Raw genomic sequence first — 55,676 nt, forward strand, 5'->3', positions numbered from 1 at the left:
AAAGCTATGGTCGGTTTTGTCGGCACGCATGCGATGCGCTTGTAACTCATTGAGTTTGCAGAAGAAGTTCTCGATTAGGTGGCGCCATTTGTAGAGTTCCTTGTCGAGCGGCAGGGGAGAAGCGCGACGGGAGTGCTGTGAAATAACGATCTTGGCGCCGCGCTCGTTCAGATCGGCAATGATGGTCTTGCTGTCGAAGGCTTTGTCGGCGATCAAGCCGCCGAAGCAGACACCATCAATGAGCGGTGCAACGCCCACCGTGTCGAACCGCTGGCCGGGCAAAAGGACAAAGCGCACCAGATTTCCAAGTGCATCGGTGAGCGCCGGGATTTTGGTGGTCATGCCGCCCTTGGAGCGGCCTATGGCCTGGCTTTGAGTCCCCCTTTTGCGCCCTGTCCATGCCGGTGGACCTTGACGATGGTGGCATCGACCATGGCGTATTCCATGTCCGGTTCATCCGAGCAGGCCTCGAAAAAGCTGCATAAAAACATCGGCTTTGACCCGATCGCGGTAGCGCTTGAAAACGGTGTTCCAGCTCCCGAAGAAGGCGGGAAGATCTCGCCACGGGCTTCCTGTCCGCACGATCCAAAGCAACGCTTCAATGAAGCGGCGATTGTCACCCCCCCTTCGTCCGGGGTCGGTTGGTTTACCCAGACAATGCGGTTCCATCTTCGCCCATTGGGCGTCCGTCAGCACGAATCGGTCCATCCAAAGCTTGAATCACAACCAAGCCAAAACTGGAATCCTGAATCTCAACAAGCCTTAGAGCGCGCCAAATTCGGACCGCCACAAAACATCAAGGAGCTCCCCATTTCCGTACCCTAGAGCGGGATGAATTGAGCCTGAACCGACGGCGCATTCCCTTGGGCAGGCAAATCTGATTGAACTAACCGCTGCCGCGTTAGATGGAACGCGGGTCTGGCCTGAGGAGGCTCCTGCCTGAGAAACGGTGTGCGCCTTGCGTTCTTTTACGGCGTGACGCTCGGCCGGCGGCGCCCAGAACGGCTTCAAGAACCGTATCCGGGTCTACTAGAACGGCCGCTTCAGTAAGGTGAGGGCCAGCAACGTGGCCGCCACAACCTTTCGGCCATCGGCCAGGAAGGCGCCGGCAACTATGGCGCCACCTACCAGAACGGCGACCGCAACGTGGCCGGGGTCGGCCAGTGTGGCCGGGGACGGCCAGTTCGGCTCCAACCATACCGCCATCCTGACCCAGGATGGCAACGGCCCATCACTGCCGGCGTGCAGGTTGGCCATGGCTGTGATGCCAATGTTAGTCAGAGTGGCAGCGGCAATGTCGCCGCTTTCGTCCAGGCCTGCGAGTAATCGGCAGCACGAGCAGGGCGACCGCGGGAAGGGCCGCGGTCGCGGCCAACGAACGCCAAGGAGACGAACCATGCCACGCATAACCAAACATCCCCGCCGCGTCGCGGCACTCGCCTTGGTCCTGGTCTCGGCCAACGCGCGGGCAACCATGGCCACCGCCAACCAGCCCGTCGGGCCGGTGCGCTGCGAGATCCGTGTCACGCCGAAAGGTGGCATGGTTTCGCTTGAGGCGCTCGCCCATGTCGACAGAAACGTGCGAACGCACTCTGCCGACCGCTTCAATGCGGATGTTCGCCGGGATGTCCCGGAACCTCATTGTCCGCCGCAGAGTCCAGTTTGCCGCCTTTTGCGCCTCCAGCAGAATTGCGCTTTATGAAGGAAGTTGGCGGGTCTGGATCCGCAATGGTGCAAACTTGATCGAACGGGGGTTCGAGTCGGAAGACCGCTACATCGCAACACCCATCGAGGGGCTCTCTTTTGCTATCTGCGGCGAGCGTGACAGCAGGTCAGGATTGAGCGTCACGAGGTCGAAAACCACTTCTCGCCGCAATGAGAGGCGGGAAAATAGGTAAACAAAATCAAGTATTTATCACAAATCATACGCAAAAGCCGCACACGAAGTTCGTCCTCTCTTCCAGGCTCCTGCGATCGACGGCCGGACGGCTTGCAACCGACAGATCGTCCGGCCGGAATCCGATCTATTAGGCAGGTATCAGGACGGCAATACGATGGATGCCAACGACCTTGCTTGTATTCGTCGCCTCGTCGGTCTTGCCTTTGGCGCACGTGTACATGTCGCCTTCCTTGAGTTTGAACTCCTTGTCCGCTTTCTTGATCGTAAACGCACCGGCCGTAATCGTACAAACCATGTCGTTGTCCATCACGGTTTGAGGAGCATGTGCACCGGGCTGAAAGACCACGTCGACAATGGCAATGCTCTTGTAAGCAGGAATGTCGGCGTTCCCGGTGCCGATCTCAACCACTCTGACACCGGGCGCAATCTCCTTGCCATCCTTCGGACCGTATTTCTTGGCTTTGGCGGATGCCGCCATACTGAACAGAGGTGTTACTGCCGCGGCCGTCACACCGAGCGCAATTGCAGACCTGCGATTCATTGTTTTCATCGCGTCCTCCCATGTTTTGGTCACGCACGAAGTGCATGGCCAAAACATATTAGCACAGACGAATTTACTTGTACGCGAAGCGACAGTGGTCGCGCGGGCAAGTGGGAGCTTTTTGCAAGGGCCGCCTCTCTGCACCATAGCTTCTCCGGCTAGTTCGTCGATGATCGGGCTGTCCGGCCTGTCATCGTCCTGGAGCGCGGCAAGACGCGCGCCGAACTGATCGAACTGGCTGACAATGTCACGGTCGAGGAGATCACCAGAAGCTTCACAATGTGGTCGAGCTCTACATCTCGCCGCCTGCGCATGCCGTCGTGCTGTCGGTCGACGAACAGAGCCAGATACAGGCGCTTGATCATACTCAGCCGGGGTTGTGTCGTGGGGCGACCATGACGCACGACTACAAGCGCAACGGCACCACTACCCTGTTCGCCGCGCTCAACATCCTCGATGGCTCGATCATCGGCCGCAACATGCAGCGCCATCTGCATCAGGAGTTCATCCGCTTTCTCAATGCCATCGAGGCTGAAATGCCCGCCGAGAAGACTGTCCACGTGATCCTCGACAACTATGCCACCCACAAGCAGCCGAACGTCCGCGCCTAACTGGATCGCCATCCGCGCTGGACATTCCACTTCGGGCCGACCTCATGTTCATGGCTCAACGCCGTCGAGGGCTTCTTCGCCACATTGACCCGGCAGCGCCTGAAGCATATGACAAGGGCACCTACGCGCAGAATCGCGACAAACAGCGGATCATTGTTGGCCAGTAGACCCCAGCGTGGCCCGCGCTCTTAGGCGCGGGCCAGTCGCGGCTGGCCGAGACGTTCCAGCGTTCGGGCAGCGTTGCCGGCGTCGGCATGCCGGGCGAGGGCTTGGCGATCGATTATCAGCGTTCGATAATGGCGGGTTGGGCTGGCAGGAGCTTGCCTCAGCCGGCGTATACTGCTGGGAGACTCCGGCTACAAAATCTCATTGGGCGGTTGCAAGATTTCTAGCCGCAATCTCTTCGGCAATACCTTCGAAGTTTGCCAGCCTCGACGAACCAAAGCTGGTCGAGAGGGCGACATCAGTCGCGTCCCGGCCGGTCGCCATCAGGATTCTTCCGATGCGCGTGTGATTGTGCCTTGCGTCGGATGTGAACCAATGACCGCTAAGGTAGCCTTGGAGCCACGCGCTGAAATCCATCGGATCCGGAACGGGGGGATTCCGATATCGCCGAGATAGCCGGTACAATAGCGCGCGGGGATGATATTCATGCAGCGGCTCAAAGATATTGCAAGATGGGCGAAGTCGCGACAAACACCGGTTCGATCCGGTGAAGCCGCTATGCGCGGTGTGCAATGCGTCGGCATCCTCTGTTCCTGGAAGGACCACCGATGACCGACGACATGATGAACCTGCGCATGCTCGTGGAGAAGAGCGCGGATGCTGATCTTTTGCGTGAGATGATCGGCTTCGCGGCCGAGCGGCTGATGGAGATGGAGGTGGGTGCCGTGACCGGCGCTGCCTATGGCGAGAAGAACCCGCTCCGGACAGCGCAGCGCAACGGCTACCGCGACCGGACTGGGAGACACGGGCGGGGACCGTCGAGCTGCGCATCCAGAAGCTCAGGAAAGGCTCTTACTTCCAGGGCTTTCTCGAGCCGCGCCGCATGGCCGAGAAGGCACTGACGGCCGTCATCCAGGAGGCTTATGTCAAGGGGATATCGACACGCTCGGTCGACGACCTGGTCAAGGCGATGGGCATGTCGGGGATATCGAAGAGCCAAGTCTCGCGGCTCTGCGAGGAGATCGACGGCAAGGTGAAGGCCTTCCTCGAACGGCCGATTGAGGGCGACTGGCCGTATCTGTGGATCGACGCCACCTACCTGAAGGTCCGCCGGGGCGGACGCATCGTCTCCGTTGCCGTCATCATAGCCGTCGGCGTCAACACCGACGGCCGCCGCGAGGTGCTGGGCATGGAGATCGGCACATCCGAGGCAGGAGCCGATCGGGACGGAGTTCCTGCGCAAGCTCACCAGACGCGGCCTGCGCGGCGTGAACCTGGTCGTCTCCGATGCACATAAGGGACTGAAAGCGGCCGTCACAAAGGTTCTCTCGGCCACATGGCAGCGCTGTCGCGTCCACTTCATGAGGAACGTGTTGGCGCATGCCGGCAAGAGTGGGCGCCGCGTCGTCTCGGCCTTCATCGCCACCGCCTTCGCCCAGGAGACACCCGAGGCAGCCAGCGCCCAGTGGCGCGCCGTCGCGGATCAGACCCGGCCGAAGGTCCCGAAGCTCGCCGCCATCCTCGACGACGCCGAACCCGATGTGCTCGCCTACATGACCTTCCCGAAGGAGCATCGGGCAAAGCTGAACTCGACCAACCCGATCGAGCGCCTCAACGGCGAGATCAAGCGGCGCACCGACGGGGTCGGCATCTTCCCCAACGACCACGCCATCGTTCGACTCGTCGGCGCATTGCTGCTCGAACAAAACGACGAGTGGGCCGTCCAGCGTGCCCGCTACATGACGCTGGAAAGCGTCGGCCAGTTGAGCGATGATCCCCTCATCAGCCTGCCCGCCGTGGCCCGCTGATCAGCCCGGCCCTGCCGGACAGCAAGGCGACCAATGCCGCCAGCTACACCACGCGGTGGGACACCATCAAATATCAAATAGCTGCAACTTTCGTACGCTCTATTCCTTGGTCACTTTCGCCTCAACGTGCATCCCAAAAAGCTTGATGCGGGACAAGAATAGCTGCCGGAAAGAGGAATGGTTTGTGGTGGGTGGCGAGCGACTGCCACCCTGATCGGTTGCCGACAATGCCATTGGTCGGATCGAACCGGACCCAACCGGCTCCGGGCGAATAGACTTGGCACTAGGCATGCGTTGAGCCTCCGCCCCGCACATCCGCACTATCTCGGGTTGGGACATAGACATATCCCGTCACGGAGCGGGCGGCGAAGCCAAGCGATCGAACTGCTTCCATCATGAAAAGTGCCAAGTCACGGCACGTGCCCCGCCGCAGAAGTAGCGTGACCAGGGCGGGCTGCGTCCCAGGTTCAGTCCGACGAGAATACACAAAGCTTTCGTGGATGGCATAGCAGAGCGTCATCAACAGCTTGCCTGTCTCGGTCTGCCCGGCGGCGCTCAAGAACTGGCGCGCCCATTTCGATTTCGTCGCCATCGTCTGGATGCTGGCGTTCGATGGTCTGCGAGAGGTCGAGGGCTTCGTCAGGCTCATAGGAAAAGGGATAGCTGAGTGCCGCCTTGTCGATGCGGAAGTCTGGCGTAAGCTGAGGCGTGTGATCAAGCCGAATGGCGGTTTCGAAGTGCAGTTTCTAGGGAGACTCCGCAAAATCGATCACCGCAACGCAGTTTCCGAAAACGTCGTGAATCTATCGAACCTCCTTGGGCTCCGTAACGACGACGAGGGCGTGGTCGAGAAGCCTTTGATCGAAGCTGTCGCGTGGCCTGAACATCAACCGGTGTTCGCCAAACCTTACCGGTCGCTGTACTGGTAGAACGGTTGGGTGCCTCACTGAAAAAATAGGCATAGCGTCCGAGTACCACATTCTACATACACACGGGTTCGCGGCACAATTATGCCTTCGGCGTGGTGTCGACCTCAGGGCGGCAGATCCGCCATCGAGAACAGTCAGATACCTCGCAATAGACTTGACGCTTGGCACGGAAAACGCGCGCTGGCGAGGCTGCTAAAGGCCCAAATAAGAAAAGCCCGGCGCGGGGAGCTCCGGGCTTTCCGTTGTAGGAGAGTGTGTGTCGCACTACTCAAAACTGGCCTCTGCGACGGCCATCAACGTATATTAGAATCTATGAATAATTAGTTTCCGCGTTTCTGAGGTGGTTCGGTCGCCGAGCGGACGACGACGACGACCAGTGCCGACAAGCTGACGGTGACGACGGCGCTCGACCAGGATGTCGACGGCGCTGCCGATCAGACGCAAGTCTATGTCAGGAATGCTAACGGCTCGACCACAACCACAGATTCGGAAAACAGCGTCAATGGCACTTTGCTTCGCAAGGCGGTGACATCAGCGTCGGCCGAATGGCTTGATTCAGAGCGATTCCACCGGCAACGGCGTTTTTGATCTGACCAGCACAGAGACCACTGTGGTTGAGCCACCGCAGCGACCAGGCGGGTTCCGGGTTCCTGCTATGGCTTGGACGCCAGTGGCCATATCTCGCAGGGGTCGTAGAAGCCCTTGGCAGCTTCGACCGCCTTGAAATGATGCCGGTCCCGGTTCTGGCGCTGGACGACGATGGGGCCAGGCCAGGAATCATCATTGTTCTGGCGGGTATTTTCCGGGCCAGCAGTTCCCTTCTTCCGACGTGACGCGGAATCATTGAAAAATTCCGCGTTATCACAGCTTGGCTATACCGTTATTCCTTCACGGCCTCGACGATGCCCAGCATTTTTGAGGGGGGATACCAGACCTTGCGGTATTTCCAGCCGGACCTTTCCAGTAGCGCAGCGTATTCCTCTTCCGTGCGTTCCCGGCCGCTGCCCCAAATCAGCATATGAACGTCAAACAGCTTGGAGAAATGCGAGGTGTCCGGGTCCGGGACGACCTGCTCGACGATCAACAGCCTGGCCTGCTTCGGCGCCGTCCGCTGCATGGTGGAGAGAATCTGCAGGCATTCCGAGTCGTTCCAGTCATGTAGAATGCGCTTCAACATGTAGGCATCGGCGGAAGGCACCGCCTGGAACATGTCACCAGCCACGTAGGTGCAGCGATCTCCGACCCTCATCTTCGCTGCCCACAACAACTCTCGATTGGCGATCACGCCAGGCAGTTCCAACACCGTGCCTTTGAGGTGCCGGTATTTGGCCAGCAGGTTACATAGGGCATAGCCATGGCCGCCGGCGACGTCGCAGAGATGCGAGACGCGGGAGAAGTCGTAAGTTTCGAGCGCTTGCAGCACCAGCATATTGTCCATGCCGGAGAAGCTGCTCATCGCCGCGTTAAATACGGCGCCGTAATTCGGATTTCGGGCCGCATACTCGAAGGCGGGCGCACCAAACTCACGAGCAAAGCCGTCCTGGCTCCCTTCTGCGATCAGGGCGCTCAGGTGCTTCCACGCAGCGTAGTGCTCGGGACCTTCTTCCAGCAGGGTCATCGCGCGCAGGCTATGCGGGTGGTCCTCGCGCAACAGTTGGCCGCTCGCGGTCAATGAGAAGGTTTTGGCCCGATCCTCGCTCAACAGCCCCAAGGAACCGAGCGCCCGCATGAGCCGGTACAACAGGTCCGCATCCAACCCGCGCTCGCCGGCGACGTGGGCAGCGGTCTTGGGATCGCTCGCAAGGGCGTCGAAGACGCCCAACTTGGTTCCCGCATAGAGGATTTGGCTCCGCCATCGCCCGAAGATGGTTTCGATCACCTGTCCGCTGGCATCCCCGGCCGGACCGTGCTGAGGCGGCGAAACCTCGACCGGCTCTCGCAATTGCTGTTGCGGCATGGCATTCTCCTTTGCTGAAATCTTTGGTCGCCCCGGAGCGGGTGACCGCGCAGGCATTCAACGCTATGCTGGCGATGGTAGGCGTCGCAGCTCGGCGTGTAACGAAAGGCCGACGATGGTTCGCCGAAATTTCGACGAAAGCGCCCCAAGCCGCACGGACGCGGCGGCATCGCGGATGAAAGCCGACCTGCCCAGAAACCTTTACTTCGCCGGCTGGACCCTCAATCTCGCACGCCTTTCGCTGGAGCGCGAAGGTAGGGAGGTTTTTCTCAGGCCCAAATCATTTGAAGTGTTGCATTACCTGGCGGCGAACTCTGGCCGCGTTATCACCAAAGACGAATTGATGGAGAGGGTCTGGTCCGGGACCATCGTCACGGACGATTCGCTCGTGCAGTGCATAAAGGACATTCGCGAGGCGATCTGCGATCAAGAGCGGCGGATCGTCAAGACCCTTCCGCGACGCGGCTACCTGTTCGCGGCGGTCGTCACGGACGGCGCGACCCCACCAATTTCAGCGGATTCCGTATCCCCGATCCGCTTCGCCAAAAGCGGCGAAGTCCACATCGCCTATCGGGTTTGGGGAGAAGGTCCTCGCCATCTTGTGTTCTGCCCCGGTTTTGTCACCCATATCGAGAACGCGTGGACCGAGCCGAGCATGGCCCGGTTTCTGCGCCGCATGGGACAGTTCGCTCGGGTCGTCATGTTCGACAAACGCGGGACCGGCATGTCGGACCGTGTCGAAAGGGTTCCTGGCCTTGATGCGCGCGTAGATGATTTGCGTGCCGTTCTGGATGCTGTGGACGTCGAACGGGCGGCCATCATCGGTCCGTCCGAAGGCGGCTCGCTCGCCGCCTATTTCGCCGCCACCCAGCCACACCGCTGCGAAGCGCTCGTGCTCTATGGTGCGTTCGCGCACTTTGCCTCTTGGATCAGAAGCGAAGAGGCCTTGCAGAGACTGTTGCAATACATCGATACGAGCTGGGGCAGCGGCGCGAGCTTGCCCATGTTCGCTCCCTCGATGGTAGGAAATGCGGCATTCCAAGAATGGTGGGGACGATACGAGCGGCTCGGCGCGACTCCCGCCGCGGCCATGGCGCTTATGCGTCTGAACAGCGAGATCGATATCACCGGTATCCTTCCCAGCATCCGCGTTCCGACCCTGGTCATTCACCGAACGGCAGACGCCTGCGTTAATATTGAAGGGGGGCGGCAGCTTGCCGCCAGCATACCGAACGCACGTTTGGTCGAACTCCCTGGCGCTGATCATCTCCCTTGGGTGGGCAACAACACTGATGAGATTCTTTGGCTCATTGAAGAATTTTTAGCCGGTCGGGAGCTCGCAGGCGCGGTTCCGCCACCACGGCCGTTAAACTATCCAGCGCGGCACTGATGGTATTTTTCGGGTTGCTGACGTCGCCACAGCGCTGCTTATCGTTAAGCATCGCCCGATTGATGTCGATAGTCTCTAAACCCACCAATATTAGATTCAGCCAATTTTCCTCTTTGAATTTTGAATTCAAGATCACGTCTCCGACGCTGCCTTGAACAGCAGGTCGTAGACCAGCGCCTTGTTGTGGAATGCGATGTCAGCGACCTCGGCCGGCAGCGTAAACCCGACATGGACGTAGCCGACTGGCAGCAGGTCGGCCTCGCGCTCGGCCAGCCAAGCGCCGCCAAGCCCTAGGCCGGATCGACATTCAGGATTCCCAAATCATCTGATGTCTGATTCATGAGTTTCCGTGTTCAGGCCACGGAGCGGACGATGGGGATCAAGCGGTACGAATTGGATAAAGCGCAATGGCTGCGGATCGCGCTGCTTCTGCCTGGCAAGGCGCGTGATCCGGGCCGCACTGGCTCGGATAACCGTTTGTTCGTGAACGGTTGTTTGCGGGTCCTGCGATCGGTCGCGCACTGGCGCGACTTGCCCGAACGTTATGGCAAGTGGAAGACGGTGCATCGGCGTTTCAGCCGGTGGTGCCATGCCGGCGTGTGGGAACGCGTGTTCGACACGCTGACCGCTGACCGCGACAACAAGTACCTGATGCTCGACAGTACCATCGTTCGCGCCCACCAGCAGGCAGCGACCGGAAAAGGGGGGCCAAGGATCAGGCGCTGGGGCGTTCCCGAGGTGGACTGACCACCAAGATCCACATGCTCTGCGACACGCTTGGCCGTCCCTTGCGGTTTCTGATCACACCTGGCCAAGCCAATGACATCACCGCTGCTCCTGACCTTCTGAAGGGCCAGGAGGCCTGTGCCGTGCTCGCCGACAAAGCCTATGACAGCAACGATTTACGCCAACGCATCGCCGACATGAAGGCCGAGGCGGTGATCCCCTCCAAGCGCAACCGCAAGGTCGCCATCCCTCACGACACCGACGTCTACAAGCACCGAAATCGCATCGAACGATGCTTCAATCGCCTCAAGCACTTCCGTAGATTCGCCACGCGCTACGACCGACGCACAATTCACTTCACAGGCTTCGTACACCTCGCCGCCGCAATGATCTGGCTGCGGTGAATGTCGATCCGGCCTAGTATTTCGGGCAGTGCCGGTTGCGGCAGGAGTTGTAGGCGATCCGTCATTGGCTGCTGTCAATCGGCCCGCAATTGGGACCCTGGATCGGCGCGCAAAAGGGGGCAGCCTCAATCTCGCTGCATGTGAAGGCTGAAGTCGCGATTTTTCCGAGGGGGAATCAGCGCGATGGAACGGAGATCTGGGCCGACGAAACTTGCGCCGGCGGGCTTCGTCGTCGAGCATGCGAAGATCGACACGTGGCTCTAGTCAAACTGGTAGGCCTCGCTCGGCGGGAAGAACACCGGCACATAAGCTTCCGCCGTCGCTGATCCCTGAGCCTTCGCCCAGGTCTTGGCGTATCGGCGATCCGTTCGTAGCTGCCGTCGTATCCGAGACCGCGAAACTCCTTAAAGATCCGGATCAGCGTTAGCCGCTCGCGCCCAACCTTGCTGTGATTGCCGTTCAAAAATCCATCGAGCCGATCCTGCCAGGGGCCGATCTTCGGCATCGGCTGATGCTCACGCTCGTAGCGGAACTCCGTCGCGTCCGACCGCAGCACTTTCCGGACAACCTTCCGCGATATCCTCAATTCGCGGCAGATCTCCTTGATCGGCGTTCCTCAGCCCATTTTGTGCAAAAGAAGTGCAAAGCTTCTTCGGCTTCATCCTTTTTCATGCACGAGATCATGGTTCGGGTGTTGCTCGAAACGCAAGGCGGTACCGGCTTCGGAGCCGCAGGCTCGGTGATCATCTTGTGTCGAGGTTGGAGTTGTAGGCCGGAAGACGCCGCGTGTCCAATGCGGGCGGTTCTCCATCGAAGCTGCAAACGCCACAAGGGCGGGGTTGCACACGATGTTGAAAACCGCAGCTGATAGATTGGTCTTCTATGACCCTAAAAACCGGCAGCGGCGGTGGGCAAGCTCGCAACACATCTTCTCGCAATCGCCAGTCCGCCTTCGATGGTGTTGGCCGGGTCTCCTTTGGCCAAGACCCGGGCTGCCTATTGTGCGGAACCGGAACGTCGTGTGAGAGCAGCCGGCAAGGGCTATCTTTGATTAGGCTGGGCACGCCTCGAGGATGGAAATGGGTCCCCGGGTCTGAATCACTCGTTCAAGGCGCAGCCCAGCGGCGTCGAACAAGCTTGCATATTGGGCCTGCGTTCTCTCCAGGCCGCCAGTGACGGCGAGCATGACCACGTCGATACCCTTGATCTGGTTCGGTTCGTCACCCGGCGGCACGAGCGTCTCGGCCACAAGCACCTTCCCGTTCGGCAGCATTGCCTTGCGGCAATTTCGCAGGATCTCCGCGGCACGCCCATCATCCCAATCGTGAACGACCTTCTTGATGACGTAGACGTCACCGGTGGGAACACTTTCAAAGAAATTACCGGCGACAAATTCGGTGCGCGGCAGGTCGCCTCCGGCACCCTGGCGTGCTGCCGCGACGCCCGAAGGCAGATCGAAAAGCACGCCGTCCAGGTGAGGGTTGCGAGCCAGGATCGCCGAGAGAAGCTGGCCATGTCCGCCGCCAACGTCGACGATCCGCGTGAACGGCTTGAAATCATAGGCTTCGGCAACGGCCTCGTTACTGCCTTGGCTCAGGGCGACCATGGCACGCTGAAACAAGGCAGCCTGCTCCGGATGTTCCGACAGCCAGTCAAATCTTGGGCTCCCGAACACCTTGTCGAAGGCCGGCTTTCCGGTGCGGACAGAATGCAAGAGTTGCTCGAAGGCAAGATAGGCCTCGCTGTTGATCATGCGGACGAAGTCGCGGGGACCCGGCTGATCGGAGCGCAGCACCGCACCAATTTCCGTCAACTGGAAATGACGGGGCAGTACCTCCCTGAAGACCCCTTCAGGCGCGAGAAGTCGCATTACACGATAAAGCGCGTCAGCATCTGACTGAGTGGCAGCCGCTAGTTCATCCACCGATTGCTCGTTGACAGCAAGGAGATCGGGGATGCCGAGTTCGACAACGACGCGCAGCGCCTGCGACACGGCGAATCCAAAGCCTAGCCTCATGATCTGTTGTGATGGGTTGAGCATGACATCCCTCCGATACGGGAGCAACGCTGTTATCGCGCAGGCGCTTCCAGGCATGCCACCGAGCGCTCGAACGCAAGGTGGCCGTCATCGGTCGCAAGTATGAGCTGATGTTCCCGGCGCAGCCCGTTGGACGCGATCTGGGCGATGGTACGCGCCGGTGCGTCTAGCTTTCGAGCTGCTTTTTGCCGATTTCGTCGATGGCGCGTGCTCGTTGCTTCGCGTCCGGGATGCGATCGGCCTGCGAACGCATCGCGGCCCAGAACGCAGCCCAGGTGTCGGCTTTGAGGTTGAGTTCCGGATCGAAGGTCGAGTCGAACTTTGCCGCTCGGGACGGTGGGACCAGGGTGGCGCTGTGCGTGGCTATCAAGAAGATGCCTTCAGTGTCCAAATCCGCCAGCTTCGGCACCAGCGCCCGCATCTCCTGCTCAAGCAGCTTCACGCCCGCCCGGTTCAGGTAGGCAATCATGCGACGGGCATTGGACGGATCGTGTGAAGCCATGATGCTTGCAAACAATTGCTGGCGATGGTCCTGAAACGGCGTGGCGACGTACATCGTCGCCGTCAGCAGGCCGTCGTACTGCCACAACTCCAGCCCCGAAGTGTTCTGGAATGCATCGACGGCTCGTTGTCCCAGCTCCGTGGAGTTGAAAAGGAATGCACGGCATCGGCATTCGGCGGGCGTGGTCAACAAGCGAAGGATCTCATCGTTCAACAGATTGCGCTGCCCGGCATTCAGCTTGTCCGCGAACTTGCCGAGATCGGGCAGACGGCCGCCAAGGACGGAGGGGCTGCCATCGACCAGAATGTTGTAGGCCGCTGCCTTAATCATGTTGTCGTCGACGAAGCCGGCCCTGTCGAGCAGGGCGACGATGCTCAGCCCGCTGCGATGATCGCCTGCGGACACGAGTTCGTATGCATGCTTGGCCAGCGAGACCGAGTTATCCTTCGGCTTGGGCGGCAGAGATGGATCGAATGCATAGATCGCGCCGGCCATGGCCTGCGAAGTAAGGTTGACGTCGCCATAGCTCACCACCTCAAAAGGTCCCTGCCGCGTTTCCCAAACAGATTGCGCGCGGTTGAACGGTCCCATATTCATCATGAACAGCGGAACATAGGCGGGGACACGTGCCGAGATCCTGCGCCATTTAAGGGCGTCCGCCTTCTGTCCGTTCTCAACGACCACCGCCTTGAGTTCAGAAGACCAGGCTGAAGTCTGACGATTGTAGGGCGCATGAAGAATGTGGAGACCGTCCGGGACGGTGGCGAGCTTGGTTATCTTGAAGCACTCGTCGATCCTGCCAACCGTGCGAAGTTCAAATGTCGGGTCGTCTTTGGAGCAAGCTTCGCCGGAGGCCAGTGTCGTCTGCTTGATCGAGTTGATCGGCTTGGCGCGATCGTTGTCCGTGTAGCCGATCTCGACCTGCCGATCCACCACGCCCTCGGTGACAAAGGTGCGGCTGAAATTCAGATAGTCATCGACGACCAGGGTTTTGATCTTCGCCAGGCTCGGATCGATGTCGGGCGGCATTATCTTCGCCGCCTCGAAACTCAGATATACGCGCATGACAACGGAGATCAGGGCCCATCCGCCGAAGAACAGGACCGGCGCCCAGGCATAGCCGGATTTGCCGCGCCGCATGCCGCCCGCGACGAGGAGCAATGCGACCCCGAGAGGCAAGACGAGACTGACGAGCATGCCAACGCCGCCGAGTACCCCCATGGTCAGGGCGGTAATCGCCACCCCGCCATAGGCGCCAAGCCCGCAGGCAACCGCCAGGACGACAATGCCGACGGTAATTTGGCCAGTGCGCTCCATACAGTAATGTTTAGACAGGAGAGAGTTTCGGCTGCGCTAATGGCCATGCTTAAGATGGCTTAAAGAAAAAGGGCGGCATCGCTGCCGTTGTCGACTTCGACGCCTTTGGCTAGCAACGCATCCGCCAGCGCTACCGACTGTGGCGCGAGCGGAACGCCGGCGCCGACCGTTATGAAGACGGGCGGATATCGTTCTGACCGAACGGAAGGACCACCTCGATTATCTTCGGAAGAGGTTCGCGCCATTCGTGAAAAACCTGATTCTACGCGGCGGCGTATCGGCGAAAGATCGCAGAGCAGCCGGCATGGCATTGAATGTCCCGGATGACGATGAGCGGCTGATCCTCGCGACAGGCCGCTATATTGGCGAAGGCTTCGACGATACCCGTCTCGACACGCTGTTCCTGACGATGCCGATCGCCTGGAAAGGAACATTGGCACAGTGTGTCGGCCGGCTTCATCGCGAGCACGACGGGAAAAGGGATGTCCTGGTCGTGGATTATGTCGATCAGACGGTTCCTGTCTTCGCCCGGATGGCTGGGAAGGGACGGACGGGTATCGCGCGCTGGGCTACGTGATCGAGTAGCGGCGCCCCGCCGTGTTGGGAGGCGCCGCGGTGTCGATCAGCGTGACCAGATCAGCGCATATTTGCCATCGTCGCCTTCGAAGAGGTTGGCGTAGATGGGTGCGCTGAAGGAGGGATCGTCGAGCTTGACCGAGTGGTAGGTCCGGTCCTCCTTCGAGGTCCGGCGCCGGGCGGCACCGATCTCGACGCCGGAGACGATGACCCGCAGGTCGGGCGCCTTGTCGCTGGTGACGGCAGGATCGCTGGGGATGAGGCGCGCCTTGGCGTCGATGGCGAGGGTCTTGATGGTGCCAGTGTAGGTGCCGTCGTTGCTGAGGGTGAACGAACCGATCTGGGACATGGTGGAACTCCTGTGCTGTGTTCAAGCCCGCGACCATCGCGGCCTTGTGGCGATCGAGAGCCCCGGGACGGCCGACCCGCACCGTCAGGCCGCAGCGCATGCGAAGGACGGCGCGCGGCGATCTTGTTGTTGGGCGAGGAGCGGCGCAGCCGCGGGGAAGAAGATCGCCGCCGCGCTGTTGCGGGGAACAGGCCGGGTCGCAGACCGCATCGCGGGGCAGATCCGCCAGAACAAGGCCCGTCGGTCGCAAGGCATCACAGCACCCGGCAGAACCAGCCTGCAGAGGGCGTTCTCACGCCACCCGACAGCACCAGGTACTATCGCTGACGTTCCGAATGACAGCCACCTCGGATCATAGTCCCGCCTCCACATGCAAAAGGAGGCGACATGCCAACAGGTGTTTATGTTCGTAAGAACGCGGTCGAGGACCGCTTGAAGGCGGGGATGGCTGCGGAACACGCGGCGGACTTTGCGCAATGGCTTCGTGAGCGACGGTATACGCCACGCACCGTCATTGAGAAGATGCGGCTGCTTGCGAGCTGGACGCACTGGGCGCGCGCGGAGAATTACATGTTTGCCGCGGTCCGTGAGGCGTATGGGGCATCGTTCGCCTTGATCGCAGCGGGACAGTGCCCGCGCTTCCGAGGCGACGTCAACCAGGACGCGGTCGAGACCGCCAAGCTGTTCATCGCCTATCTCGAGGATCGCGGCGTGTTGGCACGCCTGCCGGCCAAACCGGTTGCGCCCCTGGTGACCGAGTTTGCGGCTTGGGCCCGCGAGCAGCGCGGTCTGGCCGAAACGACGCGGGCCACGTATCTTGGGACGATCATTCCCTTCATCGATGCGCTGGGGGAGACGCCGAGCGCCTACGACGCGGTGATGATCCGTGCGTACATGACCGAACGCGCGAAAGCGGTATCGATCGCTCGGATGAAGGGGATATCGGTCGGCATCCGCGCGTTCCTGCGCTTCCTGATCGCGACAGGACGATGCGGGCCTGGGCTCGACCACGCCATGCCCAATGTTGCTGGCTGGCGGCTGGCCTCGATCCCGCGCTTTCTGCCCGAAGCCGATATCACGCGGATCATCGGAGCGTGCGAGGGAGAGCGTCGCCTACGCGACCGGGCTATCATCCTGATGCTGGTCCGGCTCGGACTTCGGGCGAGCGAGGTGGCACGGCTCAGCTTCGGCGATATCGACTGGCGGCAGGGCAGCATCCGCCTGTTCGGCAAAGGCCGGCGCGAAGAACTGCTGCCGCTCACCCAAGAGATCGGCGACGCGCTGCTTGCCTATATCGACCGCAGCCGACCGACGATGGCCGTGCCATCCCTGTTCATTACCGAATATGCGCCGCTGCGACCGATCGACCGCATCACGGTCAAATGCCTGGTCAAGCGCGCGCTGGAACGCGGGGGTGTCGAGAGCCGCTATAAAGGCGCGCATATCCTGCGACACTCGGCGGCCACGGCGATGCTCCGCCACGGCGTCAGCCTGACCAATGTGGGCACGGTGCTGCGCCATCGGTCGCCGGATATGACCGCGCATTACGCCAAGGTCGATATCGCGCTTCTGGCGGCTATCGCGCAGCCCTGGCCGGGGAGGTCGCCATGCTGACCGATGATGCCGATCGTTACATCGAGCTGCGCCGCTCGCTCGGCTTCAAGCTCGCCAAGACGGCCCGACACCTCACCGCGTTCACGCGCTATGCGGTCGACTGGGGCGACACCCATGTTCGCGGCGAGACCGCGCTCACCTGGACGGCGGCCGTCTCGTCGACCCCGCGCAGCCACCAGCGGCGGCTTGGGGAGATCGCGCTCTTCGCCCGCTTCCTGCACGCCGAGGATCGCGCGCACGAGGTGCCGCACCATCATCCCAACCACAGTGCTGCAACACGTCCCGCGCCTTATATCTACACATCCGAGGAACTGGCGCGCATGCTCGACGCCGCAGGTAATCTGCGGCCCCAGAAGCCCAGCCCGCTCAGGCGCCACATCTATGTGATGCTGATCGGGCTGCTGGCGTCGACGGGCCTGCGGATATCGGAGGCTCTGAACCTGAGGTTGGACGATCTGCTGCCCGACGGCGTGCTGCACATCCGCCAGACCAAGTTCAACAAGAGCCGGATCGTGCCGATGCACGCCAGCGTGGTCGAGGCGATGCGGGCCTATCTTGAGGTCCGCCGGCGGTTCGCCGGGACGGACGACCATGTGTTCCTCTCGGTGGATGCCAAACAGATGCCGCTTCGAACTGTCGAGAGTACTTTCCATGTGATCCTGCGCCAGGCTGGCGTCGGTCAAGATAGGTCACGTCGCCCACGTATCCATGATCTGCGCCACACCTTCGCGACTCGCGTGCTGGAGCAATGCGCGACGCGCCGGGATGATGTTGCGCGGGACTTCGTCGCGCTCTCCACCTATCTCGGCCACGCAAACATCCGGCATACCTACTGGTATCTGGAAGCCACGCCTGACCTCATGGCCGACATTGCGGGGGCTGCCGAGGCGCTGATCGACGGGAGGCGCTAATGACGCCGCTCGCTCCGCTCATCACCAGCTTCATGCGCGTGCACATGCCGCAACAGCGCGGCTACAGTCCGCACTCTTGCGAGGCCTACGCATACAGCTTCCGGCTGCTGTTCGCCTTCGCTGCCGGGCGCTTGCATACGCGCCCGTCTTTGCTCCAACTCGAGCAAATCGACACGGAGATGGTGCTCGCGTTCCTGCATCACATCGAACATGATCGCGGCAACGGAGCGGCGACCCGCAACCTGCGGCTCGCCGCGATCAAGGCGTTCATGCGCTATGTCGAGCTCCGGCACCCAAGCGCCCTGGAGCAGATCGCCCAGATCAACGCTATCCCCGGCAAGCGTCATGACCACAAGCTCATCCGCCACCTGACCATGGACGAGGTCCGCGCCGTGCTCGATGCGCCTGATACAACGACGCGCCTGGGTCTGCGGGACCGGGCGATGCTGCACCTCTGCTTCGCCGGCGGCCTGCGCGTCTCTGAGCTGGTCGGCCTCGCCCTGGAGAACGTCACGCTGCAACCCAGTCCGAGCATCCTGGTGTTCGGCAAGGGCCGGCGCGAACGCAGCCTTCCGCTCTGGAAAGAAACGGCCCGCGACGTGCGAGCCTGGCTTGCCGTGCGCGGAAAGCCACCGGCGACGGAGCTGTTCGTCAATGCGCAAGGGATGGCGATGACCCGCGCCGGCTTCGAGTACATCCTCGAAAAGCATGCAAAAGCCGCCGCGGCTCGATGCCCGACGCTGGTCGGGCGCACACTGTCGCCACACCTTCTGCGGCACAGTTGCGCTGTCCTCATGCTGCAGGCCACACGCGACATCCGTAAGGTCGCGCTCTGGCTTGGCCACGCCGATATCCGCACTACCGAGGTGTACCTGCGGATGGATCCGTCCGAAAAGCTCGAGGCCATCGAGGCCGTGTTGCCGCCGGCGCTTCGTCGCGGTCGGTTCAAGGCGCCCGACGCATTGATCGCATCGCTGATGGCCGATGCGTATACCGTGCCGACATGAGGCGGGATGGGCCGTGTGAGCATCATGGCAATGCAGCCTGACCGGATCTGGGTGGTCCTGCTGGGTGCCGTGATGCCTTGCGACCGACGGGCCTTGTTCTGGCGGATCTGCCCCGCGATGCGGTCTGCGACCCGGCCTGTTCCCCGCAACAGCGCGGCGGCGATCTTCTTCCCCGCGGCTGCGCCGCTCCTCGCCCAACAACAAGATCGCCGCGCGCCGTCCTTCGCATGCGCTGCGGCCTGACGGTGCGGGTCGGCCGTCCCGGGGCTCTCGATCGCCACAAGGCCGCGATGGTCGCGGGCTTGAACACAGCACAGGAGTTCCACCATGTCCCAGATCGGTTCGTTCACCCTCAGCAACGACGGCACCTACACTGGCACCATCAAGACCCTCGCCATCGACGCCAAGGCGCGCCTCATCCCCAGCGATCCTGCCGTCACCAGCGACAAGGCGCCCGACCTGCGGGTCATCGTCTCCGGCGTCGAGATCGGTGCCGCCTGGCGCCGGACCTCGAAGGAGGACCGGACCTACCACTCGGTCAAGCTCGACGATCCCTCCTTCAGCGCACCCATCTACGCCAACCTCTTCGAAGGCGACGATGGCAAATATGCGCTGATCTGGTCACGCTGATCGACACCGCGGCGCCTCCCAACACGGCGGGGCGCCGCGCACATCAGCCCGTTATTGTGCGGCGCGAAACAGCCACAAAAGCCCCGGGATACCGGGACCTCCAGCACGCGACTCCGCATAATCCCGCGCTACGCATAATCGGTGTTATGCGGTGCACCGCATAACACAGAGTTCGGGGCGGCATGGAAGAAGACCTCGCGCGAGGGACGCGACTACCACTCCGTAAAGCTCGACGATCCCAGCTTCCCCGCTCCGATCTATGCGAGCCTAGTCGAGACCGACACCGATGGCGACTTCTCGCTCATCTGGTCCCGCCGCACCGCAGAATGATCCATCTCAACACGAAGCCCCACCGCAAGGCGGGGCTTCGCCATGTTCAGGTCAGGCGCAGCCTAGGCCTCTGTCAGATGCAGCAGGTTACGCTTTGGCCCGCGCCTTGCGCGCCTTCTTCACCGGCGACTTGATTGCCGCCGCAGTGGTTCTCGCTGCCGCCACCCTGACGGCCGGTTTGCGTTTTTCTGCCGCGGCAGACGTGGGCGTCGCCGCCTTGCGCCCAAGTCCAATTGATTTCGCCAGGGCCGACCGGGTCGCCGCATAGTTAGGCGCCACCATCGGATAGTCCGCTGGCAGGTTCCACTTCTGCCGATACTGGTCGGGGGTCAGGTTAAAGTGCTGAAGATGCCGCTTGAGCGATTTGAATTTCTTTCCATCTTCCAGACAGATGATGAAGTCGGGCGTTACCGATTTCTTGATCGAAACTGCCGGCTCCTGTTTTACCACGGGTTCTACCGCCGGCGTGCCAATGCCATTCAGGGCGGCGTGGATGTCGCCGATTAGTTTCGGCAACTCGCCAACCGGTACTGGATTGTTCGATACATAGGCCGCGACAATGTCAGCCGTTATCGACACGGTATCCAGTTTGTTGCCTTGCTCGAGAGCAGTGGTCATATAATTTCCCTTTTTTGTATCGGATTAATTGAGCGACGATTGATTTTTCTGCCCTGCCCACGACGCAAATAGTACGTTTCTTCGTAAAATCCACCTCTCTTGCGCAACATGACAAGAGTAAGTTTCGCTTCTGTCATTCCATCGGCTGGGATGCCTTTGAAGATCTCATCTAAAGCGAGGAGCTTCCCTCGCTTTTCCGCCCGTTCCAGCTGTGCAGAGCAGTGCTGGCTCGCACCCTGGCTATAGAGTTTGTATCAACGCGCAGTGTGCATGATCGCATCTGTGGGGCGTGGGAGGTTTCGAGGGGAACACGATCTGGCATTTGAAGGTTGCTGATAGGGCAGCACCTGCTTTGACGAGCTTCGCCTACTCAAGTTTTGCGCCCTTCATCATCTGGATCAAGGCCTCGCGAGAGAAGATTGTCGCCGGTAGCGAGGAAGATCGCGAAAGCCTCCTGCGCAAGCGCTTGACTGCGGCGTCGGCGCTGGCGCACCGGCGGAAGTCTGCTGTTAGGGCTTCGTGCCGGCCGCTGCTCGCGCCAACTGTGGCTACGTTCGCCGTCCCATCTGCTCTTCACGCCGTTCAGCATCGAACGCCTGCCTACCCTTCGCAGTCCATAATCGTTGTGCTTGCTCTCCTTCATGGCTCTGCAGCTTCGCAGCGATCCAGAGCATCGCGCCGTAGATGGTAGCGCGATCTTCGTTGGTGAGCTCGACGATGCCTGCCTTGACGACGAGACCGCCAAGTTCGATCAGATGTCGCGTGCGCTGGCGTCGCTCGACCTGCCACCCGCGCATGTCACTGCGAGCCTGTGCCGCTTGCCGGCGATTGTGGGCTGCCCGGTTGTGTTGGAGCGCCGAGTGGGTTGCGCTGAGATGCCGGAGCAGTTCGCCGGGACCCGCTCTCGAAAAACATCACTCCACGCTTGGCCCATGCCTCACGCTTTGAGGTGTCTTTCGTCTCAGTGATCGCGACCAGCGCGCCGGCCAGTTCGTCGCTGCTGAGCTGATCGGCGCCGGTGGCAATCACCAGCTCGCCAAGTTGCTGCACCTTTCGCGTTTTGAGCTCTCGCGCTCTGTCTTCCAGCGCCTTCAGTTCGGCGTCGAAATCGCGTGGTTTACGCATGGCTGTCTCCATCGGTTGTCGATCGGAGGATGATAGGGGAGCGCCTGCGGGAAGGCTTCAGTGTTGCCGAGACAGCCCGGGACGGGCTGGTCCATCCCGAGATTTTTTCGAGGGAGGGCGCGCTTATACGTCGTGCCGACGTGCGCTTTGCCGTGCAAATGATCTGGTCGCGATGGCGATCTATCATCTTCATGTCAAAGTCATTGGCCGCAAGGCAGGCTCGAGCGCTGTCGCGTCGGCGGCCTACCGCTCGGCGTCGCGACTACGTGACGAGCGGATCGAACGCACTCACGATTTCTCGGCCAAGCGCGGCGTCGTCCATTCCGAGGTGATGCTGCCGGAGGATGCTCCGGAGGCCTGGCGCGACCGCGAACGGCTGTGGAACGATGTCGAAGCCTTCGAGGTCCGCAAGGACGCCCAGCTCGCCCGCGAGGTCGAGTTTGCGCTTCCACGTGAACTCAGCCAGGCGCAAGGCATCGACCTGGCGCGCGACTTTGTACAAGTCGAGTTTGTAAGCCGAGGCATGGTGGCCGATCTCAATGTGCATTGGGACAGCGCAGAGGATGGCAGCCCCAAACCGCACGCTCATGTCATGCTCACCATGCGGGCCGTGGACAAGAACGGTTTCGGGGCCAAGGTTCGAGACTGGAATGCTACCCAGATGGTCGAGCGTTGGCGCGAGCGGTGGGCGGAGCTGGCCAATGAACGCCTGGCCGAACTCGACATCGACGCCCACATCGATCATCGCAGTCTGGAAGCACAGGGCATTGCCCTGGAGCCGCAGACGCAGATCGGTGCGCCAGCCCAGCGCATCGAGGGCAGTGGCCTTGCTGCTGGCGACATTGAAGCCGATCGCGCCGAACTGCATCGCGAGATCGCGCGCAACAATGGTGAGCGCATTATTGCGGTACCGTCCGTGGCGCTCGACGCCATCACCCATCAGCAATCGACCTTCACCCGAAAGGACATCGCGAAGTTCTCGCATCGCCACAGCGACGGAATGGAGCAGTTCAACGCGGTCGTGACAGCCATCAGCAATGCACCCGATCTGGTCGAACTCGGCAAGGACGGACGCGGCGAAGACCGCTTCACCACTCGGCAGATGATCGAGACCGAACAGCGCCTTCACCGCGCGGCGGAGCGTATCGATTTGGACGAGCGCCACGCGGTGAGCAACGCACATCGCGAGGCAGCACTGGCGCGGGCTGCGCAACACGGGCTTGTCCTTTCGGGCGAGCAGGTCGATGCGCTTGAGCACATCACCGATGGTCGCGGTCTGGGTGTCGTCGTCGGCTTTGCCGGAACGGGCAAGAGCGCCATGCTGTGCGTTGCGCGCCAAGCATGGGCAGCGGCGGGCTATGAGGTTCGAGGCGCGGCACTCTCCGGCATTGCGGCCGAGAATCTGGAAGGCGGTTCAGGTATCTCGTCGCGTACACTTGCCAGTATGGAGCATAGCTGGGAACAGGGCAGGGATCTGCTCACCGCGCGCGATGTCCTGGTGATCGATGAGGCCGGCATGGTCGGCACGCGCCAGTTGGAGCGCGTGCTTTCCCATGCCGCGGACGCCGGCGCAAAAGTCGTCCTCGTCGGCGATCCGCAGCAGTTGCAGGCAATCGAAGCCGGTGCCGCATTCCGCTCGATTCACCAGCGGCATGGCGGCGTAGAGATCGGCCAGGTGCGTCGGCAGCGCGAAGATTGGCAGCGTAATGCGACCCGCGATCTCGCAACCGGCAGGATCGGCGCCGCGATCAGCGCCTACGACGCGCAAGGCATGGTGCACCAGGCTGCAACGCGCAATGAGGCGCGCAGCAATCTCGTCGCGCGCTGGGATCGAGACAGGCAGGCGCATCCAGAGGCAAGCCGGATAATCCTCACCCACACAAACGACGAGGTGCGCGCGCTCAACAACGCAGCGCGCGAGCGTATGCACGCTGCTGGCGAACTCGGCGACGAGGTTCAGGTGAATGTCGAACGCGGTGCAAGGGCCTTCGCCAGCGGCGACCGGGTCATGTTCCTGCGCAACGAGCGCGGGCTTGACGTCAAGAACGGCACGCTTGGCATCGTGGAGGAAGTCAGCACCCAGAGCATGACCGTTCGCGCCGACGATGGGAGGTCGGTACACTTTGACCTGAAAGACTATTCCCACATCGACCACGGCTATGCCGCAACCATTCATAAGGCCCAGGGCATGACCGTCGACCGGACCCATGTGCTCGCCACGCCAGGCATGGATGCACATGGCAGCTACGTCGCCCTCTCGCGACATCGCGAAAGGATGGACCTGCATTACGGCGGAGAGGACTTCGCGACCCGCGAACGGCTCGTCCGGACGCTGTCACGCGACCGCGCCAAGGACATGGCGTCGGATTACGATCAGCTCGACCCGGCGCAGAGCTATGCCGAGCGGCGCGGGATCAAGTTCCGCGAGCGCGTGGTCGAGATCGTGCGCCGGATCGTTCCGGAGAAGCTGCGCGACAGGATCGGCGGACTGCTGGACGGGTTGCGCTCGCCTGGAGACGGCGAGCCCATGCAGGAACGTGGACCTGGACCGGAAAGGGAAGATGTAGGGGTGCGGATCGGAGATGCAGGCCCGACGCCCGGCAGAGGAAATCTCGCCACCGGCGTGCCGCGCGACACGAATGTGCCGGTGGACGCGGAAACAGAAATGCGGCGAGCCCGCACCCAGTCGCTTGTGCGTCACGCGCGCGCTCTCGACGCGATCCTCAGTGCTGGAAATGCCAACGGGCAGGGCAGTCCCGAACAGATCCGCGAGTTGAGGGATGCGCGCAACGCTTTCGAGAAGGTGCGGCCTCATGGCTGGCGCGATGCCGAAGCGGCCTATGTGAAAAATCCCGAGCTGGTTCGTGAAGCAAGCGCCGGCCGTGTCAGCCGCATCGTGCTTGCTCTACAGCTTGAGACGGAAATCCGCACCAGGATGGACATCGATCCCGTCCGCCGCGCCGACCGTTTCGTCGAGCGTTGGCAAAAGCTCGACCGTGCGGGACGGGCGCAATATCAGGCCGGCGACATGACCGGCTACAAGGCCACGCGATTGGCGATGGGTGACATGGCCAAAAGCCTCAAGCGCGATCCGCAGCTTGAATCCCTGCTTGCCAATCATAAGAAGGCGCTTGGCATCCAGGTCGAATCCGGCCGCCGCCTTGGTGCGGAACTCGCATTCACCCACGGCATCGACCTCGGGCGGGGCCGGGGCATTGGACTCTAGACAGTCCTATCTGCCGCCGTCTCTATGCCGGGGTACTATGACGCGGAAAACCCTCTTGCGCGCCCGCAAGTGTCTGTCCTCTCTTGATCAGGAGCAGTCAAAAACAACCAGCAGGAGGCAGTGCGTCCATGCGCGAACCAGACCGTATCATCCGCCTGAAAACCGTCGTCTCCCGGACAGGTCTGTCCCGGTCCACCATCTATCGCAAGATCGCCGACGGCACCTTCCCACGCCAGATCCAGATCAGTATCCACGGTGCAGGCTGGCATGAATCCGACATCAGTCGCTGGATCACCAATCCCGTTTCGTGGCGTCCGCAAGACCAGGGCGACAAATTGTGATCAGGGTGATGCACAATTCGCGGAAAGCTGGCCTTCACCGAGACGCAGCTGTCACGGCGGCAGGGTTACTGCCGTGTCCGTCAGGCGCGCCGCCGAGGCGAGCGAAAATGGCAAACCAGAAACGATGGTCGGCCTCGCGACTATCAAGATGGCTTGCTCAAGCAGGGCAACTTTGGAGCGAAGCGGCCGTAACGGGCTGCCTCCGATCCGGCTTCCTTCGAAGCAGGCTGCATCCTCACCGCTTATAAGGTCCGTCGGCTAACGATTGCCCGATCGATCGCGATCATCGCCGGATCGATATTTTATGGTGGCGGCCGAGGTCATCCAGCACCGAACGGATATGAGGCCAAGGGAAATCGGCGGGATGTTCCCAATGCTCACCGTCATGCAAGATAACGAGCAGCTTGGCTAAAATGCCCTCGATGGAGGTAGCGGCTGTCTGCGGTAGATTATCCAGAAGTTCGCTTTCGGCTATTTCGGATTGCCGTATCAGTTCGTCTGCTTTCGAATAGCCGATCTCAGCATCGGCGGCATCCCAACGCGCCTGGTGTGCCGCGAAGTCGGCAACCGCCCTGTTCCATTCGACTTCAATTTCATGAGAGTACGCGTCGTTCAGGCCTTCCATGGAATGGAGCGTTGATTCCGTACCATCGGCAAGCCGTACCTTGGCGCAGGGAAAGCCGACCGTCCTGGCGAGGTGTGTCTCCAACCTTTGCTGTTCGCGGCACAGCGCCAGTGTCTCGTTGTGGATCTTTTGCCAGTTCCCACACAGACGGAGAGCAGGATCAGCCGCGCTGCTGCCGTCCGTCAGTTCGGCGGCCCGTGACTTTACATGGAAGGGCCATGCCACGGCGGCCGTGGCCGTGCCCGCCAGCAAGCGCCGCCGGGTGACGAAAGACAAACTCGTGCTATTGTCGGAATCATCCATGATCCGAGCTCCATGAAAGCTGGGGTTGTGGTTAGGTTGGACAGGTGTGACCGCACCTGTCCAACCGCTCAAGATGCTTGTCGGCATCAACGGTAGTATCAGTGTTACTATCTATGGCCAGCAAATGCAACAACTTAGTAACAGGGTTACTACGAATGGCAATAACTTCGGCCCAGTGTCGGATGGCGCGGGCAGCTCTTCATCTAGGCATTCGAGAGCTTGCTGCCCTCGCCAAGGTCTCTCCCAACACTATCGCGCGATTGGAGCGCGGCGAGGTTCTGTTCGACACCACGCTGCAGGCGGTAAAAGGTGCCCTGGAGAACGCTGGCATCGAATTCATTCCAGAGAATGGTGGTGGGCCCGGCGTGCGCTTAGCCAGCCGAAATTAGAGGCGGCGTCACGCAGCACCCATCGAACTGAGCGGAACAACTCAGCGCCACCGCTGATAATTCCGGTTCGCCCAATACGATCAGCGACCGATATTGCTGAACAGCTTAGCGTTCCGTTTTTCTCGCGAGCTTATAGCCTTCGGCCAGCGTTGCCGAGGCTCATGTCTTAGAGCTTCGGTCCGTTCCCGCCCCCGCAAAAACGCAGCCCAATCGCTCATCATGGCGCGGCGCTTCTCAATCATGGTTTCGCGCCGGTATGCGGCCTCGACGTCGCTATTGATGGCGTGGGCGAGCGCAAATTCCCGCATGTCTCGGGGATAGTCGGACAACTCCCCTGCCCAATCAGAAAACGTTGACCGCAGCCCATGGGGCACGGCTGGACGCTTCGAGTTTTTGTCGAGCCAGCCCGTGCGGCCCGCCTCGATTTCGCTTTCGTGCATCCGTCTCATGGTGGCGCTCAACGTCATGTCGGACAGCATGCCGCCACGGATCGCTGGAAACACATATTCGGTATCGGCGGTCGCGGCCTCTTTCATCGCAGTTAGGATTGCCATTGCCGCATCGGATAGCGCCACAACGTGCGGGCGCCTCATTTTCATTCGCGATGCCGGCACCGCCCACAATTTGGCGCCCCAATCGATTTCCGGCCATTCCATGCCGCGCACTTCGCCGGATCGCGCAGCGGTCAATGTCGCGAATTCCAATGCCCGTGCACCCGTGCCTTCGCGTTTGCGCAATGCTGCGAACCACGTGGGCGCGTCTTTCAACTGAACGGCGGGCTGATTATCGACTGTCGCAACCTTGCTTGGCTTGGACAACATGGCATTGAGATTGCCCTTCCACTGTGCCGGATTGTCGCCCTCGCGGTGTCCGTGTGCCTTTGCCCAATCAAGCACCCGTTCGCAACGTTGCCGCAAACGCGTGGCCGTCTCCGTCTTGGTCGTCCAGATCGGCTTAAGGATTTCGACCATGTGATGTTTGGTGACTTCGGAAACGGCAAGATTGCCGATGACGGGCATTGCATACGTGTCCAGCGTGGATTGCCATTGCTTCCGATGCTTTTCGTTCCTGAATTCCGCCAGCGTGTCGGCAAGGAATTTGTCAACGGCATCGCGGAATGTGAGATGGCGCTTTGCGGCCTCGATCGCGGCTTTGCGACGCTCGCGCTTCTCTTGAAGCGGATTGATGCCGTTGCGGATTTTGTCTTTGGTCGCCTTCGCCCGCTCGCGGGCTTCGCCCAATGATACGTCATGCCCGCCAAGACCCATTTCGCAACGCCGGCCATTGACGTTTGTTGTGCGCAATAGCCATGACCGGCCGCTGCCCGGCGTGATTTGGAGCATGAGCCCGGCAACACCGCCAACAGCAAACACAGCGTTGCCCGGTGTGGTCGATCCGGGGTGTTTCAAGTTCTTGACGGCTAGTGCTGAAAGTTCCTTCGCGATCTTCGGCATTTCTCAATCCCATCATCTTACCCGCCAAAAATAGTGGCATTGGATGATACAGATTGCAACGGCGCGAGACAGCTATTTTAGATTAAAGCATTGATATTGCCTTATTATGTTCATTGGTTGAGACGACATGAGACAGCAATATGGCTGTCGCTCTCTCCGCCATCAATCCAATTGCCACATATGTTATTGATTTCACATCAATTTAATCAACGTACTCAGTTGGCGGTGCCCCAAGGCGGTGCCCCAAAATATGGCTATTGTGACGCACGCATTTGGAACTGTGTGATAAATTCGAGCGCGTCCATCGCGGTTAGGCCCTCGTTTTCCCACGCTTTAACTGCGGATTCGAAATACGCCTCTTTTTTTCTGGCTTCCGCAATCTTCCAAAGCTCCTCGCCGGCCTTTGTGAATAGAGCATTGCCGCAGATGAGAGTGTTGCCGGTTGGTGGCAGTGGGGCGTCTCCATCGCAAACCTAAAAAAGATGGTTTTGTCGAAATACGTGCAGGGCGCAATTGGGCCAAAACCTTGGCGCGAGAAACCACCCAGTGCCTCAAACGAGATAAGACCCGCTTTATCGAGATGCAACAACCCCTCATAAATCTGTGCAGAAGGGCTGTCACGGGCGGGTCATGACGTAAATAGCTTTCGTACGACTTGCAGGTCGAATGCGATCGCCTTGCTGGCAGAACTCCTCATAGCTGCCTCAGCCAAGGGAGCTGCCGACTGCGGAACCATAATCCCATCATGCAGGGCCGGCCGCCGAATTAATTGCCGTCGTTCCGCTGTCGGCCCCTTCTCGGTATTCCCCATCTATGAGTTCACGGCCCGGGTCCTCGGCGATTTGCATCACGAAATCCGCTGACCATCCTCGTCGAGCAGAACGCAGCCCTCGGGATCGAAGCCGAGGTCGATCGCCTCGCCTTCGCGAAGCACCCGGCCACTGATCGGCGCATTGGCGCGGATGCTGGTCTTACCGCCGATATCGATCTCGTAGATGGCGCTACCACCCAGATACGAGGCAGAGACGACGCGGCCGGGCAGACGGTTGGCGCTCGCCGCCGCGCCGACCGACAGTTTCTGCGGCCGCACGACGACAGTGACTTTGCTGCCGTCGGCAAGCGGCTGTGGACTGGCCACGTTGATCGTCTGGCCGGTGGCAAGCACCACCGCTGTCCCTTGGCCGGATCTCCTCACGGTCCCTGCCAGCATGTTGGCCTTGCCGAGGAAGTCGGCGACGAAGGCCGTGGCTGGTGCCTCGTAGACCTCCTGCGGGGTTCCGATCTGCTCCACTGCGCCGGCGTTCATCACCACGATGCGATCCGACATGGAGAGCGCTTCTTCCTGGTCGTGCGTGACGAAGATAGCGGTGATGCCGGTTTGCTTCTGGATCTTCTTGATCTCAACGCGCATTTCCTCGCGCATGTTCGCGTCGAGCGCCGACAGCGGCTCGTCGAGCAGCAGCACCTGCGGCTCGAAGACGATGGCGCGGGCGAGTGCGATGCGCTGCTGTTGCCCGCCCGACAGTTGCGAGGGCAGCTTCTTCTCGCTACCCGGCAGCCGCACCATTTCGAGCGCCTGGGCGACCTTGCGCGCGATTTCGGGCTTCGGCACATTGCGGTACTTCAGGCCGAAGGCGACATTGTCGAACACGTTCTTGTGCGGGAATAGTGCGTAGCTCTGGAAGACCAGCCCGATATTGCGCCTGTAGATCGGCACGTCGTCAACCCGCTGCCCGTCGATCATGATCTGGCCGCCCGAAATGTCGACCAGGCCTGCGATGGAACGAAGGATCGTGGTCTTGCCGCAACCTGAAGGCCCGAGCAGGGTGACGAAGCTGCCCTTGCGGATCAACAGCGAGAAATCGCGCACCGCCACGAACTTGCCATAAGCGATGTCGATGTCGCGGAACTCGACCGCCGGCTGGCTCGTCTCCGCGCCGCCCTGAGCGGATCCGCCCGCACCGGACCTTGCCACCCCGGCCGCGGCCGGCCGGGGTACCCCTGAAAAGTCGTGGCTGTCAGGCACCTTTCGAGATCCTGTGCCACTGCTTGTTCCAGGCGTCCTCATTGCTCGCCCAGTAGACCGGGTCGGCGAAGGTCAACGCCTTCATCGTGCCCGTTTTGTCAAAGGCCGGCAGCTTCTCGATCTTCTCGGTCAGCTTGACTTTTGTCGGGTCGAGCGATGGCGGATAGCTCTGGCCCTCCGCCACCGCGATGGCGGTCGCCGGGTCGAGCATGAAGTTGATCAACTCCTCACACTCGGCCATGGGCGAGCCTTTCAGGATCAGCATGTCCTCCATCCAGGCATAGGAACCCACGGGGTCGAGATAGCCGATCGGATGGCCCTGGTCCTGCAATGCGGCGACGCGGCCCGACCATGCGTCGGTTACCACGATCTCGCCCTTGGAAAGCAGGTCCATCAGTTCCGCGCCGGAACTCCAGAACTTCTTGGCGAGGTCTCGCGTCTCGCGCACCTTGGCCCAGATCGCGTCCATGTCCTTGAGGTTGTTCGGGTCCTGTCCGGTGGCGAGTGCGGCGTACCAGACGCGCGTGGTCATGTCGTCATAACCGCCGACCTTGCCCGCGTATTTCTTGTCGAGCAGCAGTGCGGCACCCTTTTCCTTGGCTTCCTCGGGCGAGATCACCTTGGTGTTGTAGGCGATGCCTGTCGTGCCGTAGTCATAAGGCACGGCCGAGAGTTTCGGCGTCAGCTTGCGGAACGGATCGATCATTGGCTGCAGCACATTCGCCATGTTCGGAATGTTGGCCTCATTGATCTCCGAGGTCAGGCCGCCGTTCACATATTTGATGTAATAGTTGACGCCGGAAGAATGGATGACCTGGTAGTCGCCGGGCTTGGCGGTCTTGATCTTGGTGATGATCTCGTCCTCGTCGCCGAACGTGCCCTGGACCACCTTGATCTTGGTCTTGGCGGTGTAGGGCTTGAAGGCATATTTGTCGATCGCATCCTGAACCGTGCCGCCCCAGCCGTCGAAGCGGACCTCTTCAACCGCGGCGAGGGCCTGCCTCATCCAGGGCATGTCGAGGCCCACCGCGGCCGCCGCAGCGGCGGTCAGCGTCAGGAAAGTGCGGCGGCTCAGATCGCCGTTTTGATACCTATCGTGCAGCCGTTCAAGCCGCTTGCCGTTGGACAGTTTCATCGTGCTTCCTCCTTGGGTTCGCCGCGTCTTTTCAATCTGGTCAGGCTTTGCAGAACCAGGCCGCCGAGCAGCGGGATGCCGACGGTCACCAGGATCATCACGGTGCCGAGTGCGTTGATCTCCGGGCTGATCGAGATCTTGAGCATCGAAAGGATCTGGGTGGGCATGGTCTCGACACCCGCCGGCCGCCAGAACAGGCTGGCCGACGTATTGTCGAACGAGATGGTGAAGGCGAGCAGCGCGCCGCCAACGACGGCGGGGACGAGCAGCGGCAGCGTGATCTCGCGGAAGGATGAAAAACGCGAGGCGCCGAGCGAAAGTGCCGCTTCCTCATAAACGCGCCGGATACCGACCATGCGCGCCTGGGTAATCAGCACCACATAGGGGACGGCGAGCAGGATATGGCCGAGCACCAGCAAAAGCATGGTTCTCGGCTGGTCGATCGCCTTGATCAGCACCAAAAGACCGACGCCGAGAATGGTTTCCGGCACCAGCGCGGGCAGGATCACCAGCGTGCTCAACGCCTGCTTGCCAGGGAATTCGAAGCGTACCAGCGCGAATGCCGTGACGACGCCTATTGCCGTGGTAACGGCGGCGGTGACCACCGCGATCCACAGCGAGGTGCGGAAAGCGGTCAGCACCTGCTCATTGGCCATCAGCTTGCCGTACCATTGCAGGCTGAAGCCGGTCATCGGGAAGCCGCCGAACATCGAGGCGTTGAATGACAGGATCACCGTCGCCACGATCGGCGCGAACATGAAGATGTAGACGCAGAGCGTGACGAAGCCGGTCAGACGCCAGGCCCATCTTCCTTCCTGCTTGCGCCGCGCCTTCATCCACCCAGTCCTTTGACGATCTGCGACATGCCCATGTAGCGCGTGTAGGCAGCGGCGAAGAAGCCGAGCACGGTGAACAGCACGATCGAAAGCGTGGCACCCATCGGCCAGTTCAGCTCGCCCATGATCGTGTCGTAGATCAAATTGCCGAACAGCGCGTCGCGGCCGGAACCCAGCAATTGCGGCGTTACATAGCTGCCGGCGGCCAGCACGAAGCAGAGCAGCAGGCCTGCCGCGAGGCCCGGCAACGAAAGCGGCAGCGTCACCTCGCGGAACGCCTGCGCGCTGGTGCAGCCCATCGAGCGGGCCGCCGCGATCAGTGTGCGGTCGATGCTTTCAAGGCTGACATAGACGTTGAGGATCATGTAGGGCAGCAGGAAGTGCAGCATGCCGAGGATGACCGCGCCCTCGTTGTAGAGCATCGGTAGCGGCTCGCTGATGATACCCAATTTCATCAGCGAAACGTTGATGACGCCCTGTTCGCCCAGGATGTTGATCCACGAAAAGGTGCGGATGGTGAAGCTGATCCAGAACGGCACGATGAGCAGGAGAAGCAGCAGCCATTTGTGCTTGAAGGTGGTCGCCCAGATGAAATAGGCCGGAAAATAGCCGAGCACCCCGCAGAGCACCGCCGTGATGGCCCCGACCCTCAGCGTCTTCAACAGGAAGCCGGAATAATAGCTGTCGGTCAGGAATTCATGCCAGTTCGCCGTCGTCAGCGCGCTGGTTTCCACGCCGGCGGTGACGAAGGTAAAGAAGGTGTAGGCCGCCATCACGGCTATAGGGAGCACCAGGAAGAAGATCAGCAGCAAAAGCACCGGCGCGACCAGTAGCCAAGCCAGTCGCGGATCATACAATGTCCGTCGTCGTTTCATGACCACCCGGTGCGCTTTCTTTGAAGCGCCTGTTTGTTCCCGGGCCAAGATTGGGTGATTGGAGGCCCGATGTCTACAGTCGGCGATTGAGCCAGTGGACATCGGGTGCGCACCGGCTGCAATGGACGCCGAAACTCGGTCGGCGAACGGCATCGCAGCAGCTCCGGTGGTCGCCAGGGAAGCTCAGCCCTTCGAGATGCCGCGTGCGATCAGCCGCGCCAGACGCTGCGAAAACGCCCGGGCGTCCGCCGGCTTGTCGCCGTCGAGTACGCGTGCCTCGTCATAGAGAAGATGAGCCGCGTCGTCCTTGAAGGCCTGCTCGTCGTCGCCGAGGCTGGCTAGCGCCAGCACGCGCTCGTGGCGCGGGTTGATTTCGAGGATCGGTTTGGCCGCCTTGTCGAGGCGGCCGGCGGCGTTCATCAGCCGTTCGAACTGCCGGTCGGGGCCATGTTCGGGCGCGACGAGGCAGACCGCGCTTTCGGTCAGCCGGTCGGAGGCTTTCACATCCGAGACGGCGTCACCAAGCGCCGACTTGACGAAAGCGAGGAAGCCATCGACCTCCGGTGTCGCCGCCCCGTCCGGCTTCTTTGCGTCGTCGAGCAGCGGGATGTCGGACAGTTCCGCCACGCCCTGGGTCACCGACTTGAACGGCTTGCCGTCGAAGTCCGGCGCCATCGTCACCCAGAAGCTGTCGACAGGGTCAGTGAGCAACAGCACCTCGATGCCGCGCGCCTTGAAGCCTTCGAGCTGCGGCGAGGCTGCGAGCCGCGCGCGGTCATCGCCGGCCATGAAGAAGACCGCCTTCTGGCCTTCCTTCATCGCAGCGATATAGTCGGCCAGGCTGCGCCAGCCTTCGCCTGATGTGGTCGAGCGGAAGCGGGCGAGCTTCAGCAATTGCTCGCGCCGCTCGTAATCCTCGTAGAGCCCTTCCTTGAGAACGACGCCGAAATTGTCCCAGATCTTGGCATAGGCCTCGGCCTCGTTCTCCGCCAACTTGGCGAGGTCGCCCAGCACGCGGCTGGTCAGGCCCTTGCGGATGGCGGCCAGCAGCGGGCTTTCCTGGATCATCTCGCGCGAGACGTTGAGCGGCAGGTCGGCGGAATCGACCAGCCCGCGCACGAAGCGCAGATAGCGCGGCAGAAGGTCGGCATCGTCGGTGATGAAGACGCGGCGTACATAGAGCTTCATGCGGCCCCTGCGGTCCTGGTCGAACAGATCGAACGGACGCGAGCCCGGCACGAAGGCGAGCACGGAGTATTCCTGCCGGCCCTCGGCGCGGAAATGGATGGTGGCCGCCGGCTCGTCATACTGGCCGGCGACGCTACGGTAGAAATCGGTGTATTCCTCGGGTTTGATCTCGCTCTTTGGCCGCACCCAGAGTGCCGTGCCATCGGCGATGTCGCGCGCCTCGGCGCCGGGTTTTTCGACGAGCGTGATCGGCACCGGCACATGGCCCGACTGCGACTTGGCCAGTTGCTCGAGCCGGTAGGAGCCGGTGTAGGAGACGGCGTCGTCCATCAGATGCAGCACCACGCGGGTGCCGCGCTTGGGTGCGGCTTCGAGCGGGGCGGGTGCGATCTCATACGAACCCTTGCCGTCGGACGACCAACGCCAGGCCTCTTCGCTTCCCGCGAGGCGACTGATGACGTCGACCCGCTCAGCCACCATGAAGGCGGAGTAGAAGCCGACGCCGAACTGGCCGATGAGCTGCGTGTCCTCTGTAGCTGCGCCGACGCGCTCGATAAAGGCGCGCGTGCCCGAGCGGGCGATCGTGCCCAATGCCTCGGCCATGTCGTCGCGGCTCATGCCGATGCCGTTATCCTCGACGATGATTTCCTTGTTGTCTGGATCGGCCGAAATCGAAATGCGCGGCTTGGGGTCGTCGCCCAGCAGTTCGGGGCGGCTGACAGCCTCGAAACGCAGCTTCTCGCAGGCGTCTGCGGCGTTGGAAATCAGCTCGCGCAGGAACACGTCCTTGTCGGAATAGACCGAGTGCACCATCATGTGCAGCAGCCGCGAGACATCGGCCTCGAATGCCTTGGTTTCCGTCGCTTTCGTATCCGTCGTCATTCAGATTTTCCCACGTAATCGTTCTGCCCGCCGCGCCATGCACGTTCCGGGCTCGTCCTTCAACCATTTTCAATTACGCCGGCAACCCTGTTCCGCAAGGCCGGCGCGATCGACAATATCGTAGCGCGATGCGAAGGCGACAAGGGGGTGAGGAATGATCCGCGCGCCGGAAAGCCAAATGGGTTTCTCGTATTGGCGTGTCCGCAACGTTCAAACGCTTGGCGACGAGTGACGTTCCTCATCCGTTGCTCGAACGTCGAGATATGGCGGTCCGTTCTGGTCTGGTTCGGCGTTGCCAGCATATGCGCGGCTGAGTGCAAATCGTCTGTCTGCAAGCCCTTCCCAAACCGCGCGGAAATTGGCTGGAGAAGTGCTCGGGCCGCCTCGTGCCGCGAGCACCTGACAGGGAGGCAAGGTCGACAGCGGTCCGCAACTCCCATGCCAGCGCTCCCTGACGATTGCTGAGCTCCAACGACAGGCGAACAGAGCTCCGCGTCTTCGTCTGGATCAGGGCGCGGAGCCGCGAGAAACAGGCTGCCCTTCACGCGCAGCAGCTCCTGCATCCAGCAAAGATCGCCGCTTATCTCGGCTTGCTGGATCGTCTCCTCGATAGGTGAAAATGCTTCCGCGGCTTGGCCCGTCGCTGCAAGGCCCTGAACGAACGAGATGTTGAGCGGTGTGGTGAGCAGTTCGTAGGGAGCGGCGTGAAGCTCGGCGAGGCAGGATCAAAGGCTCTCGACACCGCTGCGTGGTCGCAGGCGCCGTTTGCAGGCCGAATGCGTGGTTCGATCGCCGAGGGAAGCCTTCAAGGAACGCATTGTCGTCCGGGACATTGAGGAAACAGCGCAGCCCGCGCGTTCAACCTCAAGGAATTCCCGGCATGGCGAAGCAAGTATCAAAATCGGCCACGATCCACGATCAGAAACTGAACCGCGGCGAAGGTGGGGAATTGCACCAGGTCGCAGCCGGCTCGACGCCGGTGCTTACGACCGCACAGGGCGGGCCGGTCTCCGACGACCAGAACTCGCTCAAGATCGGCGCCCGTGGCCCGACAACACTCGAGGACTTCCACTTCCGCGAAAAAATCTTCCATTTCGATCACGAACGCATTCCCGAACGCGTCGTCCACGCGCGTGGCTACGGTGCCCACGGCTACTTTGAAACCTATGAATCGCTGGCGAAATACACGCGGGCCGATATTTTCCAGCGCGCTGGTGAGAAGACGCCGGCTTTTGTCCGCTTCTCGACGGTTGCCGGCAACAAGGGCTCCGCCGACCTCGCGCGGGACGTGCGTGGCTTCGCCGTAAAGCTCTACACCAAGGAGGGCAACTGGGACATTGTCGGCAACAACATCCCGGTGTTCTTCATCCAGGATGCGATCAAGTTTCCCGACCTGATCCATGCCGCGAAGGCGGAGCCGAACAGCGACTTCCCGCAGGCGCAGACCGCGCATGACAATTTCTGGGATTTCATTTCGCTCACCCCCGAAAGCATGCACATGATCATGTGGGCGATGTCCGACCGGGCCATACCACGCTCACTGCGCTTTATGGAAGGTTTTGGTGTCCATACGTTCCGGCTGCTCAACGCCAAGGACGAGTCGACCTTCGTGAAGTTTCTGTGGAAGCCAAAGCTTGGCCTCCAGTCGGTTGCCTGGAACGAGGCGGTCAAGATCAACGGTGCCGACCCCGACTTCCATCGTCGCGACCTATGGGACGCGATTCATGCCGGCAACTTCCCGGAGTGGGAGCTGCAGCTCCAACTCTTCGACCAGGCCTTCGCCGACAGTTTCGACTTCGACATCCTCGATCCGACGAAACTCATTCCCGAGGAGGTGCTGCCGCCGATCGCGGTCGGTCGCCTGGTGCTCGATCGCATGCCCGACAATTTCTTCGCCGAGACCGAGCAGGTCGCATTCATGACGCAGAACGTGCCGCCCGGCGTCGACTTCTCCAATGATCCGCTGCTGCAGGGGCGGAATTTCTCCTATCTCGACACGCAGATCAAACGGCTCGGAAGCACCAACTTCACCCACCTTCCGATCAATGCACCGAAGTGCCCTTTCCACAACTTCCAGCAGGATGGGCATATGGCAATGCGCAATCCGGTCGGCCGCGCCAACTATCAGCCGAATTCATGGGATGAAGGCCCGCGTGAATCGCCGGCCAAGGGGTTCCGGTCGTTCGCTGAAGTCGAAGCCGAGCCCAAGGCGCGGTTGCGGTCGGAAACCTTTGCCGACCACTACAGTCAGGCGCGCCAGTTCTACATCAGCCAGCAGCCCGTGGAGCAAGACCACATCGCCTCGGCGCTGACATTCGAACTGAGCAAGGTGCGAACTCCGGTCATCCGCGAGCGTATCGTGTCCCACCTTCTGAACATCGATGACGGGCTGGCCGGCAAGGTGGCGGATGCGCTAGGCTTGAAAGCGATGCCGAAGCCGGCCGATGCGGCTGTGCCGACGCGCCGGGACCTCGGTGCTATGGACTCGCTCAGCATTCTCAAGAACGGCCCCGGTCGTTTCGAGGGCCGCAAGCTCGGAATTCTGGTGACCGACGGAACGGACGCCGGCTTGCTGAAGGCGATCGTGCAGGCGCTGACCAAAGCCGGCGCAAGCTTCGAGATCATCGCGCCAAAGGTCGGCGGCGCCACGGCGAGCGACGGGAGCTGGATCGACGCACAGCAGATGATATCAGGCGGACCTTCGGTGCTCTACGACGCGGTCGCACTGTTGCCGGCAAAGCCGGCAATGGCCGACCTGTTGAAGGAATCGACGGCCCGCGACTTTGTCGCGGACGCCTTCGCGCATTGCAAATTCATCGGCTTCGTCGAGGCGGCAGCGCCGCTGCTGGCGAAGGCGGGCGTGGTCGAGGATGAGGCGGTTGTCCGGCTCGCGTCGGTCAAGGATGTCGCGGGATTTGTCACCAGGCTTGGCGAACTGCGCTGGTGGGCACGTGAGCCAAAGGTCAAGCTGGGCTAGCCCTGCAATCGGATTTGGCTGTGCTCACTGCCCACCTGGCACAGCCAAATCCAGCCGTGCCGGGGGCGAGATAGACGCCCTCGCCGACATCGGAGGGGTGAAGGACTGCCATCGTCCAGCCGATCGTTCTCAAATGATCGACGCCAGGCTGCACAGGCTGCATAAGAGTGGCGGCCCCCGTTTCGCCGCGCGGTAGACGCGCCAGATGTGTTGGAGTTATATCACCGGAGGCCCCATTGGTCTCCCACCCAGAACGGTTCCCTCGATCGCCAATTCGACACCCTTCAGCCGACGAGACGTAACGCGGCAATCCGGCGACGGGCTGTTGCGTCGACGAAACCTGAGCCAGAGGGCACCTCAATCCGCAATCTTGCCCAGAGTGTCGGCAACCACTGCACCGCGCTCCCCCATCGGCCGCGCCGGGCCCGTGGTGGAGTCCACTGCCGTCTGATGTTCCATCTCGGCATTGACTGCGGCTCCAGCGATGAGAATGATGACTGAAATCCACGTCCACATCATCAAACCGACGACCGCGCCAAGCGATCCGTACGTTGCGTTGTAATTGGCAAAATGCTGCAGATAGAACGAGAAGAGCCATGAAGCTGAGATCCACACCGCCGTCGCAATGAGAGCGCCCCAGCTCAGCCACCGCCATTTCGCACGCTCCCGACTTGGACCGAAGCGGTAGAGCAGGGAGATGCCGGTCAGCATCGCGCCCACCAATATTGGCCAGCGAGACACCGCAACGAGCGCTTCCGTCCACCCATCCAGGTAGAAGTAGCGCAGCAATGCAGGAACAACGCCCACCGTCAGCAACAGGACGATGCCGATCATCAAGGCTCCGACCGTGAACAGGATCGACATCAGGTTGAGGGTGATGAAGCTGCGCTTCTCGCGTTCCTCATAAGCTATGTTCATGGCGTCGAAGAGCGCCTTCATGCCGCTGTTGGCACTCCACAGGGCGATGCCGAGGCCGACGAAAAAGCCGGTCCCGAGAGCGCCCGGCTTCTGGCTGGCCAATGCCTGCAACTGGCCGCGAATGAGATCGAGGCCGCCCGATGGCAGCAATCCGCCGAGATAGGCGACATGATCTGCGACAGTGATAGGATCCGCGACAAAACCATAAATCGAAATGAACGCCGCCAGGGCCGGGAACAGCGCCAGCAACAGATAGAAGGTGGCGCCGGCCGCGACCAGCAGAACCCGGTCCTTGTTGAACTCTTCCCACAGCCGCCAGAAAATATCTTTCCAGCCGAGCGCCGGGATCTGCGATGGCCAGGCCGCGTCGCGCCCACGCTCGCCTTGCTCAGATTTCAGGCTGGCCTTACTGGCCTCTGTGGTTGATGCAGCGCGACTGGCCGCTTCTCCATCGATCAAGGAGGAGCGGTTGCCGGGCGGCTGCTGGTTCTGCGTTACCTTCGAGGCCACTGGTCGCGCCTTACTCATCTGCGCGTGCAGACAGGACGCCGGCAGAGCGGCCATCGCGACAAAGGCCTTTTTGGGCCGGCCAAGAGGTCTTGCCTTCGCCTCGCGCGCTGCTGGCAGCAATTCGCGTGCGGACGGATGGTGCATCCTGTGTCTGGCGCGCGACCAGTCGACCGGAAACTCGCATGCGTCGTTGACCGATGGGATCGGGCAGCGCATTGGCGCATTCGCGCGGGCGCACCTTGCCCGATGTCTTGAACACTAAGTCATTCATCGCCCGCCGCCTGACGTCCTCGAACCTGTCCCCGAAGCGTGACTGACAACGCGGGTGCGTGACACCTGTTCCCCTGACGTTGAATCCGCCCGCCTGGCTGATGGACCAGCAAACGGGGATGACAATAATTATCGCCAACCCAGTGCATCTTTGGGGGCGGACGGGCGTTTGAGAATAAGTCCATCAACGCGGTGAGTTCCATGAATGCGTCGACCGAGGATCCAAAGGGCGAGGCGGACCTGTCCGAAGATGCCGACCTCATGGTCAACCGAACCGCGCATTTTGTCGGAGACTGGATCGAGGAGCACGTACTCGAGAAGCCCACCATCGTGCCGGTTGGTGTCGACGCCGCGGAAGAACTGGCCAGCCAATGCATTGCGGATGCCAACGATAAAGGCATCGCCGCTGAAGACATTTGGGATGAGGTAGGCGACCTGAAGGAGTACATCGCAAAGGCAATCGACGAGGAGATTGACCCGGCGGTTTCTACCCATACCCAAGAGAGCCAAAGGTCATAACAAGAGCGGACTGCCTCTACCTGCGTGTTGCCGGCGGGCGTGGGGGCGCTAGCCTTCGGCCTTGAAATTCTTTGCCTTTTCGGCGGCCTTCTTCTTGTCGTCGCCATGCTCGCGCAACAAATCCTTCGCCTGCTTCGGCGATACGTCCGTCGTCTCTGCGAGATGCATCGCCTCGCGATACGTATCCTGGGCTTTGTTCTGGTCCTTCGGCATCGGTGATATCTCCGGTTGTGTGAAGAACAACAAGGAACTCGCAGGACGGTTCCCCCAATGTCGACCCGCCAGGTTCATGGAAATGAAACTGGCTCAGCAGGGCAGTTCGCTTTCAGCCGACCAAGAACACCCGGCAAGGCGGGGTGGAACGCGTTTCCTTCTTCACTTAGGCGCTTTCTTCCTAGCGGCTTGCGGGTTTTGCCCGGTGGCAGCGGAGGTTCTTGCGTCCTTGGAGTGTGCCGCGAGGGCGGGCCCCGCGCCTGTCGCCTTGCGCATGTCTCCCGTTTCCTTCTTGTGATCCGCTCTTCTGCCGGTCAGACCCGAAAACACCTTGCTGAAAAAACCCATTTCGTCCTCCTGAATGTCCGATGCGCGCCCTCGCGACGCTCAATCCATGAAGCTCCTCCCAAGACTTTGGTTCCTTCGGACAGTCGATGCCAAGCTCGGCCAGCGCTTCGTGCCCTGGTTGCCTGACCCAACGTAAGCTTGTTATTGTGCAGTGCAGCAACGATGTTGCCTGAACGTGCATTGTGCGCGGTTTCGCCACCCTGGCGGTCAAGGATCTCGATTTGCGAAACATCTCAGACACAATCACCCGCCTGACCGCAATGCGGGGCCGAACGGTTCTTTCACCGCAACGCCACGACGACCGCTTGTCCGACATAGCTGGTTTCGGATCCAATCCCGGTGCCTTGGGTGCGCGCTCATACGTTCCTGAGAATCTCACGCGTGGCGCTGCGTTGGTTGTCGTCCTGCATGGCTGCACGCAGACCGCTGATGGATACGATCATGGATCCGGGTGGTCGAAGCTGGCGGCCGAACAGGGGTTTGCGCTGCTCTTTCCGGAGCAGCAGCGTGGCAACAATCCCAATCTCTGCTTCAACTGGTTCGTGCCCGAAGATGTAACACGCGACCGCGGCGAAGCGCTCTCCATCCGCCAGATGATCGAAGCCATGGTGACAAGGCATGGCCTCGACCGCCGGCGCGTTTTCATCACCGGGCTCTCCGCCGGGGGAGCGATGGCAACGGCAATGCTGGCGACATACCCTGACGTGTTCGCCGGCGGAGCGATTATTGCAGGACTTGCCTATGGCAGCGCATCGACGATCCCCCAGGCTTTCGATCGCATGCGCGGCCATGGCGGCCCATCGAAGACTGGGCTCCAGCAGCGCTTGAGCGCCGCGTCCCCGCACGAAGGGGTTTGGCCAAAGATCTCGATCTGGCAGGGCACGGCCGACAATACTGTGGCGTCTTCCAATGCCGGTTCCATCCTTGCCCAGTGGCAAGGCGTACACGGCGTGGACGCCGGCCCAACGCGAAAAGAGACGGTCGATGGGCACATGCGACAGGTGTGGTGCGATGCCGATGGCAACGAACTGATCGAAACATACACCATCGCTGGCATGGGCCATGGCACACCCTTGAAGACGTCGGGTGATGATGGCCTGGGCGTCGCAGCGCCATTCATGCTGGATGTAGGAATATCATCAACACGCCGGATCGCTGGCTTCTGGGGACTTACCGATGCCAGTGAGCCTGATCTCGAGAAGGCCCCGAGACGACCCGCATCGGGAACGGCTCTGCTCCCTTATACGCCGGCTGAAAATGTCCGGGCAGCGCGCGTCGCGCAACCGCAGCCCGACCGTCGGGCGGACTCGGTCAAAAGTGTTTCCAAGGTGATAGAGGACGCTTTGCGCGCAGCGGGGCTGATGCGTTAGCCGGGATGTCCCCGGCCGTCGGGAACGTACTGCGCATGCAACGAAACCTCCCGGACGAAGTTCGAAGTTTCGACCGGGAGGTCTTATCAACTAGACTCGATTGACGTCGTGGCCGCGGTCGCGCCCGATTTCATTTGCCGGGTAGCTTTCCGCGTCAGCATCAAAGCCGGTCCAGCCGCCGGCCTGATATTCGCCTCTGCGGTCTTCCAGATTTACGGACTTGGATTGGCTCAGAATCCGTTCGGCATTGGGAGCCAACTGTTCGTCGACCTTGGCCGTTACCAATGTGCCGCCGCGACGCACTCCCTCGGCATAGACATGGGCATCGTCTTCCGTGACGCCGGAATCCGTGAGAGCGCCGACGAGCCCCCCTGCGGCGCCCCCGACGACTGCACCACCGACAGCACCAACCGCGGTGGCAGCCAGCCACCCAGCGGCCACGACCGGGCCAACACCAGGTATGGCCATCAAGCCAAGCCCTGCCAGCAGTCCGCCAGCTCCGCCGATCGCGGCGCCAAGGCCTGCGCCACCGGCGGCATCGTCTGCAGCCTTGGAGCCATCGCGATGGACGCGGTCTTTCGCGTTGTTGGCGACGATGCTGATATCCGAGTGCGGAACACCGCTGGCCTCAAGTTTGGCGACGGCGCTAGAGGCATCATCGTAGTTGTCGAAAAGTCCGGTTACCGTTTTCATGCTTTGGTCTCCTTGATCGTTGTTTTACTTGGTTCCGGCAACGACGTTGCCCTTGTAGTCCAGTGCCACGGTGGTGCTCTTGCCGTCCTTGTTCGCCTGTCCGCGCCAGATGCCTTGATCGTCCTTTGTCAGCTTCGAGACATCCGAGAAGCCCGCATCCTGGATGCGGCCTTTGGCCTGGTCCTCGGTGAAGCTGTTCGCGCCGGACAGGGGAGGGGTCGCATCGGGCGTGTCGCCGACCGTAACTTTCGGCGTCTCTGAACTCGACGTCTTGGTGTCGAGGGCCGCCGCGATTTTTTCGATCATGTCCTTGTGTGCCTTGAGTGTCGGCACGGTCTCCTGGGCGAACGTCTTCAGCTCGGCGTTGTCGCCGTCCTTGGCATAGCTCTCGAACAGCGTCACGGCGTCGGAATGGGCATCGCGTTGCATCTGGACGTACGATCCGTCGAAGGGATCCTTGCCATTTTGCAGAGCGTCCAGATCGGCTTTGTGCTTGGCATCCAGTTGCGTCGGCACTTTCAGCTTCTGCTCGCCGGCGATCGTTTCCAGCTTGGCATTGGCCGCGCCATGATCTTCAATCATCTTGTGCGCGAAGTCCTTGACGCCTGGATCCTGTGCTTTGGCTTCGGCGATCTTGCTCGAATCGACTTCGAACATTCCGCCTGCGGCGGCCTTGTCGACAAAGTCTTGCGCGCTGTCGGCGGCGAAGCTGGGCAGTGCGAAAGCCATGGCTGTGGCTGTGGCCAGCGAGGCCAGCATTAGGCGAGTTTTCATTCGATCGTTCCTTGTTTAGGCACACATGTGCTGTCGAACTAATCTGCGCCCATCGCCTTTGTTCCAGGCGATTGGCGATAAACAGGGCTGGATATTTTTCGCGTGCGGCCTAGTCCCGGCGATACCCGTTGGATCGAACCGGGCGCAGCGCCATGGCGGGTGACGGGCAACCATCAACGGGCTTCGCTGTCGGGGGAACCATTGAAAATCCACGGCGTTACGCAGTCCCTAAGGGTATCAAAAAGGGGGCAGCGTGATCCGGGACGATGCAACACCAATAGCTGGCCTTGCCCGTCTCCTTTGCTGGCCAACGACCGGCAGTCAGGGAATGTCCCAATGGACGGGGAACTCGCAGCGCGCGGGGCTGTTATCGGTCATCACACTGGAGAACCGAAAATGTCTGGCAATGAAAACCATCGCGAAACTGGAGCAACGAAATATCCCGCCAAGACAGGCGCCGACCCGTCGGATGCATTTTCCCAGGATGCGGCTGGCAACAAGAAGCCCAGGAGCGGGATTGGACTGACGCGGCCCACCGATGAAGTGAACGACAAGACGCATCAGTCAGATGGGCAAGATTCAGCGAGTCGGGGAACCTCGAGCAGCGGAAAAAGTGCTCGGCCATGAATGTCGCCAATCTTCAGCTCGAGGGGGTGATGATGGCACTCGCCTCGATCAACAATTTGCTGGTCCACAAAGGCCTGCTTTCGATCGACGATATCGACGCCGCCCTGCAAAAGGCGCAGGCCTCCGTCAGGGGTGACGAGCGGACCTATGAAGATATGTCGCCAGCCAATCGCGACGCGATCTGCTTCCCGATACGGCTCTTACAGATCGCAAACAGCGCACAAGGCGAAGCGGACATCCCGTCATTTTCGGAACTGGCGAAAATGGTTGGACAAACGAAAGAGCCTCACCACGATCAGATGTGATGGCCCTTGTGGCGGCGGCCTGCATTGTTCTCGACAATGCCGGCTTCGCCATCTGTGAGTGACGGACTGTGACGGCATTGCTACAGCTTTTTCGAAGCCGCGCGTTTATGGTGGGGTTGGGTTGGGGCATTTCATGATCAAAGTTTTCTATGCATCCGTTGCTCTTGCGGCTCTTGTCGCGCCAGCAAATGCGCAAGAGGTCAACTGGACCGGCTACTATGCGGGTGCCGAAGTCGGGGCAGGATTTTCACACCCGGGTTTTGATGGCGGTTTCGCCGTAAGCGGCTCGGACTTCAACGAGAACGCATTTGTCGGTGGTGTTTTTGTCGGTCACGATTGGCAGTCTGGCCAGTTTGTATACGGTGGCGTGGCGAGCCTCGACTTCCTCGGCTTTCATGACCAGACGGCAATAGACCCACTGTTCGGCGGCAAGACCAATTCCTATACCTATGATCTGGACTGGGTCGCATCGGCGCGTGCACGCGCGGGTTTCCTGGCTTCGGACCAACTGTTGCTCTACGGCACGGCAGGTGTCGCGGTCACCCGTGTTGAAGCGTCGGCGGATTTCGCGTTCGGCGGGACCGAAACGGTGAACAAGACGCTTGTTGGTGGCGCATTCGGCGCTGGCGCGGAATATGTCTTCGCACCGAACTGGTCATTCAAAATGGAGTATGTCGAGTACCTTTTTGACAAGGTGGAGGTCGCCAACTCCATTGACTTCAAACCGAGATTCGGAACCTTGAACTTCGGAATTTCGTACCGGTTCTAAGTCTGCTTACGACCATACGACCTAGCTATTTCGCGCACGAAGTTTCGCCTCAGGTCCGGTCCCTCGAAAACGGGAAGTTTTGCCACCGCACGTACCCGGTTTTTGAACTCGTCAAGCGTAAGCGCGAAGATCAACTGATCCAGTCGCTCGCCAGTTTTGGAATCGAGCCTGTGCGCGAGCAGTTCGCCTTCCTGGCGCAGCATCCCAAGCCGACATGCGGCCACCGCTGCCTGATTGCGGGCGAGCGGCTCGAACATCAATTTCTCCACCCCACGTTCAACGAACATGTGCCAGATCGCGATGCGCGTCGCCTCGAACGAAACCTGAAGCCGTCGATGTGCCGCGTCACCGACTATCAGGTGTAGCGACCCAATGCGGTGGCGAGGATCAATTTCCGTCATGATCAAGCCGATCGGCTCGTCGTCATCGAGAGTGCGGATCGCCAGCAAGTTACGCCGCACGTTGTCGAAACTTCCGACATAGGCGCGAAACGATTCGAGGCCCAGCGGTGCAGCGGTCATGTTCAATCCTGCTGCGACGGCGGGATCGGCCAACCAGCGTGCGAAGCGCTCATTGACTTCGCCTGGCCGCAAGGTGCGAATTCGACAGCTTTCGCCGGATCGCTCGACGAGGACCGGCTTCTGGGTTGGGGCTGCCGGTGGAAAATTCAGGCGCTGGCCGGCCTGAGGCATTTTGGGCATTTGCGGACTCACTCCGAACTCAAACTTGCACCGGTTGCAAAATCTTATGACTGGTGGCGCGACGGCCGCCAGGCGAGGGCCTACATTTCGTTCGATGGGGCGTCAGAATATCCAGCCGGATTATTATCTCCATTGCATCCTCAGCCGCCAGTGAAAAGGGCGACGCGCCTGGCGGGTATGCCGCCGATGGGCGCAAGCGGAAGCTAGGTTCTGGCAGGTATCTGATTTGATCTGACGGGCCGCCGCGGCCGACAGCAGGAACAAGGGTGTCCGTCTGGAACCTCGCGCCTCGCAACGCGTTTCCTGGCGTCCCGTTCGTGGATCAGCCCGGACATCTCTCCAGGCGCTGTGATAACCAGGAGCCCGCTTCATGCACGACAAGCTGTTTCATTCACCGGTCGCACTGACCGTCGGCCTCGGCTTCAAGCGCGAGATTGCCTCGCTGGCTGAGATGCACGATTTCCTGACCGAGTGGACGACCTCCCGCCGAGGTCCGCTTTACCGCAACGCGGTGCAGGGGTGTGACCTCGCCATTCCGGGCTATGTCACCATCGAGCAGGCGCGCCATGCGCTGGTCGAATTTGCGCAAGCAGCCGGCATCCTCTGGCCGGATATCGAACCGGTGGTCGGCGCCCGCGCCGTCGCCCGCGGCTATGGCGGCTACGCCGCATGAGGATTGATGCCGCTTCCTTCCGTGGTGGCTAACTCAGCCGCCACGAAAGGCCCGGCTTGGCCTTGTAGGGTCGGGATTTCACGTTGAGACCCACAAATAGCCCGCAGCAACCCCGTGGTTGGGTCGATGAAGTTGGCCGTGCGCCTTGCGCGGCAATCAACCGCGCCGGCGCCCCGGCTCGCGGGCCGTGGACGCGGGCTCGTCCGCCTGTTGCGCGGCAAGGCGCAGCGCTTTCAGCTTGGCCGTCTTTTCTTCACGGGCCGCGCGCTCGGCGGCGATCACGATCTGCGATTCTCGCTTGGCGCGTTCGTCGCGCTCGGTGTCGACCTTCGCACGTTTCATTTGCCGCTGCCCCTTTCGGCCCGAATATCGAAATCAATGCTCCTGCCGCGCTCGACGGCGAGCTCAGCCACGAGGGTCACCAATTCCTGGTCGGAGAGGGCGCAGTCGGGCATCGCCGATTTCAGCGCCTGCAACGCATGCTTCGTCGATATCGGCGTCGCCAGAGTTCTTCTGCTGTCGACATATTGTACCGCGATCTGCCGGTACGTCATTTTCGGGAACATCGTCATCTCAATGCATCCTCCTGCCGGGATGGTGCGGCAGCGTGGCAGCATTGGCGATTACAAATGATGGCTGGCTCAATTTCGTCCCGACATGGGCTGAGAAATTCTCAGTCGCACCATTGCGTGGAGATGACCAGCGATGCCACGAGGACGCGATTTCCGCTCTCGTCCCGCACCTCGAGGGTAATGGCAGCGCCGTCGCCGTCGAGCATCTCGTCGCGGATGATGTCGGGCAGGATGCGGATCGCCTCGCGCCGCAGCCGCTCGGGCGTATCGAACAGCTGTCCTTCTTCGTCGACCGTGAGGCCGTCGCGACTGTGGAGATCCATGAAATATCTTGGCATCTACGCACTGGACCCGACTTGATGGAACGTTGAGTGTTTCAACCTTCAATCTGCAAACCGGGTTGTTGTTCCATCAGCGGTGGCATTGGCCGGCGAACAAGCGCACTCTAACAAATGTTAATGCCCATCATCGTCCGAAGGCCTAGTGCACCCGAAGCCGCTCCCGGCTTGCGACACACTTGGCGATCGGGCCTCAGGCCTCTTCGCTGGAGATTGCGGTGCTTGAACCCCTGTATCTGAACCTCGGTCAGCACGACGCCCTTTCCGATGCCGAAAAAGCGCTGCTGGCCAGCGCGATGACTTTCGAGAGGCATTTTGCCATCGGGCAGGATATCGTCGCTTCCGGATCGCGGCCGACCTACTCGACGTTGATTCTCGACGGGCTGGCGGCACGCTACAAGGTGCTCGAAAATGGCGGCCGGCAGTTCACCTCATTGCAGGTGCCGGGCGACTTCGTCGACCTCCACGCCTTCCTGCTGAAGACCATGGATCATGGCATCGTCGCGCTGTCGCCCTGTCACGTCATCTTCGCCGACCACAGCAGGCTTCGCGCGATCACGGAGGAGGCGCCACACCTCACCAGGCTCTTGTGGCTGGACACGCTGGTCGATGGCGCCATCCATCGCGAATGGATCGTTGCGATGGGACGACGCTCCAAGACATCGCACCTCGCCCATCTCGTCTGCGAGCTGTTCGTGCGGCTGCAGGTGGTCGAACGCACAAATGGCATGAGCTTCCATTTGCCGTTGTCGCAAGCTGAACTGGCCGACGTGCTCGGTCTCTCGGTCGTGCATATGAACCGCGTCATCGGCGCCTTGCGCAAGGTCGGCGTCGTCAGCTGGGCAAACCATACGGTGACCATCCTCGACTGGCATCGGCTGCAGGAAATCGCCGAGTTCGATCCGACCTATCTCAGCATGATGCGTGAGCCGCGCTAACGTGTATCGCCATTCAGGCGATGCCGGCCGCAAACGCCGGGCTTCCGCTTCCGGTGCTCACGGACTTCATGTCCGCTCCGGTTCTCGAAACCCGGCATTGCGGCTCGGCCCGACCTGAATCTCAACACACCTTAGATCATTGCAGACATGGCGACCGATCCTTGCGGATCTATGCGGCCTCGGCTGCAACGTTCACGGCCGACTCCGCGATCTGCGTCAGGGCTTCGTCCGTGGCCTTCTCTTCCTTCAGTGTCGCTTCGAGAAGTGTCACCGCCTCGTTGAGGCCGAGTTCACCGGCCCAGGTCCTCAGCGTGCCATAGCGCGAAATCTCATAGTGCTCGACCGCTTGCGCGGCGGCCAGCAGCCCGGCGTCAAGGGCGGGGGATCCCTTGTACTCCTCCATGATCTCGGCGCCTTCCTCGGTGATGCCCATGATGGCGGCGCAGGTCTTGCCCGCGGGCTTCTTGCCGATGACGCCGAAGACCTTCTCCAGCCTCGCGACATGTCCCTCGGTTTCGGTGCGGTGCTTTTCAAAGGCGGCTTTCAGGTCGGCGCTTTGTGCCGCCTTGGCCATCTTGGGCAAAGTCGCCAGGATCTTCTTTTCGGCGAAATAGATGTCTTTCAGCGTGTCGTGAAACAGGTCGTCGAGCATTTTCTGTTTTGCCATTGTCATCTCCTTTGGTGGGGCCCTCAGGTCGACAATCTCGCATTGGAGGATTTGTTCCGATGCTTCTCCAAAGTGCGTTGCGCTTCGCGAAACAGCTAACCCCTTGCCAAGGCGCCTTCCATGGCCGTTGCCATCCTGCCAGCGGTAGGACGAGCGAGTTTCAGTTTCCAGTCTAGAAATCCAAGGTGGTTCGCGGACCTTCCCGCGAACCACCTTGGGTTTGATTTACGGTCGAGCCTCGCGGCTAACCCGGAAATGCTGACGATCAAGGGCCAGGGCCAAAAAACGCGCCACGATTTCGACTAACGTGGAGGGTGCCGATGGACGTTCATCGGGGTCGAATAAGAGCCCAATGGCAGCTCCCGGCCCTCCTGCTGTTGTTGCTACAGGCCAAAAGTCAAAGCGTGAGGCCAACGCCGGGTAGACTCCGGCGCTCACGACAAGCCCTGTCGTCAACGCTGATCGCGCCACCTCGATTTCGGCCTCCTGCGGCTCTACGTCACCGGCTCTTTCAATGGAAACCACGTTGCCATCCAATACGACAATGACGACGACAGGAGCCTGGAAGAGCGCGGCAAGAGCTTGGGACGTGATTGAGACGATGGCCTTCGCATTGTCGGCTGCCGCGACGTCGCGGCTGTAGCCTTGTAGCACTGTCGCTTGTCGCCTCAGAAGTGCCGCTTCGGTAGCCCTGCGCTGGGAGGTAAACGCTACGCCGCTCACGATAAGTCCGACGACAAAAAGCAGTCCGATCGCCCAGACGTTTGCCGGGTCGTCGACGATCAGCGTGTAGCGAGGCTCTGTCAGGAAGAAATTGTAAGCGAGAGCACCAAGTATCGCCGAGCAGAGCGACGGACCCAAGCCTAAGCTAACGGCCGCTATGATCACCGGCACCACAAATACGAGGGAGAGGTTCGGGATCGTCACCCTGCTGTCGATACCGACAGCCACGGTCGTCGCGGCGGCGGTCATCGCAACAGAGGCAAGGTAGCGGACTACAGCGGGAGCTTCCGATAGCGCCAGGCCCAAATCCGGATCGGCATCCGGTGACAATGTGATGTCCCCTCGCAGCTTCGATCTGGCATCGGCCATTTGTTCAGCTCCCCCCGTCCTCTGATCTGTAGATCAATCCTGGCTCGACAATTCATTCCCCAGGAGAAAACGATTCGACATCGTACCCCCCATCTCCAAGGCCCGGTGCAACACCGACGTAGTGATAGTGGTCGCCGAAAGTGTCTATGACAGTGGAAAAAATTGGCCGGTCAGCAAGGTAGCCGACGACTTGGCTTTCACTGGGCCGCTCGGCGACGGGTGCGACGATCCTGATTGCATAGAACTCGATCGGAACGCTTCTCGCACCGAGACGCATCGGCTTATTCCTCATCAAAGGAACGCAGCGAGGCAGTATGCTCGCGTGAGTTCGATAAATCCACCCGCATAAATGGCGTTGATAGCTGGGATAGCTTTGCCGTCTTGTCCCAAGTCAGCCGGATCCGGGGCAGCTCCTTCGAAACATGTAATTCGACTGGATCTAGGTCGGGCGAAATGGGCGGAAGCAACTTGGCGCCACCAAGCCGGCTTGGCGGCCTATCCAGTCGAGTTAGGCATGTTGCTGCTGCTCGGCAGCTTCTGTCTAGTGGCGGCAGCCATCCGAGCTTGCGTCATCTTGGCTGCCGGCTAAGTCCATGCGCGGTTTCGATTAAACGGGGCCCTGCAGAGCGCTGAATTTCACGCTGACGGGTGGGGGTCGGAATAGTGAAAAACCTTTATAAAATTCCTATTTCTTTCCGCCCCGCGCCGTCTCGAATCTTTATGGCGTTTTGATGCATATCATACCGGGAAGGGCATATCTCGATCACCTTGTTATAGGTGACGGGTGCTTTCGTATGATTTCGACCCTGCCGACCGCAGGCGCCAAGCACAAAACGAAAATAAGGAACACGCACGATGGACATCGTCGTTCTCGGGATAGGGGTTTTGTTTTTCGCCCTCTCCTTTGCCTACATCAAAGCCTGCGACATTCTTTAAGCCGGAGGATCGAAACATGTTTCTCGACTATATCCTCGGCGGCGGTGTGACTTTGTTCCTGCTCGCCTACCTGACATACGCCCTCGTTCGCCCAGAACGCTTCTGACGGCAACTGGTGCAAGGAAAGCTACAGCCATGACTCTCACTGGATGGATACAGATCCTCGTCTACTGCGTGGTCGTCGTTCTGCTCGTGAAGCCGCTCGGCGGCTACATGTATCGCGTTTTCAACGGCGACCGCACATTGCTCTCGCCGATCCTCGGGCCCCTCGAACGCGGGCTTTATCGCATTTCGGGAACCAGCGAGCGCGAAGAGCAGCACTGGACCACTTACGCGGCAGGCATCATGTTCTTCAGCCTGGCCAGCTTCCTGGTGCTCTATGTCATGCAACGGCTGCAGGGCGTGCTGCCCTATAATCCGGCCGGCATGACGGCTGTGGAGCCGAACCTCGCCTTCAACACCGCCGTCAGCTTTCCGACCAACACCAACTGGCAAAACTATGGCGGTGAGGGCACGATGTCCTACCTCGTGCAGATGGCCGGCCTCGCGGTGCAGAACTTCATGTCCGCGGCCGTCGGCATCGCCATCGCGGTGGCGCTGATACGTGGCTTTGCCCGCGCGTCGGTCAAGTCGATCGGCAATTTCTGGGTCGATATGACCCGCTGCACGCTCTACATCCTCCTGCCGCTCTGCATCGTGCTGACCCTGGTCTATGTCTGGCTCGGCGTACCGCAGACACTCGGCCCTTATGTCAGCGCCACGACGCTGGAAGGCGCGCAGCAGACGATCGCGGTTGGTCCGGTCGCCTCGCAGCTCGCCATCAAGATGCTCGGCACCAATGGCGGCGGCTTCTTCAACGCCAATTCGGCGCATCCTTTCGAAAACCCCGACGCGATCTCCAATTTCATCCAGATGGTCACGATCTTCGCCCTCGGCGCGGCGCTGACCAATGTGTTCGGCCGCATGGTCGGCAACCAGCGCCAGGGCTGGGCGATCCTGGCGGCGATGGGCGTGCTGTTCATCGCCGGCGTCGCCATCTGCTACTGGGCGGAAGCGTCAGGCAATCCGCTCGTCCATGCCCTTGGCATCGACGGCGGCAACATGGAAGGCAAGGAGAGCCGCTTCGGCATCGCCCTGTCGGCGTTGTTCGCGGTCATCACGACGGCTGCGTCCTGCGGCGCGGTCAACGCCATGCATGACAGCTTCACCGCGCTCGGCGGCTTCATCCCGATCATCAACATGCAGCTCGGCGAGGTCATCGTCGGCGGTGTCGGCGCCGGTTTCTACGGCATCCTGATGTTCATCGTGGTTGCCGTCTTCGTCGCCGGCCTGATGGTCGGCCGCACGCCCGAATATCTCGGCAAGAAGATCGAGGCCAAGGAGGTCAAGATGGCGATGCTGGCCATCCTGTGCCTGCCGCTGGCGATGCTGACCTTCACGGCAATAGCGGTCGTCCTGCCGACCGGCGTCGCCTCCATCGCCAATGGCGGCCCGCACGGCTTCTCCGAGGTTCTCTATGCCTACACCTCGGCGGCGGCGAACAACGGCTCGGCCTTTGGCGGCCTGAGCGGCAACACGCCCTGGTACAACATCACGCTCGGTATCACCATGCTGATGGGCCGGTTCCTGGTCATCATCCCGGCCTTGGCGATCGCCGGCTCGCTGGTGGCGAAGAAGACGGTCCCGGCCTCGGCCGGCACCTTCCCGACCGACGGTCCGCTGTTCGTCGGGCTGCTGGTCGGCGTCATCCTGATCGTCGTCGGCCTCACCTTCTTCCCGGCGCTGGCGATCGGGCCGATCGTCGAACACCTGGCCATGATCCATGGGCAAACCTTCTGAGGCCGCCATGTCCCGGTTCAACATCATGCGACGCAACGTTGAGCGTCGGACCGACAAGGAGGGGGAGCCAATCCCCCCTCCTTTCCCGACGATATCCACATTCCTCGGCATCGCGGCAGTCATGATCGTGATCTGGCTGCTGGTCTACGGGCCGCCGCGTTTTCCTTCGGCATCCGATCGATCGGTGCCTGCCAACAACATCGATACTGGAGCCAACAAATGAGCCAGTCCAAATCCGCGGTCATCATGGATGCCCGCATCTTGTGGCCTGCCATCGGTGGCGCCTTCAGGAAACTGAACCCGCGCACGCTGATCAGGAACCCGGTGATGTTCGTCGTCGCCGTCGTCTCGGCGCTGACCACTGTCCTGTTCGTCAGGGATCTCGTCACCGGCGGCGGCGATTTCAGCTTTACGCTGCAGATCATCATCTGGCTGTGGTTCACCGTGCTGTTCGCCAATTTCGCCGAAGCGGTCGCCGAGGGCCGCGGCAAGGCGCAGGCCGACTCGTTGCGCAAGGCGCGCACCGAGACCCAGGCCAAGCTGCTGGCCGGCGAGGACCGCGCCAAGTTCAAGCTCGTGCCCGGCACCAGCCTGAAGGTCGGTGACGTCGTCCTTGTCGAAGCCGGAGACATCATCCCGTCGGACGGCGAAGTGATCGAAGGCGTCGCCTCGGTCAACGAAGCCGCGATCACCGGTGAATCGGCACCCGTCATCCGTGAATCCGGTGGCGACCGCTCGGCGGTCACCGGCGGCACGCAAGTGCTGTCCGACTGGATCCGCGTGCGCATCACGGCGGCTTCCGGCCACACCTTCCTCGACCGCATGATCTCGCTGGTCGAAGGGGCGCAGCGCCAGAAGACGCCGAACGAGATCGCGCTCAACATCCTGCTCGTCGGCATGACGCTGATCTTCGTGCTGGCCACCGCGACGATCCCGAGCTTTGCCTCCTATTCGGGCGGCTACATCTCGGTGACCGTGCTGGTCGCCCTGTTCGTGACCCTGATCCCGACTACCATCGGCGCGCTGCTGTCGGCGATCGGCATCGCCGGCATGGACCGGCTGGTGCGCTTCAACGTGCTGGCCATGTCGGGCCGTGCCGTCGAGGCGGCGGGCGACGTCGACACGCTGCTGCTCGACAAGACCGGCACGATCACGCTCGGCAACCGCCAGGCGACCGAGTTCCGCCCGGTCAAGGGCGTCACCGAACAGGAACTGGCCGACGCGGCCCAGCTTGCCTCGCTCGCCGACGAAACGCCGGAGGGCCGCTCGATCGTCGTCCTGGCAAAGGAGAAATACGGCATCCGCGCCCGCGACATGGCAACGCTGCATGCGACCTTCGTTCCCTTCACCGCGCAGACCCGCATGAGCGGCGTCGACATCGACGGCTCGTCGGTACGCAAGGGCGCCGTCGATTCCGTGCTTGCCCATGTCAATCAGTCGACGGTCGCGGCCCACGGCACGCGTCCCGGTAGCGACACCGTCAGGGATCTCCAGGCGATCGCCGACGAGATTGGCAAGTCTGGCGGCACGCCGCTGGCGGTCGAGCGCGACGGGCGCCTGCTCGGCGTCGTCCACCTCAAGGACATCGTCAAGGGCGGCATCAGGGAGCGCTTCGCCGAGCTTCGCAAGATGGGTATCCGCACGGTGATGATCACCGGCGACAATCCGATGACGGCGGCGGCGATCGCGGCGGAAGCCGGCGTCGACGATTTCCTCGCCCAGGCCACGCCCGAGGACAAGCTGAAGCTCATCCGCGACGAACAGGCCAAGGGCAAGCTGGTCGCCATGTGCGGCGACGGCACCAACGATGCGCCCGCCCTTGCCCAGGCCGATGTCGGCGTCGCCATGAACACCGGCACGGTCGCCGCGCGCGAGGCCGGCAACATGGTCGACCTCGACAGCGATCCGACCAAGCTCATCGAGATCGTCGAGATCGGCAAGGCGCTGCTGATGACGCGCGGCTCGCTGACGACCTTCTCGATCGCCAATGACGTTGCCAAGTATTTTGCCATCATCCCGGCGATGTTCGCGGTCTTCTACGTCGCGCCAGGACAGACGACCGGCCCGCTGCAGGCGCTCAACATCATGCATCTGGGCACGCCGCAGAGCGCCATCCTGTCGGCCATCATCTTCAACGCGCTGATCATCATCGCGCTGATCCCGCTGTCGCTGAGGGGCGTCAAGTATCGCGCCATCGGTGCCGGCGCGCTGCTCCGCCGCAACCTGCTCGTCTACGGCCTCGGCGGCATCGTCGTCCCCTTCGTCGGCATCAAGGCGATCGACATGATCGTCACCGCCCTCGGCCTCGCTTAAGGAACGCGTCCATGCTCACCCAGATAAGACCAGCGATCATCATGATCGTCTTCTTCACGGTTCTGACCGGCCTGATCTATCCGATCGGCATGACCGGCATCGCCCAGGCGCTGTTTCCGCGCCAGGCCAATGGCAGCCTGATCGACAAGGACGGCAAGGTCATCGGCTCCGAGCTGATCGGCCAGGGCTTTGCCAGCGAGAAGTATTTCCATGGCCGGCCTTCGGCGGCCGGCAGCAACGGCTACGACGCGACCGCCTCCGGCGGTACCAATCTCGGCCCGACCAACCCCAAGCTGATCGACCGCATCAAGAGCGACGCGGAAAAGCTGAAGGCGGAGAATCCGAACCAGCCTGTTCCTATGGACCTGGTGACGACGTCCGGTAGCGGGCTCGATCCGCATATCAGCCCGGAGGCCGCCTATTTCCAGGTGCCCCGCGTCGCCAAGGCGAGGGGGATCGATGAAGCCAAGGTCAAGGCGCTTGTCGACAGCCAGGTCGAGGGCAGGGAGCTCGGCTTCATGGGAGAACCGGTGGTCAATGTGCTGGCGCTCAACCTGGCGCTGGACGCCGCGAAATAGTGGATGGT

The 55,676-nt window shown here is 61.2% G+C and carries 50 protein-coding genes and 10 pseudogenes (1 of these 60 running past the window's edge); 28 read left to right on the top strand and 32 right to left on the bottom strand.

What is annotated here, in order from left to right; genetic code table 11:
- A pseudogene (locus tag AC56QQ_RS08125) lies at positions 1–708 on the bottom strand (IS5 family transposase); it reaches 45 nt to the left of the window's first position.
- Between the two features lie 274 nt (positions 709–982).
- On the opposite strand from AC56QQ_RS08125, the pseudogene AC56QQ_RS08130 reads away from it, so the two are divergent.
- Positions 983–1,326, top strand: a pseudogene (locus tag AC56QQ_RS08130) (curlin); the annotation flags it as partial.
- Positions 1,327–2,027: 701 nt separating this feature from the next.
- Here the strand turns inward: AC56QQ_RS08130 and AC56QQ_RS08135 are convergent.
- Positions 2,028–2,450: a hypothetical protein gene (locus AC56QQ_RS08135; RefSeq protein WP_489863215.1), complete on the bottom strand. Its 423-nt coding sequence runs from the start codon at positions 2,448–2,450 to the stop codon at positions 2,028–2,030.
- 257 nt (positions 2,451–2,707) lie between these two features.
- On the opposite strand from AC56QQ_RS08135, the pseudogene AC56QQ_RS08140 reads away from it, so the two are divergent.
- A pseudogene (locus AC56QQ_RS08140) lies at positions 2,708–3,157 on the top strand (IS630 family transposase); the annotation flags it as partial.
- 95 nt (positions 3,158–3,252) lie between these two features.
- Positions 3,253–3,339 (top strand): annotated as a pseudogene (locus tag AC56QQ_RS08145) (ABC-type transport auxiliary lipoprotein family protein); the annotation flags it as partial.
- A 201-nt stretch (positions 3,340–3,540) separates the two neighbouring features.
- Here the strand turns inward: AC56QQ_RS08145 and AC56QQ_RS08150 are convergent.
- Complete coding sequence (locus tag AC56QQ_RS08150; RefSeq protein ID WP_489863214.1) at positions 3,541–3,801, bottom strand: transglutaminase-like domain-containing protein; 261 nt, start codon at positions 3,799–3,801, stop codon at positions 3,541–3,543.
- Positions 3,802–3,825: 24 nt separating this feature from the next.
- On the opposite strand from AC56QQ_RS08150, the pseudogene AC56QQ_RS08155 reads away from it, so the two are divergent.
- Positions 3,826–5,025, top strand: a pseudogene (locus AC56QQ_RS08155) (IS256 family transposase).
- A 110-nt stretch (positions 5,026–5,135) separates the two neighbouring features.
- On the opposite strand, the pseudogene AC56QQ_RS08160 reads toward AC56QQ_RS08155, so the two are convergent.
- Positions 5,136–5,987: pseudogene (locus AC56QQ_RS08160) on the bottom strand (transglutaminase family protein).
- A 360-nt stretch (positions 5,988–6,347) separates the two neighbouring features.
- On the opposite strand from AC56QQ_RS08160, the gene AC56QQ_RS08165 reads away from it, so the two are divergent.
- Positions 6,348–6,542: a hypothetical protein gene (locus tag AC56QQ_RS08165; RefSeq protein WP_489863213.1), complete on the top strand. Its 195-nt coding sequence runs from the start codon at positions 6,348–6,350 to the stop codon at positions 6,540–6,542.
- A gap of 292 nt (positions 6,543–6,834) precedes the next feature.
- Here the strand turns inward: AC56QQ_RS08165 and AC56QQ_RS08170 are convergent, their stop codons facing one another.
- The gene (locus AC56QQ_RS08170; protein ID WP_489863212.1) at positions 6,835–7,911 is read right to left on the bottom strand and encodes a methyltransferase; all 1,077 of its coding nucleotides are present in this window, start codon (positions 7,909–7,911) and stop codon (positions 6,835–6,837) included.
- Positions 7,912–8,086: 175 nt separating this feature from the next.
- Here AC56QQ_RS08170 and AC56QQ_RS08175 point away from each other — a divergent pair, with 175 nt between their 5' ends.
- The gene (locus tag AC56QQ_RS08175) at positions 8,087–9,301 is read left to right on the top strand and encodes an alpha/beta hydrolase (protein ID WP_497101008.1); all 1,215 of its coding nucleotides are present in this window, start codon (positions 8,087–8,089) and stop codon (positions 9,299–9,301) included.
- 135 nt (positions 9,302–9,436) lie between these two features.
- Here the strand turns inward: AC56QQ_RS08175 and AC56QQ_RS08180 are convergent.
- A pseudogene (locus AC56QQ_RS08180) lies at positions 9,437–9,580 on the bottom strand (IS91 family transposase); the annotation flags it as partial.
- 93 nt (positions 9,581–9,673) lie between these two features.
- On the opposite strand from AC56QQ_RS08180, the pseudogene AC56QQ_RS08185 reads away from it, so the two are divergent.
- A pseudogene (locus AC56QQ_RS08185) lies at positions 9,674–10,431 on the top strand (IS5 family transposase).
- 263 nt (positions 10,432–10,694) lie between these two features.
- Here AC56QQ_RS08185 and AC56QQ_RS08190 read toward each other — a convergent pair.
- From AC56QQ_RS08190 to AC56QQ_RS08200, 3 genes and pseudogenes are all read right to left on the bottom strand, one after another.
- Positions 10,695–11,038, bottom strand: a pseudogene (locus AC56QQ_RS08190) (IS21 family transposase); the annotation flags it as partial.
- Between the two features lie 444 nt (positions 11,039–11,482).
- A complete protein-coding gene (locus tag AC56QQ_RS08195) occupies positions 11,483–12,472 on the bottom strand; it encodes a methyltransferase (protein ID WP_497126311.1) in 990 nt (329 codons plus the stop codon).
- A gap of 163 nt (positions 12,473–12,635) precedes the next feature.
- Positions 12,636–14,288, bottom strand: a complete 1,653-nt coding sequence (locus AC56QQ_RS08200; protein WP_497126313.1) for a hypothetical protein — start codon at positions 14,286–14,288, stop codon at positions 12,636–12,638.
- 247 nt (positions 14,289–14,535) lie between these two features.
- On the opposite strand from AC56QQ_RS08200, the gene AC56QQ_RS08205 reads away from it, so the two are divergent.
- Complete coding sequence (locus AC56QQ_RS08205; RefSeq protein ID WP_489863208.1) at positions 14,536–14,865, top strand: hypothetical protein; 330 nt, start codon at positions 14,536–14,538, stop codon at positions 14,863–14,865.
- Between the two features lie 45 nt (positions 14,866–14,910).
- On the opposite strand, the gene AC56QQ_RS08210 is transcribed toward AC56QQ_RS08205, so the two are convergent.
- Complete coding sequence (locus AC56QQ_RS08210) at positions 14,911–15,213, bottom strand: DUF736 domain-containing protein (RefSeq protein ID WP_497126315.1); 303 nt, start codon at positions 15,211–15,213, stop codon at positions 14,911–14,913.
- A gap of 387 nt (positions 15,214–15,600) precedes the next feature.
- Here AC56QQ_RS08210 and AC56QQ_RS08215 point away from each other — a divergent pair, with 387 nt between their 5' ends.
- The 5 genes and pseudogenes from AC56QQ_RS08215 to AC56QQ_RS08235 form a co-directional block, all read left to right on the top strand.
- The gene (locus AC56QQ_RS08215; RefSeq protein ID WP_489863207.1) at positions 15,601–16,827 is read left to right on the top strand and encodes a tyrosine-type recombinase/integrase; all 1,227 of its coding nucleotides are present in this window, start codon (positions 15,601–15,603) and stop codon (positions 16,825–16,827) included.
- Positions 16,821–17,738, top strand: a complete 918-nt coding sequence (locus AC56QQ_RS08220) for a tyrosine-type recombinase/integrase (protein ID WP_489863206.1) — start codon at positions 16,821–16,823, stop codon at positions 17,736–17,738. Before AC56QQ_RS08215 ends, AC56QQ_RS08220 begins: the two co-directional genes overlap by 7 nt.
- Positions 17,738–18,745 (top strand): tyrosine-type recombinase/integrase, encoded by a 1,008-nt coding sequence (locus tag AC56QQ_RS08225; protein ID WP_489863205.1) that lies wholly within the window; start codon positions 17,738–17,740, stop codon positions 18,743–18,745. Before AC56QQ_RS08220 ends, AC56QQ_RS08225 begins: the two co-directional genes overlap by 1 nt.
- A 327-nt stretch (positions 18,746–19,072) precedes the next feature.
- Positions 19,073–19,375 carry a DUF736 domain-containing protein gene (locus AC56QQ_RS08230; RefSeq protein WP_489863204.1) on the top strand — a complete coding sequence of 101 codons (303 nt, stop codon included), beginning with the start codon at positions 19,073–19,075 and terminating at the stop codon, positions 19,373–19,375.
- A gap of 162 nt (positions 19,376–19,537) precedes the next feature.
- Positions 19,538–19,705: pseudogene (locus AC56QQ_RS08235) on the top strand (DUF736 domain-containing protein); the annotation flags it as partial.
- Positions 19,706–19,792: 87 nt separating this feature from the next.
- Here AC56QQ_RS08235 and AC56QQ_RS08240 read toward each other — a convergent pair.
- The 3 genes from AC56QQ_RS08240 to AC56QQ_RS08250 form a co-directional block, all read right to left on the bottom strand.
- The gene (locus tag AC56QQ_RS08240; protein ID WP_497126317.1) at positions 19,793–20,323 is read right to left on the bottom strand and encodes a Ros/MucR family transcriptional regulator; all 531 of its coding nucleotides are present in this window, start codon (positions 20,321–20,323) and stop codon (positions 19,793–19,795) included.
- Between the two features lie 548 nt (positions 20,324–20,871).
- Positions 20,872–21,120, bottom strand: coding sequence for a conjugal transfer protein TraD (locus AC56QQ_RS08245; protein WP_489863202.1), 249 nt, complete (start codon positions 21,118–21,120; stop codon positions 20,872–20,874).
- Position 21,121: 1 nt separating this feature from the next.
- Positions 21,122–21,448, bottom strand: coding sequence for a conjugal transfer protein TraD (locus tag AC56QQ_RS08250; protein ID WP_489863530.1), 327 nt, complete (start codon positions 21,446–21,448; stop codon positions 21,122–21,124).
- Between the two features lie 172 nt (positions 21,449–21,620).
- On the opposite strand from AC56QQ_RS08250, the gene traA reads away from it, so the two are divergent.
- Complete coding sequence (traA, locus tag AC56QQ_RS08255; protein WP_497126319.1) at positions 21,621–24,674, top strand: Ti-type conjugative transfer relaxase TraA; 3,054 nt, start codon at positions 21,621–21,623, stop codon at positions 24,672–24,674.
- Between the two features lie 128 nt (positions 24,675–24,802).
- Positions 24,803–25,015 carry a helix-turn-helix transcriptional regulator gene (locus AC56QQ_RS08260; protein WP_489863201.1) on the top strand — a complete coding sequence of 71 codons (213 nt, stop codon included), beginning with the start codon at positions 24,803–24,805 and terminating at the stop codon, positions 25,013–25,015.
- A 283-nt stretch (positions 25,016–25,298) separates the two neighbouring features.
- Here AC56QQ_RS08260 and AC56QQ_RS08265 read toward each other — a convergent pair whose 3' ends face one another.
- The gene (locus tag AC56QQ_RS08265; RefSeq protein ID WP_489863200.1) at positions 25,299–25,943 is read right to left on the bottom strand and encodes a hypothetical protein; all 645 of its coding nucleotides are present in this window, start codon (positions 25,941–25,943) and stop codon (positions 25,299–25,301) included.
- Positions 25,944–26,125: 182 nt separating this feature from the next.
- On the opposite strand from AC56QQ_RS08265, the gene AC56QQ_RS08270 reads away from it, so the two are divergent.
- Entirely contained in the window at positions 26,126–26,332 is a 207-nt protein-coding gene (locus AC56QQ_RS08270) for a helix-turn-helix domain-containing protein (RefSeq protein ID WP_489863528.1), read from the top strand.
- Positions 26,333–26,412: 80 nt separating this feature from the next.
- On the opposite strand, the gene AC56QQ_RS08275 is transcribed toward AC56QQ_RS08270, so the two are convergent.
- The 6 genes from AC56QQ_RS08275 to htpG form a co-directional block, all read right to left on the bottom strand.
- On the bottom strand, positions 26,413–27,786 hold the full coding sequence (locus AC56QQ_RS08275; protein ID WP_489863199.1) for a tyrosine-type recombinase/integrase: 1,374 nt from the start codon (positions 27,784–27,786) through the stop codon (positions 26,413–26,415).
- An 847-nt stretch (positions 27,787–28,633) separates the two neighbouring features.
- The gene (locus AC56QQ_RS08280; RefSeq protein ID WP_497126321.1) at positions 28,634–29,812 is read right to left on the bottom strand and encodes an ABC transporter ATP-binding protein; all 1,179 of its coding nucleotides are present in this window, start codon (positions 29,810–29,812) and stop codon (positions 28,634–28,636) included.
- A complete protein-coding gene (locus AC56QQ_RS08285; RefSeq protein ID WP_091577989.1) occupies positions 29,805–30,947 on the bottom strand; it encodes an ABC transporter substrate-binding protein in 1,143 nt (380 codons plus the stop codon). Before AC56QQ_RS08285 ends, AC56QQ_RS08280 begins: the two co-directional genes overlap by 8 nt.
- Positions 30,944–31,783 carry an ABC transporter permease gene (locus tag AC56QQ_RS08290; RefSeq protein ID WP_497126323.1) on the bottom strand — a complete coding sequence of 280 codons (840 nt, stop codon included), beginning with the start codon at positions 31,781–31,783 and terminating at the stop codon, positions 30,944–30,946. The genes AC56QQ_RS08285 and AC56QQ_RS08290 overlap by 4 nt, the downstream gene beginning before the upstream one ends.
- A complete protein-coding gene (locus AC56QQ_RS08295) occupies positions 31,780–32,658 on the bottom strand; it encodes an ABC transporter permease (protein ID WP_497126325.1) in 879 nt (292 codons plus the stop codon). Before AC56QQ_RS08295 ends, AC56QQ_RS08290 begins: the two co-directional genes overlap by 4 nt.
- A 183-nt stretch (positions 32,659–32,841) precedes the next feature.
- Entirely contained in the window at positions 32,842–34,728 is a 1,887-nt protein-coding gene (gene htpG, locus AC56QQ_RS08300) for a molecular chaperone HtpG (RefSeq protein ID WP_497126327.1), read from the bottom strand.
- 880 nt (positions 34,729–35,608) lie between these two features.
- On the opposite strand from htpG, the gene katE reads away from it, so the two are divergent.
- Positions 35,609–37,705 carry a catalase gene (gene katE, locus AC56QQ_RS08305; RefSeq protein ID WP_497126329.1) on the top strand — a complete coding sequence of 699 codons (2,097 nt, stop codon included), beginning with the start codon at positions 35,609–35,611 and terminating at the stop codon, positions 37,703–37,705.
- 357 nt (positions 37,706–38,062) lie between these two features.
- Here katE and AC56QQ_RS08310 read toward each other — a convergent pair whose 3' ends face one another.
- Positions 38,063–39,151 (bottom strand): YihY/virulence factor BrkB family protein, encoded by a 1,089-nt coding sequence (locus AC56QQ_RS08310; RefSeq protein ID WP_497128909.1) that lies wholly within the window; start codon positions 39,149–39,151, stop codon positions 38,063–38,065.
- Positions 39,152–39,604: 453 nt separating this feature from the next.
- Between AC56QQ_RS08310 and AC56QQ_RS08315 the strand changes: the two genes are divergently transcribed.
- The gene (locus AC56QQ_RS08315; protein ID WP_497126331.1) at positions 39,605–39,922 is read left to right on the top strand and encodes a hypothetical protein; all 318 of its coding nucleotides are present in this window, start codon (positions 39,605–39,607) and stop codon (positions 39,920–39,922) included.
- 48 nt (positions 39,923–39,970) lie between these two features.
- On the opposite strand, the gene AC56QQ_RS08320 is transcribed toward AC56QQ_RS08315, so the two are convergent.
- Complete coding sequence (locus tag AC56QQ_RS08320) at positions 39,971–40,135, bottom strand: hypothetical protein (protein WP_497126333.1); 165 nt, start codon at positions 40,133–40,135, stop codon at positions 39,971–39,973.
- Between the two features lie 162 nt (positions 40,136–40,297).
- On the bottom strand, positions 40,298–40,483 hold the full coding sequence (locus AC56QQ_RS08325) for a hypothetical protein (protein WP_497126335.1): 186 nt from the start codon (positions 40,481–40,483) through the stop codon (positions 40,298–40,300).
- A gap of 221 nt (positions 40,484–40,704) precedes the next feature.
- Between AC56QQ_RS08325 and AC56QQ_RS08330 the strand changes: the two genes are divergently transcribed.
- The gene (locus AC56QQ_RS08330; protein ID WP_497128912.1) at positions 40,705–41,853 is read left to right on the top strand and encodes an extracellular catalytic domain type 1 short-chain-length polyhydroxyalkanoate depolymerase; all 1,149 of its coding nucleotides are present in this window, start codon (positions 40,705–40,707) and stop codon (positions 41,851–41,853) included.
- 90 nt (positions 41,854–41,943) lie between these two features.
- Here AC56QQ_RS08330 and AC56QQ_RS08335 read toward each other — a convergent pair whose 3' ends face one another.
- Positions 41,944–42,546: a general stress protein gene (locus tag AC56QQ_RS08335; protein ID WP_497126337.1), complete on the bottom strand. Its 603-nt coding sequence runs from the start codon at positions 42,544–42,546 to the stop codon at positions 41,944–41,946.
- A gap of 24 nt (positions 42,547–42,570) precedes the next feature.
- Positions 42,571–43,320: a DUF4142 domain-containing protein gene (locus AC56QQ_RS08340; protein ID WP_497126339.1), complete on the bottom strand. Its 750-nt coding sequence runs from the start codon at positions 43,318–43,320 to the stop codon at positions 42,571–42,573.
- 623 nt (positions 43,321–43,943) lie between these two features.
- Here AC56QQ_RS08340 and AC56QQ_RS08345 point away from each other — a divergent pair.
- Together AC56QQ_RS08345 and AC56QQ_RS08350 are read left to right on the top strand one after the other, a co-directional pair.
- On the top strand, positions 43,944–44,252 hold the full coding sequence (locus tag AC56QQ_RS08345; protein WP_497126341.1) for a hypothetical protein: 309 nt from the start codon (positions 43,944–43,946) through the stop codon (positions 44,250–44,252).
- Positions 44,253–44,385: 133 nt separating this feature from the next.
- Complete coding sequence (locus AC56QQ_RS08350) at positions 44,386–45,021, top strand: outer membrane protein (RefSeq protein WP_497126343.1); 636 nt, start codon at positions 44,386–44,388, stop codon at positions 45,019–45,021.
- On the opposite strand, the gene AC56QQ_RS08355 is transcribed toward AC56QQ_RS08350, so the two are convergent.
- Positions 45,018–45,722 carry a GNAT family N-acetyltransferase gene (locus AC56QQ_RS08355; protein ID WP_497126345.1) on the bottom strand — a complete coding sequence of 235 codons (705 nt, stop codon included), beginning with the start codon at positions 45,720–45,722 and terminating at the stop codon, positions 45,018–45,020. The two genes, AC56QQ_RS08350 and AC56QQ_RS08355, sit on opposite strands and share 4 nt — an antisense overlap.
- Positions 45,723–46,092: 370 nt before the next feature.
- Here AC56QQ_RS08355 and AC56QQ_RS08360 point away from each other — a divergent pair, with 370 nt between their 5' ends.
- Positions 46,093–46,395: a DUF982 domain-containing protein gene (locus AC56QQ_RS08360; protein ID WP_497126347.1), complete on the top strand. Its 303-nt coding sequence runs from the start codon at positions 46,093–46,095 to the stop codon at positions 46,393–46,395.
- Between the two features lie 156 nt (positions 46,396–46,551).
- Here the strand turns inward: AC56QQ_RS08360 and AC56QQ_RS08365 are convergent, their stop codons facing one another.
- The 3 genes from AC56QQ_RS08365 to AC56QQ_RS08375 all read right to left on the bottom strand — a co-directional run bounded on the left by AC56QQ_RS08365 (position 46,552) and on the right by AC56QQ_RS08375 (position 47,290).
- On the bottom strand, positions 46,552–46,737 hold the full coding sequence (locus AC56QQ_RS08365) for a hypothetical protein (protein ID WP_091577971.1): 186 nt from the start codon (positions 46,735–46,737) through the stop codon (positions 46,552–46,554).
- Entirely contained in the window at positions 46,734–46,967 is a 234-nt protein-coding gene (locus AC56QQ_RS08370; protein ID WP_497126349.1) for a hypothetical protein, read from the bottom strand. The genes AC56QQ_RS08365 and AC56QQ_RS08370 overlap by 4 nt, the downstream gene beginning before the upstream one ends.
- Positions 46,968–47,068: 101 nt before the next feature.
- Entirely contained in the window at positions 47,069–47,290 is a 222-nt protein-coding gene (locus AC56QQ_RS08375) for a DUF6894 family protein (protein WP_497126351.1), read from the bottom strand.
- Positions 47,291–47,523: 233 nt separating this feature from the next.
- Between AC56QQ_RS08375 and AC56QQ_RS08380 the strand changes: the two genes are divergently transcribed.
- Positions 47,524–48,243 (top strand): Crp/Fnr family transcriptional regulator, encoded by a 720-nt coding sequence (locus AC56QQ_RS08380; protein WP_497126353.1) that lies wholly within the window; start codon positions 47,524–47,526, stop codon positions 48,241–48,243.
- A 169-nt stretch (positions 48,244–48,412) separates the two neighbouring features.
- Here AC56QQ_RS08380 and AC56QQ_RS08385 read toward each other — a convergent pair whose 3' ends face one another.
- The 3 genes from AC56QQ_RS08385 to AC56QQ_RS08395 all read right to left on the bottom strand — a co-directional run bounded on the left by AC56QQ_RS08385 (position 48,413) and on the right by AC56QQ_RS08395 (position 50,279).
- Positions 48,413–48,910 (bottom strand): YciE/YciF ferroxidase family protein, encoded by a 498-nt coding sequence (locus AC56QQ_RS08385; protein WP_167365061.1) that lies wholly within the window; start codon positions 48,908–48,910, stop codon positions 48,413–48,415.
- Between the two features lie 225 nt (positions 48,911–49,135).
- Positions 49,136–50,002: a DUF4118 domain-containing protein gene (locus AC56QQ_RS08390; RefSeq protein ID WP_497126356.1), complete on the bottom strand. Its 867-nt coding sequence runs from the start codon at positions 50,000–50,002 to the stop codon at positions 49,136–49,138.
- A 52-nt stretch (positions 50,003–50,054) separates the two neighbouring features.
- Complete coding sequence (locus AC56QQ_RS08395; RefSeq protein ID WP_497126358.1) at positions 50,055–50,279, bottom strand: hypothetical protein; 225 nt, start codon at positions 50,277–50,279, stop codon at positions 50,055–50,057.
- Between the two features lie 675 nt (positions 50,280–50,954).
- Between AC56QQ_RS08395 and kdpF the strand changes: the two genes are divergently transcribed.
- The 5 genes from kdpF to kdpC are packed head-to-tail and all read left to right on the top strand — an operon-like array spanning position 50,955 to position 55,668.
- Complete coding sequence (gene kdpF / locus AC56QQ_RS08400) at positions 50,955–51,044, top strand: K(+)-transporting ATPase subunit F (RefSeq protein WP_091577964.1); 90 nt, start codon at positions 50,955–50,957, stop codon at positions 51,042–51,044.
- Positions 51,045–51,073: 29 nt separating this feature from the next.
- Positions 51,074–52,777, top strand: a complete 1,704-nt coding sequence (gene kdpA / locus AC56QQ_RS08405; RefSeq protein WP_497126360.1) for a potassium-transporting ATPase subunit KdpA — start codon at positions 51,074–51,076, stop codon at positions 52,775–52,777.
- 7 nt (positions 52,778–52,784) lie between these two features.
- On the top strand, positions 52,785–53,000 hold the full coding sequence (locus AC56QQ_RS08410; RefSeq protein WP_497126362.1) for a hypothetical protein: 216 nt from the start codon (positions 52,785–52,787) through the stop codon (positions 52,998–53,000).
- Positions 52,997–55,090, top strand: coding sequence for a potassium-transporting ATPase subunit KdpB (kdpB, locus tag AC56QQ_RS08415; RefSeq protein WP_497126364.1), 2,094 nt, complete (start codon positions 52,997–52,999; stop codon positions 55,088–55,090). The genes AC56QQ_RS08410 and kdpB overlap by 4 nt, the downstream gene beginning before the upstream one ends.
- An 11-nt stretch (positions 55,091–55,101) precedes the next feature.
- Positions 55,102–55,668 carry a potassium-transporting ATPase subunit KdpC gene (gene kdpC, locus AC56QQ_RS08420; RefSeq protein ID WP_489863177.1) on the top strand — a complete coding sequence of 189 codons (567 nt, stop codon included), beginning with the start codon at positions 55,102–55,104 and terminating at the stop codon, positions 55,666–55,668.
- Positions 55,669–55,676 lie beyond the last annotated feature (8 nt).

It is taken from the genome of Mesorhizobium sp. RCAM 05099, assembly GCF_059683685.1.

Coding starts and splice junctions, on each gene's coding strand:
- AC56QQ_RS08135 (WP_489863215.1), bottom strand. CDS start 2,450: ATGAAAACAATGAATCGCAGGTCTGCAATTGCGCTCGGTGTGACGGCC.
- AC56QQ_RS08150 (WP_489863214.1), bottom strand. CDS start 3,801: ATGCCGACGCATTGCACACCGCGCATAGCGGCTTCACCGGATCGAACC.
- AC56QQ_RS08170 (WP_489863212.1), bottom strand. CDS start 7,911: ATGCCGCAACAGCAATTGCGAGAGCCGGTCGAGGTTTCGCCGCCTCAG.
- AC56QQ_RS08175 (WP_497101008.1), top strand. CDS start 8,087: ATGAAAGCCGACCTGCCCAGAAACCTTTACTTCGCCGGCTGGACCCTC.
- AC56QQ_RS08195 (WP_497126311.1), bottom strand. CDS start 12,472: ATGCTCAACCCATCACAACAGATCATGAGGCTAGGCTTTGGATTCGCC.
- AC56QQ_RS08200 (WP_497126313.1), bottom strand. CDS start 14,288: ATGGAGCGCACTGGCCAAATTACCGTCGGCATTGTCGTCCTGGCGGTT.
- AC56QQ_RS08210 (WP_497126315.1), bottom strand. CDS start 15,213: ATGTCCCAGATCGGTTCGTTCACCCTCAGCAACGACGGCACCTACACT.
- AC56QQ_RS08215 (WP_489863207.1), top strand. CDS start 15,601: ATGCCAACAGGTGTTTATGTTCGTAAGAACGCGGTCGAGGACCGCTTG.
- AC56QQ_RS08220 (WP_489863206.1), top strand. CDS start 16,821: ATGCTGACCGATGATGCCGATCGTTACATCGAGCTGCGCCGCTCGCTC.
- AC56QQ_RS08225 (WP_489863205.1), top strand. CDS start 17,738: ATGACGCCGCTCGCTCCGCTCATCACCAGCTTCATGCGCGTGCACATG.
- AC56QQ_RS08230 (WP_489863204.1), top strand. CDS start 19,073: ATGTCCCAGATCGGTTCGTTCACCCTCAGCAACGACGGCACCTACACT.
- AC56QQ_RS08240 (WP_497126317.1), bottom strand. CDS start 20,323: ATGACCACTGCTCTCGAGCAAGGCAACAAACTGGATACCGTGTCGATA.
- AC56QQ_RS08245 (WP_489863202.1), bottom strand. CDS start 21,120: ATGCGCGGGTGGCAGGTCGAGCGACGCCAGCGCACGCGACATCTGATC.
- AC56QQ_RS08250 (WP_489863530.1), bottom strand. CDS start 21,448: ATGCGTAAACCACGCGATTTCGACGCCGAACTGAAGGCGCTGGAAGAC.
- traA (WP_497126319.1), top strand. CDS start 21,621: ATGGCGATCTATCATCTTCATGTCAAAGTCATTGGCCGCAAGGCAGGC.
- AC56QQ_RS08260 (WP_489863201.1), top strand. CDS start 24,803: ATGCGCGAACCAGACCGTATCATCCGCCTGAAAACCGTCGTCTCCCGG.
- AC56QQ_RS08265 (WP_489863200.1), bottom strand. CDS start 25,943: ATGGATGATTCCGACAATAGCACGAGTTTGTCTTTCGTCACCCGGCGG.
- AC56QQ_RS08270 (WP_489863528.1), top strand. CDS start 26,126: ATGGCGCGGGCAGCTCTTCATCTAGGCATTCGAGAGCTTGCTGCCCTC.
- AC56QQ_RS08275 (WP_489863199.1), bottom strand. CDS start 27,786: ATGCCGAAGATCGCGAAGGAACTTTCAGCACTAGCCGTCAAGAACTTG.
- AC56QQ_RS08285 (WP_091577989.1), bottom strand. CDS start 30,947: ATGAAACTGTCCAACGGCAAGCGGCTTGAACGGCTGCACGATAGGTAT.
- AC56QQ_RS08290 (WP_497126323.1), bottom strand. CDS start 31,783: ATGAAGGCGCGGCGCAAGCAGGAAGGAAGATGGGCCTGGCGTCTGACC.
- AC56QQ_RS08295 (WP_497126325.1), bottom strand. CDS start 32,658: ATGAAACGACGACGGACATTGTATGATCCGCGACTGGCTTGGCTACTG.
- htpG (WP_497126327.1), bottom strand. CDS start 34,728: ATGACGACGGATACGAAAGCGACGGAAACCAAGGCATTCGAGGCCGAT.
- katE (WP_497126329.1), top strand. CDS start 35,609: ATGGCGAAGCAAGTATCAAAATCGGCCACGATCCACGATCAGAAACTG.
- AC56QQ_RS08310 (WP_497128909.1), bottom strand. CDS start 39,151: ATGAGTAAGGCGCGACCAGTGGCCTCGAAGGTAACGCAGAACCAGCAG.
- AC56QQ_RS08315 (WP_497126331.1), top strand. CDS start 39,605: ATGAATGCGTCGACCGAGGATCCAAAGGGCGAGGCGGACCTGTCCGAA.
- AC56QQ_RS08320 (WP_497126333.1), bottom strand. CDS start 40,135: ATGCCGAAGGACCAGAACAAAGCCCAGGATACGTATCGCGAGGCGATG.
- AC56QQ_RS08325 (WP_497126335.1), bottom strand. CDS start 40,483: ATGGGTTTTTTCAGCAAGGTGTTTTCGGGTCTGACCGGCAGAAGAGCG.
- AC56QQ_RS08335 (WP_497126337.1), bottom strand. CDS start 42,546: ATGAAAACGGTAACCGGACTTTTCGACAACTACGATGATGCCTCTAGC.
- AC56QQ_RS08340 (WP_497126339.1), bottom strand. CDS start 43,320: ATGAAAACTCGCCTAATGCTGGCCTCGCTGGCCACAGCCACAGCCATG.
- AC56QQ_RS08345 (WP_497126341.1), top strand. CDS start 43,944: ATGAATGTCGCCAATCTTCAGCTCGAGGGGGTGATGATGGCACTCGCC.
- AC56QQ_RS08350 (WP_497126343.1), top strand. CDS start 44,386: ATGATCAAAGTTTTCTATGCATCCGTTGCTCTTGCGGCTCTTGTCGCG.
- AC56QQ_RS08355 (WP_497126345.1), bottom strand. CDS start 45,722: ATGCCCAAAATGCCTCAGGCCGGCCAGCGCCTGAATTTTCCACCGGCA.
- AC56QQ_RS08360 (WP_497126347.1), top strand. CDS start 46,093: ATGCACGACAAGCTGTTTCATTCACCGGTCGCACTGACCGTCGGCCTC.
- AC56QQ_RS08365 (WP_091577971.1), bottom strand. CDS start 46,737: ATGAAACGTGCGAAGGTCGACACCGAGCGCGACGAACGCGCCAAGCGA.
- AC56QQ_RS08370 (WP_497126349.1), bottom strand. CDS start 46,967: ATGACGATGTTCCCGAAAATGACGTACCGGCAGATCGCGGTACAATAT.
- AC56QQ_RS08375 (WP_497126351.1), bottom strand. CDS start 47,290: ATGGATCTCCACAGTCGCGACGGCCTCACGGTCGACGAAGAAGGACAG.
- AC56QQ_RS08385 (WP_167365061.1), bottom strand. CDS start 48,910: ATGGCAAAACAGAAAATGCTCGACGACCTGTTTCACGACACGCTGAAA.
- AC56QQ_RS08390 (WP_497126356.1), bottom strand. CDS start 50,002: ATGGCCGATGCCAGATCGAAGCTGCGAGGGGACATCACATTGTCACCG.
- AC56QQ_RS08395 (WP_497126358.1), bottom strand. CDS start 50,279: ATGCGTCTCGGTGCGAGAAGCGTTCCGATCGAGTTCTATGCAATCAGG.
- kdpF (WP_091577964.1), top strand. CDS start 50,955: ATGTTTCTCGACTATATCCTCGGCGGCGGTGTGACTTTGTTCCTGCTC.
- kdpA (WP_497126360.1), top strand. CDS start 51,074: ATGACTCTCACTGGATGGATACAGATCCTCGTCTACTGCGTGGTCGTC.
- AC56QQ_RS08410 (WP_497126362.1), top strand. CDS start 52,785: ATGTCCCGGTTCAACATCATGCGACGCAACGTTGAGCGTCGGACCGAC.
- kdpB (WP_497126364.1), top strand. CDS start 52,997: ATGAGCCAGTCCAAATCCGCGGTCATCATGGATGCCCGCATCTTGTGG.
- kdpC (WP_489863177.1), top strand. CDS start 55,102: ATGCTCACCCAGATAAGACCAGCGATCATCATGATCGTCTTCTTCACG.